At 44.3% G+C, this 57,671-nt stretch carries 58 protein-coding genes and 3 tRNA genes (2 of these 61 cut by a window edge); 27 read left to right on the top strand and 34 right to left on the bottom strand.

Features of this window, described 5'->3' with window-relative positions; genetic code table 11:
• The 5 genes from NE536_RS09655 to NE536_RS09630 all read left to right on the top strand — a co-directional run.
• Positions 1 to 379, top strand: the 3' end of a protein-coding gene (locus NE536_RS09655; RefSeq protein WP_261272560.1) for a hypothetical protein. Its footprint begins 680 nt before the window's first position; only the last 379 of its 1,059 coding nucleotides appear in the window; its start codon lies off the left edge, out of view; its stop codon occupies positions 377 to 379.
• A 125-nt stretch (positions 380 to 504) separates the two neighbouring features.
• Positions 505 to 1,626 (top strand): hypothetical protein, encoded by a 1,122-nt coding sequence (locus tag NE536_RS09650; RefSeq protein WP_261272559.1) that lies wholly within the window; start codon positions 505 to 507, stop codon positions 1,624 to 1,626.
• Positions 1,627 to 1,729: 103 nt separating this feature from the next.
• The gene (locus tag NE536_RS09645) at positions 1,730 to 2,299 is read left to right on the top strand and encodes a hypothetical protein (RefSeq protein WP_261272558.1); all 570 of its coding nucleotides are present in this window, start codon (positions 1,730 to 1,732) and stop codon (positions 2,297 to 2,299) included.
• 236 nt (positions 2,300 to 2,535) lie between these two features.
• Positions 2,536 to 2,916: a DUF952 domain-containing protein gene (locus NE536_RS09640; protein WP_261272557.1), complete on the top strand. Its 381-nt coding sequence runs from the start codon at positions 2,536 to 2,538 to the stop codon at positions 2,914 to 2,916.
• A 536-nt stretch (positions 2,917 to 3,452) separates the two neighbouring features.
• Positions 3,453 to 4,022 (top strand): SMP-30/gluconolactonase/LRE family protein, encoded by a 570-nt coding sequence (locus NE536_RS09630; protein ID WP_261272556.1) that lies wholly within the window; start codon positions 3,453 to 3,455, stop codon positions 4,020 to 4,022.
• 1,335 nt (positions 4,023 to 5,357) lie between these two features.
• Here NE536_RS09630 and NE536_RS09625 read toward each other — a convergent pair.
• Positions 5,358 to 5,543 (bottom strand): hypothetical protein, encoded by a 186-nt coding sequence (locus NE536_RS09625; RefSeq protein WP_261272555.1) that lies wholly within the window; start codon positions 5,541 to 5,543, stop codon positions 5,358 to 5,360.
• A gap of 478 nt (positions 5,544 to 6,021) precedes the next feature.
• On the opposite strand from NE536_RS09625, the gene NE536_RS09620 reads away from it, so the two are divergent.
• A complete protein-coding gene (locus NE536_RS09620) occupies positions 6,022 to 7,635 on the top strand; it encodes an MATE family efflux transporter (RefSeq protein WP_261272554.1) in 1,614 nt (537 codons plus the stop codon).
• Positions 7,632 to 8,195: a hypothetical protein gene (locus NE536_RS09615; protein ID WP_261272553.1), complete on the top strand. Its 564-nt coding sequence runs from the start codon at positions 7,632 to 7,634 to the stop codon at positions 8,193 to 8,195. Before NE536_RS09620 ends, NE536_RS09615 begins: the two co-directional genes overlap by 4 nt.
• Positions 8,196 to 8,388: 193 nt before the next feature.
• On the opposite strand, the gene NE536_RS09610 is transcribed toward NE536_RS09615, so the two are convergent.
• Positions 8,389 to 8,479: transfer RNA gene (locus NE536_RS09610), tRNA-Ser, on the bottom strand.
• An 80-nt stretch (positions 8,480 to 8,559) separates the two neighbouring features.
• A complete protein-coding gene (punC, locus tag NE536_RS09605; RefSeq protein ID WP_261272552.1) occupies positions 8,560 to 9,831 on the bottom strand; it encodes a purine nucleoside transporter PunC in 1,272 nt (423 codons plus the stop codon).
• Positions 9,832 to 9,946: 115 nt separating this feature from the next.
• Between punC and punR the strand changes: the two genes are divergently transcribed.
• The 6 genes from punR (at position 9,947) to NE536_RS09575 (ending at position 13,351) form a co-directional block, all read left to right on the top strand.
• The gene (punR, locus tag NE536_RS09600; RefSeq protein ID WP_028759950.1) at positions 9,947 to 10,849 is read left to right on the top strand and encodes a DNA-binding transcriptional activator PunR; all 903 of its coding nucleotides are present in this window, start codon (positions 9,947 to 9,949) and stop codon (positions 10,847 to 10,849) included.
• A 398-nt stretch (positions 10,850 to 11,247) separates the two neighbouring features.
• Positions 11,248 to 11,907, top strand: a complete 660-nt coding sequence (locus NE536_RS09595; RefSeq protein ID WP_261272551.1) for a Bax inhibitor-1/YccA family protein — start codon at positions 11,248 to 11,250, stop codon at positions 11,905 to 11,907.
• A gap of 70 nt (positions 11,908 to 11,977) precedes the next feature.
• Complete coding sequence (gene tusD / locus NE536_RS09590) at positions 11,978 to 12,367, top strand: sulfurtransferase complex subunit TusD (RefSeq protein ID WP_012089235.1); 390 nt, start codon at positions 11,978 to 11,980, stop codon at positions 12,365 to 12,367.
• Between the two features lie 14 nt (positions 12,368 to 12,381).
• Positions 12,382 to 12,738 carry a sulfurtransferase complex subunit TusC gene (gene tusC, locus NE536_RS09585; protein ID WP_063882974.1) on the top strand — a complete coding sequence of 119 codons (357 nt, stop codon included), beginning with the start codon at positions 12,382 to 12,384 and terminating at the stop codon, positions 12,736 to 12,738.
• Entirely contained in the window at positions 12,738 to 13,019 is a 282-nt protein-coding gene (gene tusB, locus NE536_RS09580) for a sulfurtransferase complex subunit TusB (protein ID WP_006081641.1), read from the top strand. The genes tusC and tusB overlap by 1 nt, the downstream gene beginning before the upstream one ends.
• Positions 13,013 to 13,351 (top strand): TusE/DsrC/DsvC family sulfur relay protein, encoded by a 339-nt coding sequence (locus NE536_RS09575; RefSeq protein WP_006081642.1) that lies wholly within the window; start codon positions 13,013 to 13,015, stop codon positions 13,349 to 13,351. The genes tusB and NE536_RS09575 overlap by 7 nt, the downstream gene beginning before the upstream one ends.
• A 143-nt stretch (positions 13,352 to 13,494) precedes the next feature.
• Here NE536_RS09575 and NE536_RS09570 read toward each other — a convergent pair whose 3' ends face one another.
• From NE536_RS09570 to lrp, 7 genes are all read right to left on the bottom strand, one after another.
• A complete protein-coding gene (locus NE536_RS09570) occupies positions 13,495 to 13,617 on the bottom strand; it encodes a hypothetical protein (RefSeq protein WP_006081643.1) in 123 nt (40 codons plus the stop codon).
• A 19-nt stretch (positions 13,618 to 13,636) separates the two neighbouring features.
• Entirely contained in the window at positions 13,637 to 14,923 is a 1,287-nt protein-coding gene (serS, locus tag NE536_RS09565) for a serine--tRNA ligase (protein WP_261272550.1), read from the bottom strand.
• An 18-nt stretch (positions 14,924 to 14,941) separates the two neighbouring features.
• Positions 14,942 to 15,316, bottom strand: coding sequence for a fluoride efflux transporter CrcB (gene crcB, locus NE536_RS09560; protein WP_006081645.1), 375 nt, complete (start codon positions 15,314 to 15,316; stop codon positions 14,942 to 14,944).
• A complete protein-coding gene (locus tag NE536_RS09555) occupies positions 15,309 to 16,640 on the bottom strand; it encodes a replication-associated recombination protein A (RefSeq protein WP_261272549.1) in 1,332 nt (443 codons plus the stop codon). The genes crcB and NE536_RS09555 overlap by 8 nt, the downstream gene beginning before the upstream one ends.
• Before the next feature lie 8 nt (positions 16,641 to 16,648).
• Positions 16,649 to 17,275: an outer membrane lipoprotein periplasmic chaperone LolA gene (lolA, locus tag NE536_RS09550; protein WP_259509825.1), complete on the bottom strand. Its 627-nt coding sequence runs from the start codon at positions 17,273 to 17,275 to the stop codon at positions 16,649 to 16,651.
• Positions 17,276 to 17,332: 57 nt separating this feature from the next.
• Positions 17,333 to 20,086, bottom strand: coding sequence for a DNA translocase FtsK (locus tag NE536_RS09545; RefSeq protein ID WP_261272548.1), 2,754 nt, complete (start codon positions 20,084 to 20,086; stop codon positions 17,333 to 17,335).
• Between the two features lie 344 nt (positions 20,087 to 20,430).
• Complete coding sequence (lrp, locus tag NE536_RS09540) at positions 20,431 to 20,937, bottom strand: leucine-responsive transcriptional regulator Lrp (RefSeq protein WP_006081649.1); 507 nt, start codon at positions 20,935 to 20,937, stop codon at positions 20,431 to 20,433.
• Positions 20,938 to 21,116: 179 nt separating this feature from the next.
• On the opposite strand from lrp, the gene ald reads away from it, so the two are divergent.
• Entirely contained in the window at positions 21,117 to 22,232 is a 1,116-nt protein-coding gene (gene ald, locus NE536_RS09535; protein WP_261272547.1) for an alanine dehydrogenase, read from the top strand.
• Between the two features lie 344 nt (positions 22,233 to 22,576).
• On the top strand, positions 22,577 to 23,530 hold the full coding sequence (gene trxB / locus NE536_RS09530; protein WP_261272546.1) for a thioredoxin-disulfide reductase: 954 nt from the start codon (positions 22,577 to 22,579) through the stop codon (positions 23,528 to 23,530).
• A 263-nt stretch (positions 23,531 to 23,793) separates the two neighbouring features.
• Here the strand turns inward: trxB and rplT are convergent, their stop codons facing one another.
• From rplT to thrS, 4 genes are all read right to left on the bottom strand, one after another.
• Positions 23,794 to 24,150 carry a 50S ribosomal protein L20 gene (gene rplT / locus NE536_RS09525; protein WP_006081652.1) on the bottom strand — a complete coding sequence of 119 codons (357 nt, stop codon included), beginning with the start codon at positions 24,148 to 24,150 and terminating at the stop codon, positions 23,794 to 23,796.
• A 16-nt stretch (positions 24,151 to 24,166) separates the two neighbouring features.
• Entirely contained in the window at positions 24,167 to 24,361 is a 195-nt protein-coding gene (gene rpmI, locus NE536_RS09520; RefSeq protein ID WP_006081653.1) for a 50S ribosomal protein L35, read from the bottom strand.
• Positions 24,362 to 24,445: 84 nt separating this feature from the next.
• The gene (gene infC / locus NE536_RS09515) at positions 24,446 to 24,988 is read right to left on the bottom strand and encodes a translation initiation factor IF-3 (RefSeq protein WP_012089240.1); all 543 of its coding nucleotides are present in this window, start codon (positions 24,986 to 24,988) and stop codon (positions 24,446 to 24,448) included.
• A gap of 3 nt (positions 24,989 to 24,991) precedes the next feature.
• Positions 24,992 to 26,920: a threonine--tRNA ligase gene (thrS, locus tag NE536_RS09510; protein WP_012197181.1), complete on the bottom strand. Its 1,929-nt coding sequence runs from the start codon at positions 26,918 to 26,920 to the stop codon at positions 24,992 to 24,994.
• 290 nt (positions 26,921 to 27,210) lie between these two features.
• Between thrS and NE536_RS09505 the strand changes: the two genes are divergently transcribed.
• Both NE536_RS09505 and NE536_RS09500 read left to right on the top strand, forming a co-directional pair.
• Positions 27,211 to 27,441 (top strand): hypothetical protein, encoded by a 231-nt coding sequence (locus NE536_RS09505; protein ID WP_261272545.1) that lies wholly within the window; start codon positions 27,211 to 27,213, stop codon positions 27,439 to 27,441.
• A gap of 313 nt (positions 27,442 to 27,754) precedes the next feature.
• Positions 27,755 to 27,955 (top strand): CPXCG motif-containing cysteine-rich protein, encoded by a 201-nt coding sequence (locus NE536_RS09500; protein WP_106650519.1) that lies wholly within the window; start codon positions 27,755 to 27,757, stop codon positions 27,953 to 27,955.
• 34 nt (positions 27,956 to 27,989) lie between these two features.
• On the opposite strand, the gene NE536_RS09495 is transcribed toward NE536_RS09500, so the two are convergent.
• The gene (locus NE536_RS09495; protein WP_261272544.1) at positions 27,990 to 28,613 is read right to left on the bottom strand and encodes a riboflavin synthase subunit alpha; all 624 of its coding nucleotides are present in this window, start codon (positions 28,611 to 28,613) and stop codon (positions 27,990 to 27,992) included.
• 33 nt (positions 28,614 to 28,646) lie between these two features.
• On the opposite strand from NE536_RS09495, the gene NE536_RS09490 reads away from it, so the two are divergent.
• The 4 genes from NE536_RS09490 (at position 28,647) to NE536_RS09475 (ending at position 31,648) form a co-directional block, all read left to right on the top strand.
• A complete protein-coding gene (locus tag NE536_RS09490; protein ID WP_261272543.1) occupies positions 28,647 to 30,026 on the top strand; it encodes an MATE family efflux transporter in 1,380 nt (459 codons plus the stop codon).
• A gap of 254 nt (positions 30,027 to 30,280) precedes the next feature.
• Positions 30,281 to 30,357 (top strand) — tRNA-Val (locus NE536_RS09485).
• A gap of 37 nt (positions 30,358 to 30,394) precedes the next feature.
• Positions 30,395 to 30,471, top strand: a tRNA-Val gene (locus tag NE536_RS09480).
• Positions 30,472 to 30,691: 220 nt separating this feature from the next.
• Entirely contained in the window at positions 30,692 to 31,648 is a 957-nt protein-coding gene (locus tag NE536_RS09475) for a hypothetical protein (RefSeq protein ID WP_261272542.1), read from the top strand.
• Between the two features lie 100 nt (positions 31,649 to 31,748).
• Here NE536_RS09475 and NE536_RS09470 read toward each other — a convergent pair whose 3' ends face one another.
• Positions 31,749 to 32,537, bottom strand: a complete 789-nt coding sequence (locus NE536_RS09470; RefSeq protein WP_106650531.1) for a CLCA_X family protein — start codon at positions 32,535 to 32,537, stop codon at positions 31,749 to 31,751.
• 43 nt (positions 32,538 to 32,580) lie between these two features.
• Positions 32,581 to 33,621: a sensor domain-containing diguanylate cyclase gene (locus tag NE536_RS09465; protein ID WP_261272541.1), complete on the bottom strand. Its 1,041-nt coding sequence runs from the start codon at positions 33,619 to 33,621 to the stop codon at positions 32,581 to 32,583.
• A 378-nt stretch (positions 33,622 to 33,999) separates the two neighbouring features.
• Between NE536_RS09465 and NE536_RS09460 the strand changes: the two genes are divergently transcribed.
• Positions 34,000 to 34,317: a phytase gene (locus tag NE536_RS09460; protein WP_261272540.1), complete on the top strand. Its 318-nt coding sequence runs from the start codon at positions 34,000 to 34,002 to the stop codon at positions 34,315 to 34,317.
• Positions 34,230 to 34,529: a phytase gene (locus NE536_RS09455; RefSeq protein WP_261272539.1), complete on the top strand. Its 300-nt coding sequence runs from the start codon at positions 34,230 to 34,232 to the stop codon at positions 34,527 to 34,529. Before NE536_RS09460 ends, NE536_RS09455 begins: the two co-directional genes overlap by 88 nt.
• Before the next feature lie 289 nt (positions 34,530 to 34,818).
• Here the strand turns inward: NE536_RS09455 and NE536_RS09450 are convergent, their stop codons facing one another.
• Positions 34,819 to 35,415: a VF530 family protein gene (locus tag NE536_RS09450; protein WP_261272538.1), complete on the bottom strand. Its 597-nt coding sequence runs from the start codon at positions 35,413 to 35,415 to the stop codon at positions 34,819 to 34,821.
• 543 nt (positions 35,416 to 35,958) lie between these two features.
• On the opposite strand from NE536_RS09450, the gene NE536_RS09445 reads away from it, so the two are divergent.
• A complete protein-coding gene (locus NE536_RS09445; protein ID WP_261272537.1) occupies positions 35,959 to 37,569 on the top strand; it encodes an ABC-F family ATPase in 1,611 nt (536 codons plus the stop codon).
• 206 nt (positions 37,570 to 37,775) lie between these two features.
• Positions 37,776 to 37,931, top strand: a complete 156-nt coding sequence (locus NE536_RS09440; RefSeq protein ID WP_173913200.1) for a hypothetical protein — start codon at positions 37,776 to 37,778, stop codon at positions 37,929 to 37,931.
• A gap of 3 nt (positions 37,932 to 37,934) precedes the next feature.
• On the opposite strand, the gene NE536_RS09435 is transcribed toward NE536_RS09440, so the two are convergent.
• The 6 genes from NE536_RS09435 to NE536_RS09410 all read right to left on the bottom strand — a co-directional run bounded on the left by NE536_RS09435 (position 37,935) and on the right by NE536_RS09410 (position 42,733).
• Positions 37,935 to 38,561, bottom strand: coding sequence for a Fic/DOC family protein (locus NE536_RS09435; RefSeq protein WP_261272536.1), 627 nt, complete (start codon positions 38,559 to 38,561; stop codon positions 37,935 to 37,937).
• Positions 38,562 to 38,680: 119 nt separating this feature from the next.
• Positions 38,681 to 39,265 carry a hypothetical protein gene (locus tag NE536_RS09430; protein ID WP_126491902.1) on the bottom strand — a complete coding sequence of 195 codons (585 nt, stop codon included), beginning with the start codon at positions 39,263 to 39,265 and terminating at the stop codon, positions 38,681 to 38,683.
• A gap of 21 nt (positions 39,266 to 39,286) precedes the next feature.
• The gene (locus NE536_RS09425; RefSeq protein WP_261272535.1) at positions 39,287 to 39,715 is read right to left on the bottom strand and encodes a hypothetical protein; all 429 of its coding nucleotides are present in this window, start codon (positions 39,713 to 39,715) and stop codon (positions 39,287 to 39,289) included.
• A 109-nt stretch (positions 39,716 to 39,824) separates the two neighbouring features.
• Positions 39,825 to 40,940 carry a DUF1570 domain-containing protein gene (locus NE536_RS09420; RefSeq protein WP_261272534.1) on the bottom strand — a complete coding sequence of 372 codons (1,116 nt, stop codon included), beginning with the start codon at positions 40,938 to 40,940 and terminating at the stop codon, positions 39,825 to 39,827.
• A gap of 61 nt (positions 40,941 to 41,001) precedes the next feature.
• Positions 41,002 to 42,063 (bottom strand): HNH endonuclease, encoded by a 1,062-nt coding sequence (locus NE536_RS09415; protein WP_261272533.1) that lies wholly within the window; start codon positions 42,061 to 42,063, stop codon positions 41,002 to 41,004.
• Positions 42,053 to 42,733 carry a class I SAM-dependent methyltransferase gene (locus NE536_RS09410; protein ID WP_261272532.1) on the bottom strand — a complete coding sequence of 227 codons (681 nt, stop codon included), beginning with the start codon at positions 42,731 to 42,733 and terminating at the stop codon, positions 42,053 to 42,055. Before NE536_RS09410 ends, NE536_RS09415 begins: the two co-directional genes overlap by 11 nt.
• A gap of 387 nt (positions 42,734 to 43,120) precedes the next feature.
• Here NE536_RS09410 and NE536_RS09405 point away from each other — a divergent pair, with 387 nt between their 5' ends.
• On the top strand, positions 43,121 to 44,761 hold the full coding sequence (locus NE536_RS09405) for a diguanylate cyclase (protein ID WP_261272531.1): 1,641 nt from the start codon (positions 43,121 to 43,123) through the stop codon (positions 44,759 to 44,761).
• A gap of 100 nt (positions 44,762 to 44,861) precedes the next feature.
• Here the strand turns inward: NE536_RS09405 and NE536_RS09400 are convergent, their stop codons facing one another.
• The 10 genes from NE536_RS09400 to NE536_RS09355 are packed head-to-tail and all read right to left on the bottom strand — an operon-like array spanning position 44,862 to position 55,659.
• Positions 44,862 to 45,911: a protein-glutamate methylesterase/protein-glutamine glutaminase gene (locus NE536_RS09400; protein WP_261272530.1), complete on the bottom strand. Its 1,050-nt coding sequence runs from the start codon at positions 45,909 to 45,911 to the stop codon at positions 44,862 to 44,864.
• Between the two features lie 3 nt (positions 45,912 to 45,914).
• Positions 45,915 to 46,535, bottom strand: coding sequence for a chemoreceptor glutamine deamidase CheD (gene cheD, locus NE536_RS09395; protein WP_012089258.1), 621 nt, complete (start codon positions 46,533 to 46,535; stop codon positions 45,915 to 45,917).
• The gene (locus NE536_RS09390) at positions 46,522 to 47,367 is read right to left on the bottom strand and encodes a CheR family methyltransferase (RefSeq protein ID WP_012089259.1); all 846 of its coding nucleotides are present in this window, start codon (positions 47,365 to 47,367) and stop codon (positions 46,522 to 46,524) included. The genes cheD and NE536_RS09390 overlap by 14 nt, the downstream gene beginning before the upstream one ends.
• Complete coding sequence (locus NE536_RS09385) at positions 47,368 to 49,362, bottom strand: methyl-accepting chemotaxis protein (RefSeq protein WP_261272529.1); 1,995 nt, start codon at positions 49,360 to 49,362, stop codon at positions 47,368 to 47,370. It abuts the gene before it with no gap.
• A gap of 5 nt (positions 49,363 to 49,367) precedes the next feature.
• Positions 49,368 to 49,880: a chemotaxis protein CheW gene (locus NE536_RS09380; RefSeq protein WP_261272528.1), complete on the bottom strand. Its 513-nt coding sequence runs from the start codon at positions 49,878 to 49,880 to the stop codon at positions 49,368 to 49,370.
• A 10-nt stretch (positions 49,881 to 49,890) separates the two neighbouring features.
• Positions 49,891 to 52,089, bottom strand: a complete 2,199-nt coding sequence (locus tag NE536_RS09375; RefSeq protein WP_261272527.1) for a chemotaxis protein CheA — start codon at positions 52,087 to 52,089, stop codon at positions 49,891 to 49,893.
• 17 nt (positions 52,090 to 52,106) lie between these two features.
• Entirely contained in the window at positions 52,107 to 52,472 is a 366-nt protein-coding gene (locus NE536_RS09370; RefSeq protein ID WP_106650549.1) for a response regulator, read from the bottom strand.
• 3 nt (positions 52,473 to 52,475) lie between these two features.
• Positions 52,476 to 54,209: a SpoIIE family protein phosphatase gene (locus NE536_RS09365; RefSeq protein ID WP_261272526.1), complete on the bottom strand. Its 1,734-nt coding sequence runs from the start codon at positions 54,207 to 54,209 to the stop codon at positions 52,476 to 52,478.
• An 8-nt stretch (positions 54,210 to 54,217) separates the two neighbouring features.
• Positions 54,218 to 54,502: an STAS domain-containing protein gene (locus NE536_RS09360; protein ID WP_006081690.1), complete on the bottom strand. Its 285-nt coding sequence runs from the start codon at positions 54,500 to 54,502 to the stop codon at positions 54,218 to 54,220.
• A 14-nt stretch (positions 54,503 to 54,516) separates the two neighbouring features.
• The gene (locus NE536_RS09355; RefSeq protein WP_261272525.1) at positions 54,517 to 55,659 is read right to left on the bottom strand and encodes a methyl-accepting chemotaxis protein; all 1,143 of its coding nucleotides are present in this window, start codon (positions 55,657 to 55,659) and stop codon (positions 54,517 to 54,519) included.
• A gap of 276 nt (positions 55,660 to 55,935) precedes the next feature.
• Between NE536_RS09355 and NE536_RS09350 the strand changes: the two genes are divergently transcribed.
• Positions 55,936 to 57,671, top strand: the 5' portion of a protein-coding gene (locus NE536_RS09350) for an acetate--CoA ligase family protein (protein WP_261272524.1). 970 nt of this gene lie beyond the right edge of the window; 1,736 of the gene's 2,706 nt are visible here — the first part of the coding sequence; the start codon lies at positions 55,936 to 55,938; the stop codon falls past the right edge of the window.

Genomic DNA, 57,671 nt, shown 5'->3' with positions numbered 1-57,671 from the left:
TGTTCTTCAGAAAATATGGGTAGCACATAAAGACGTTGATGGTTATGCCGGGCTAAATTTCACTATTGAGCAATTCTACGGCATTAGCTTGAACCCAATTTATAACCGAGAAATGTACCTCTTCGAAAAAATAACATCTATATACAATGTACTAAATATTGTAGGTTATCATCCAGACTCGAAAATGAAAAAAGAGGAAAGGTTTACAGCAGCTATGAGTGATGCAGGTCATGCATCAATTGGTAGCTTTGCCGATTTTGTCTTTTCCAGAGACATTGCATTTGTAAAGAAAACTAGAGCAGCATATGAGTTTCTCCAAGCAAAAGCTGAGGTTATCGAAGTAACAGTCAATGATGTATTACAAAGCATTGAAGAGTGATTCCCAACGCTCGGCATTTTCAGTTCAAGGTTGGGTTTTGTGTTTACTGTACAATGGTTTAGTTTGAGGGGAACGTTGCTCATACCTTAATGCGGCGTTATGACAACTAGGTTGCTTTGGAGAATATGATGGCGATTACAAGTTTTAGTATAAAGTTTGACCGTGAGCTAGATGCTTCACAATACCTCCAACTACTTGGCTATGAAATCGAACAAGATCCTGAACTTAGGTTTGTTGATAAAAATCTTCGGAATTTTATCCATAACGATTTGATGTGTCCTTCATGTGGTATCAAAGGTGCGGTTCTAGTATCTGGAGCGAAAGGTCAACTAAGTGAGAAAAACCTTAAGCAACCTCACTTTAGGTTCATTGCAAATGATGGTTCTGACATTCATGATGAATATTGCGATTTACGAGAAATAAAGCCATTTAAAGATATTTCTTGTGAAAAAATCAACTTTTTAGAAAGTAAAAGTTTGGCAACTAAGTTGATAGGAGAGTATGTGTCAAAAGCCATTTACAATGGTTTTCTTAATAGGCAGGACATAGCCAAATTTAGAGTTTGGCATATGAATATTAAAAATAAAAATATGGTGAAGTTGTCTTTACGTGAGGATAAAATTCTTCATTATTCGACGATCTATTATCGAAGAAATAGAAATTTTTATGAGTTTCATCCAAAGCTTGGTGAGGTTAAAAATCTAAATTGGAAAATTTACGCTTTAGACCGCATCGCGACTAAAAGCATGGCTATATTCGAGGAAGTATCTAAACATACTAATTCGAGCGTAAAAGAAGAAGATCTAAATAAGTTTTTAAAAAAGCATGAATTAATTTTTGATGTACGATTTCTAAGTGATAAGTACAAGTTGATGCTTAAACTAAAAAGTTTCATTTCAAGGAATTCTGAGGTTGATTTTAAAACAAAGTATGAACTTTCATTTCTCGACGCATTCACAGGCGTATTGTTATACGTTAATAATTGGGACTTCCAAAAATCTCTCTTTATGTTTATCGATATTTTAAATGCTAAATGTGGTAACGGCGTATTTACAGACAATATTGTTGCTTTGAATCCATTCAAAGACTTTCAAATGCTCGAATCGATCCTCAACATGAATGATGTCAATGAATGGTTGCTAACTAAAGATGAGTTAGACATAGAGATCAAGAAAGAAGTAGAGACTTTAAAAAGTGAGTACGAAATTTGGAAACTTGCTAGCGTAGTCATAACAATTCAACAGTGATTAGCTACGCTTCGGGTTAAGTTTATTGTTTACGGCGCAGTGGTTTAGTCCAGTGGCGACGTTGATCACACGTTAATTTGGTGTCAAATGTCAAGGAAACCATATGAGAACTCCATCTATAGAACAGTTAGTTGCAAGGTACAAAGGAGTTAATGAAGCAGAATTATTCAATAATTTTACTTTACAAAATCCACAGTTTCTTTGCGATTCAGCTAAAGATATAATGACAAATGTGCCTCCATCATTTGGTGCTTGTGCAATGATAAGTGCAATGTGGGCGGGTTATCTTAAAGATCATTATTCTATTCCTGCAATAGTAGTGGCTGGAGATTTAAAAGTTTCAGGTTTAACAATTTTCAAATGTAAGAAGAACTTACCTGAGCCAACCAAATCAGGAAATATTGTTTCTGGTAAATGGGATGGACATTGCTGGATAGAGATCGACGGGTGGATTGGTGACCTATCAATATTTAGAACCGCCTATCAAATTGAAGGTCAAAGTGTTTTAAAAAGCTTCGTACTTTCTTATTTTGGAAGTGGGAAAGGAGCTTTAATAAGTCCAAAAAGTGATTTGCCAGTTGGGCTTAAATATATTCCTAAGTATGTTCTTAAAGAAAATCAAATTGATAGTTTAATTGCTGGTTTAAGTTATCAAATCGAGCAATGCATTTAACTAGTCGTTTAAACGGAAAAAACAGTTGGCCGTCGCTACGCGATTATAGCCAACCATTTTTATCCGCTTAACTAGGTGTTACCCATATAAATTTTAATGCGATACTCACTAATTCGAGCGAAAGTCTAACTCGGAAATTGTCCAAAAGTAGATTTTAGCCTTAAAACGTTTTGCCTCGAAGCTGTTAAACCAAGCCCTTTAAATGGGCATCTATAAAACAGATAGGAAGCGTTGATGTGAATCATTTGTATAGAGTTGTTCCTAAAGAAGATTGGGTTGAGGCTGAGCGTTGCGGGCGTGTCCCTCGATGCCAGGCAGATAAACGGCGGGGCAGAGTTCATCTGAACGAATTGAAGGATGTGGAGCTTGTCGCGAACCGATGGTTTTCTGTTGAGGAAGAGCCTGTCGTTCTTGAGATTGATGTTTCTGGAATGGCGAAATATCTGAGATGGGAGGAGAGGACTGAGGAGCCTTTGGGTATCTGGCCAAATCTCTATGTTGAGGGCGTACCAGTTGAGAATGTGGTTCGAGTTTTTGCGTTAGACGCAGGGTCAGATGACGAAGGTGCTGTCTCGTTTCGGATAGGAAAAACTCTGTCTGAGGCGTCTGTATTCTAACTAAGCATTGGAGCGCACTCTCTGCGCGACGCTAAAATTCGCAACGCTCGGTATTTTTAGTTCAGGTCGAGCCTTGTGTTTACAGAGCAATAGTTTTAAGTTGAATGGTTATGTCGCTCACTACTTAACACGTCGTTTTTAAAGGTAAAAATGAACTTTGTATATGAATTCCTATATGTGCTGTCATTATCAAAACGCACTCAGTTAGCCCTGATTTTTGGTGTCGTTTTTCACTTTGTAATATTATTGATTGGCAAATACTACATCGCTGAAATTGAGTTCCAAGGAGTAATGAAACCTTTAGAAGATGCCATTGTTGGGAAGTTATTACATAGGTACGATAAGGTAGCGTTATTCGTTTTGGTTTCGTTCTGGATCTTGGCTTTTAAATGTTACCGTAAAGACCGCAAAAGACTATATAGCTTATAGTGATATTGCAGTCGAGACTTGTGAACTAACTGAACGTCCCCTATGTATTTAGCGGTTGAACTCGCTTTAGTGTAGAGGGATTTTTTTACTGCCATGATGTTTTGCCGTTGAGCATAAAACAGACATCACCGGTCGAAAATGGCCCTTATCCAAGCAGTGATGCTGCACTTTACTGCGTAGCTCATCAAGGCCAATGCTTAAAAGTGTGCGAGAACATCAGCATTTCAAATGGGCTCTGCTGGAGTCTAGATGAGCTAACTATGTACCATGCAGACTCACCAACACATGAAATATTTCAATATGACTTTGATCCAAACACAGCATCAGTTAGCAATAAGCGTTCATTTGTCACAACAGAGCAAATGATTTTCCCTGATGGTTCTGAAGTCGATGCCGCTGGATATATTTGGAACGCCCGATGGGGTGGCGGCCAAGTGGTGCGTTATCGTCCCAACGGCCAAGTCTATCTTACACTGACATTACCCGTCACCAACGCAACCAGTATTGCCATCGGTGGGCCAAACATGGACTGGCTCATCATCACTAGCGCAAAGCATTCCTTAAGTGCTGAACAATTATCAAATGAGTCACAGGCAGGCGATGTATTTATTTATCAGTTAGTCGGTATAAACGGACTGCAAAGTCCTTTAGCCGAAATTTCAAAGATATTTACTTGAACGCCATCTTAGACAAGCAAATGCCAAATTGACGAGAGCATCGTAATTTACTCAACAGTCTGCCATTGGCCTATGAAGATTGGCAATATTGATACCAGTCAAAAAGAACGCGTTGCTACGTGAATAATAGAGGACTATGCCAGCCAAGACTCTAAAGAATTCACGTAGCGACGCGACACACAAGCCACTAAACTTCATTTTTCAAAACTTAAGTTGAGTAATTCCAGTTATTTAGGTGGTATTGATAACTTCAAGCAATGGATTGTTATACTTAGAACAAACCTTTACAGAGATTGATGGGCGAGGGCGGATAAGGGAGATAGTAGTAACGTAGTCATGACTCGATTTTATTTGAACTATGCAATTAAGACTTAGTCCAATTTTAGCACCTAATGAGGGAAGGCGTACCAGGATATAGCTCATCAATGTTTTATTGAGTGTGGTTCAATACAACAAGATTTTTGGGGTTTAAAGAGTATAAAGTGGCCATGCGCTGAGATTTACTAGCTTCGCAATTCGCAACAAGTTAGGGCAGTGTACCCTCGACATACACAGTTTTTGTTGTCCATCATGATTCAATCAGATGAATACAGTTTGTTACTATGTGCATAAGCTATTATTCAAGAAAAATACAGTTTTACGCTAATGCCGATAACGTCATTTATCGGCATTCTTGGAGACTCAGATAACACTATTAAACCGTTCAATGAACTCATTCTTTTCAGTTCATTTCTAAAGATTCCATGTATCAATCAGTGCATTTATAGCCGGTAAGACAAATGTATCACTTAGCCAGAGTTTAGGTCGCTTTAACATCCGCTTCGATAGAGTCATATCATATCTTCGAACTTGAAGGCTTTCTGCATAAGTAAATCTGCTTTAAAGCTGTTACTGCGCGTTTTACATGATTTCTTTCGCATATTGTTACACAAAATCTTAAAGCATTCACGTAGAGACGCGAAAATCCAATAGCTCAATGACATCTTCAATATCAGACTTTAGATGAAAATTTCAATCTAATCGAATAAGAAACCGTCCGTAATTTTTATCTGAATATCCATTTGCTAATCCTAGCTAGTCAAACAGCAAAAAAATATCAGTAGGTTAGCTTGCGGCCTAGATTCATGTTCATCATAAAGGTAAATCTCAGTCTGCCACGAAATCTCATTCTGAGTGGCCACGAACACGAACAAACGGGGGAATATAAAGAATATCAATTTCATTTAACATAATATACATTGTGCGCAGCTTTGTTTGGAAGGGATTAGGATGTCTAAATGGTTCTTCTAGTGTGACTCTTCGCAGTTCTGGCTTATCTTGAACCCTCATAAGGGATTATTTGCATGATGCAGTGTCCTTAAGTTGTTCTAGTGTGTCGTCCTGTTCGCCCAGTAACACGCAAGATTTAGCCATTAATTGCAGTTGAGCATCTTCAGGCGCTAAGCCTTTCAGTAGAAACTCGTTGATGCTTTGTATGTCATTGCGTAGCTGGATTGTGCTATTGATTAGTGACTCATCCATGATTTGGCGTCCTTATTGTGTGGATTTGCCATCGTTCTTGGTGCTGATGCGATTAACGACGTTATTGGCGTGATTGTTAAGCCAAAGCGTTTTAGTTCAAGGCCGCCAAAGTTGTTCACTACGTTGGATCTTCGACTTGTAGCTTAATTTGGACAGTAAATGGTTCGCACAAGTTTGCCGTCTTTGGATGGTGTATTGCAAATCCTTGATGTTGTATCTGGTTTTACGCGCACTTTTAAATATTGGTCTTGTTGACTATACAGAACTGCAATGCGCCCTTGCCTCCCGACTAGAATCTGGTAATTGACATCAGACGGATGAGTGAGAATAATACGCGGCAGGTTGCAGAGAAGCCTGTCCGCAAAAGATGATATCACTCTGATAAATTAATAGTGTTGCGAATCGATTTCATATCGAACCCACAGCAATCAAATAAGTTTGGCTTAGCGGAATGCCAATAAACTTAGGAGAATTGTTTGTGAAACATGCAACCGCTAACACTTTCAAACCCGCCGGTATCAATGTTGAACCTTCTGACATTGTACCCTTTGCAGCCACCGAAACACCCTCCCACAGGAAATCTCACTCAGGATCTCAGTCAACTGAGTCCTTAGGTACGTTAGCTATCCCTACTTTGTATTTGCGCTTTGCGTTACCCATGGCATTGGCCATGATGCTGAGCGGCAGCTACAACTTAGTCGACTCTTATTTTATTTTGAAATACATCGGTGCCGATGCATTGGCTGGGGTGACGATTGCCTTCCCGTTACAAATGATGATTTTTGCTTTGGCCTGCATGATAGGAAATGGTACTGCGACCTTAGTAAGCCGATTTTTAGGGGCAAACGAGTTTGATAAGGCGAGTCAAATCGCGAACACTGGTTTTGCGTTAGCCCTAGCTTGCGGCCTGATAGTGACTATCGTGTCACTCGCCCAGCTTGATCATTTATTGGCGTTTATTGGGGTAAGCTCAACACTTGCCTTAGCTGCTACAGAGTATCTACAACCCATTCTCTGTTTTAGTCTATTCACTTTTTTGTTATCTCTTAGCGGCGATTTACTCAGAGCACAAGGCAAAGTCGTGTTGATGCTGCTGGTTATCTTGTTGTCGGCGGTCATGAACATCTTGTTCGATACACTCTTTATTGCTGTTTTGGAGATGGGCGTGAGTGGTGCGGCGTGGGCAACGGTGGCGGGTCAATGTGTGAGTCTATTTATCGCTGTTGTCTATTTTGTCCCAAATAACCGCTTTGCCAGTAAACAGGTGCTTCATAAGCAAGCTACCCAGCCTATTTGTTTTAGAATGGAGCAGATAAAGCTCAATCTCACTGAGATAAAAGCGATTCTTGGCTTGGGTAGCCCAATACTATTATCATATCTTGGGATTGCCAGTGTGATCTCATCGGTAAATCATATTTTAGTCAGTCATTTAGCCAATATAGTGCCCCATACGCCAGCCGCGAATGAGGTTGCGTACATGATTAGCGCTTATGGTTTGATCGGACGCTTTAATATCTTTATCGCCCTGCCGCTTATGGCACTTACCAGCGCAGCGCAAACGATCAGTGCGTATAACTATGGGGCGATGGCATCTTCTCGGGTGTTAGCGTGTGCTAAATGGGGAATCGTCTTGACCTGCTGTTATCTGAGTTTAGTGACAATTATATTTATGGAGTTTCCTACCTCGGTTTTTGGTATTTTCACCGATGATCCCTCACTCATTGACGCTTGTATTAAGATTTCGAGTGTGCCGTTTATCGCTTTACCTTTAGCGGGGATCACAGGTATTGCGATTGCTGTGTATCAAGGCACAAATCGCCCTAAGCTTGCTTTGCTATTATCTGGGATAAAAATCTATGGTTTGTTACTGCCCCTGCTGATCCTGTTGCCTCAACTATCCTTCGCAGATATTTCATTTATCACAGGTGCATTAAACATTTATATCATGCCAAACGCTTTGGCTGAGTTGTGGATGGCCTTTCCAATCGCGGACATTTTAGCTTGTCTCTTGAGTTTATTGATCATCAGTATTTGGCCTTTCATTCAGGTGCCGCGAGCAAATCGAGTCAGTCATGGAGGTAATGCACAATGAAGTTAGCCAATATGAAAGACTCAAGCGCTATTGTATTAAATGAAAACAAAATTCGCGCTAAAAAGCTGTTCAAAGCTTGTCAGCAGGATGAGCCGTCTGCCAAGCAAAGAGTCGCGACCTTAATGGCGAAGTTGGGCATCTTACACTCAGATCTCCAGCTTAAGCATTGCCAACAAGTGATTGCACGTGAGCTAGGCTTTATCGATTTTCATCATTGCCAGCGAGTCCTGTCGGGTCAAGCCATACTCGGGGATGATTGGGGAAACTTATTCCACACTAAGCAATGCGATACGCTACTCAATCATTGGTTTACAGGTTATTTAGCCGCGCGTGATTTTAATGTACAAGCTGAAGGCACATTACTACTCCCCTTCAAGAAGCAGTTTTTTGTGGTGGAGCGGCAGGATTACTGTAATGCGCTGAATTTGCATATAATTTTTCAACAGGTGGATAACGCCGGCGAACCGACAATCCTGCGGGATCTGGTGAGTAGCTATGCTAATGCAGACTGGAGCTCCTTTGCGCTGGCCATGATCCAACACAAATTACCCAAAGTGTAATGATGGCTGAGATTGCAGTGCATCTTGAATGAGCGAATCTAGAGTTAAATAGTAAAGACTAGCAAGGTCATCAGTGCTGGCGGCCTTGTTGGTGAAATATGGTGGAGGCGCTGCGTTTCGAATCAGAAACTCAAGGCTAGAATCGCTAAAATGCAAAAAGCCGCTAAGTAATTAGCGGCTTTTTGACTTAATATGGCGGAGGAGCAGGGATTTGAACCCTGGGTGGGCTATAAACCCACGCCGGTTTTCAAGACCGGTGCATTAAACCACTCTGCCACCCCTCCGAACGAGGCGCATAATATAAGTAAGTGTGTTGACTGTAAAGCACTAACTCTTAATTATGCGTCAATTGTTGCTATTACACTCAATCCGCTGGATTTTGCTTCACATCGGCCACTATGCCGACACGTGCGGGATCTGGCTTAGTGAAATGTTTGGCAAAATCGCCCCACTCTTGTTGGCTCTTAAGTACATAGCCGACCACAACTAAGATAGCGCAACATAGAATGCCCCAGCCGATCGCCACTTCACCAAGACTTGCCCACATAGCGACTAAGCTAGATGCACCAAAGGCAATGCTGATCTGCAAGAAGTTCTGTAATCCTGCAGCCTTAGCGGCATTCTGACTAAACTGCTGTAGCGCGCTGTTAACGACTATTGGGTAAATGGCACCATTGGCCGCAGCTAAAATAGAGAAAGAAATAAGCAGTGGGAAAATCGTGCTCGCGGGATAAATCAGCGTGAACATGATGATCGAAATAACGCAGGCTGCGAAAATCGACAACAAGATATTGAGTGTTTGATGCCCGCCAATGCGTTTTATCAGTAACTTACTCGCATAACCACCGACAATAAACATAATGGTTTGCGGGATAAAGCTTAGCCCGATTTCAGTCGCTTGATAACCGTGCATCTCCATCACAATCGGCCATACAGTTAGGTAAGCAAAGAAAGCACCGGAACAGGCGCCGAAGATCACGACGTTGCCTAAATAGCGGGTGTTTTTCAAAATTTGCCCATAAGATACTGCAGCATGATCACTGTGCGTATGCTGACGCTTGCCTGGCACAAAGTACAAGGTCATCAATATCAGTAGAAAAGCGATAACACACAAAGAGATAAAGATTGCACGCCAGCCTAATTCGTTCAGAATATAAGCGCCAAGGATCGGTGCTAATGCAGGCGATAATGCAACCAATGGCATAATGTTGCTGAAAATACCTTGGGCTTTATCGGCATCATATTGTTCTACCACAATAGCTTGCCAAATAACCCCTGCGCTACAGGCGCCAATGGCTTGGAAGAAGCGCGCGGTATTGAGCATTAATATAGAATCACTGTTGGCAATAAACACGCTAGCAATGGCAAATAAAACAAGGCCAAAGATCAGTGCCCAACGTTTGCCGATTTTATTGACTAACGGGCCGTAAAGCAGCTGACCTAAGGCAAGACCCGCAAGGAAACAGGTCAGTGACATCGCCACCTGTGATGGTGTGCTGTCAAATGAGCCTTCAATTGCTTTGAAAGCAGGCAAATACATGTCAGTGGCAATAAAGCCAAGCATGCTCAACATGGCTAAATAGAATAGAAACATAAAGAACTTTATGTTTACAAAGGTGTTACTAGACGTTTTCATAAAATAATCGGGTCGGATTGACTAAAGTGTGCAGTCTAAAGACTTGTTAAATTTATTGGAAACGTTTATTTTTGACTTGTGCTATCAATTATTTTCATTGGAACGGACGTCAGCTATGCTCTCAGAACAAGCGCTAGAACTCATTGATATTGTGGCTCGTGTAGGTAGTTTCACCGCGGCGGCGAATCGGCTACATAAAGTGCCCTCTGCCGTGAGCTACGCGGTCAAGCAAATAGAAGAAGAACTCGGCGTCATTCTTTTCGAACGTCATCATCGCAGCGTAACGTTAACACCAGCGGGTGAACATTTTGTGAAGCAAGCCAGAACCTTGCTCACGCAGATGGACGAGATGAAACGTGGCACGCAGCGCGTGGCAAATGGTTGGCAACCCACCTTGTCCATAGCCCTTGATAATATCGTCCGTGCCGACAGGATCAGCGTATTAATTGCTGACTTTTATCGACACTTCCATGATATTGAATTAATTATTCGCATTGAGGTCTTTAACGGGGTTTGGGAAGCGCTCGCCACGGGTCGCAGTGATATTGCTATTGGTGCGACAACCGCAATTCCAGTCGGTGGTGTTTACCAATATAAAGACATGGGGGATATTGAGTGGGCGTTTCTTGTTAGTAAAAATCATCCCTTGGCCAGTATTGACCGCCCATTAAGTGACGATGAGCTGCGCCCTTTTCCCTCGATTTGTTTAGAAGATACTTCTCGGGAAATTCCAAAACGTATGACTTGGTTGCTCGAAAATCAACGTCGCCTCGTTGTACCCGATTGGATCCGCGCCATTAACTGTTTCCGCGAAGGTTTAGGCGTTGGTTATATGCCAGTGCATTTAGCGAGCGTGTTTATTAAAGCGGGCGCGCTGGTTGAGAAACAGCTAGAAAATCCGAAACAGACCAGCCCTTGTTGCCTCGCGTGGAATGCCGACAAGATGTCGCCCGCGCTCGCTTGGGTGCTAGAATATCTGGGCGATACTGAAAAATTGCATAAAGAGTGGCTGGCTTAAGCTTGGTTTAAACTCAATATGTTGATCTCGTCCTTATACTTGGCATTGCAATTAGCATTGGACTGTCTTTGAAATTGATATTGAACTTTGAATTGGCAGTAAGTTCAGCGGGCGTATTTATCAAGCCCATTCAGTTTTAACGCCGAATTCATGTGCTTATTGGATAAATATACGGATAGCGCCAACCTTAGCTAAACGCTTAGCACTTAAGATTGATATGTGTGGTGAGGCAAAATTTTTAAGATTAACAATTTGTTATTCATGGTTCTATGACTTTCACCCGTATCTCAGGTACGGTATCATGAATGCAGTTAAGTTCGTTTTAGGATTTTACGGGAACTTAGTGTGCTGTAAAAAATCAAAATGATCAGTTCGGAAATGTGTCAACGGAGATCAACATGACCCAAGAAACCTTATATTCGACGAGTGCGTCAACACTGGAAGTGAACAAACTTCTTAAAAACACTTATATGCTGTTGTCTATGACATTGGCCTTCTCTGCCCTGTGCGCTGGCTTGGCAATGGCATTAAATATCAGTCCATTAGTCTCCATTGGCTTATCCATTGGTGGCCTAGTGCTGTTGTTTGTAACCTTACGTAAAGCCGAATCTGCAGCGGGTATCTTCTGGGTATTTGCCTTTACGGGTATGGAAGGCGCATCTCTGGGCTACATGCTGAATCACTACGCAGGCATGGCAAACGGCCCACAGCTGATCATGCAAGCACTGGGGTTAACGTCAGTGATTTTCGTTGCCTTATCAGCCTATGCGGTGACCACTAAGAAAGATTTCTCTTTCCTACGTGGCTTCTTGTTTGCTGGCTTGATTGTGGTGATTGCCGCTGCCGTAATTAACATCTTTATGGGTAACAGCGTGGCCTTTATGGCGATTAACGCTGGTATTGCATTATTGATGACAGGTTTTATCCTGTTTGATACTAGCCGTATTGTGAACGGCGGCGAGACGAACTACATTCGCGCAACTATCTCATTATACTTAGATTTCTTAAACCTCTTCATCGCGCTGTTGCACCTAATGGGCATAGGTAATGATGACTAATCCTAGTTAGCGATTTTTAGCTTAACTTGCGTTAGAATGGCCCTACTTTTAGGGCCATTTTTTATTTTGAATGAGCAAATTTATTATCCAAGTGAACGGGCCCGCTTATGGCACGTCGGCGAGTGTTAACGCCTTACGCTTTTCCCAAGCGGCACTTTTGGCTGGGCATCAGATTATCTGTGTGTTTTTTTATCAAGACGGCGTGTATAACTCCACAGATTTAAGCTTACCCGCCTCCGATGAAAACGATGTGATCAGTGACTGGAAACAGCTCGCGCAATCCCATCAGCTCCCGTTAGTCAATTGCGTTTCAGCAGCGCTGCGCCGTGGGATTGTAAGCAAGCAAGATGCAAGCGAGAATGGCCTGAGCCACTGGAATGTGGGCGAGTCATTTATCATGGGCGGTTTAGGCGAGCTTGTCACCGGCATTGAATCGGCCGATCGTTTGATCAGTTTTTAACTCTCAGGGTGACTATGAAAAAATTGTGTATTCTATTTCGCTGTTCGCCACACGGTACTGTTCGTGGCCGCGAAGGTTTAGATCTCGCCCTGCTGAGCGCCAGCTTTGAGCAAGAAGTGAGTTTAGTGTTTGTCGATGAAGGTGTGCTGCATTTGATTAAAGATCAACAGCCTGAGCTTATCGGCGCTAAAGATTACATCTCCACCTTTAAAGCACTGCCGCTGTACGATATCGAGTCGGTATTTGTCTGTAAGCAATCCTTAGCCGACTACGGCTTAAGCCATGGCTTACTGTCAGTTCCTGTTACTGTGGTCAACGATGAGGCCATCGCTGCCCATTTAAAACAGGTGGATGAGGTCTTAGTATTCTGATGATTTTACATCATATTCAAACATCTCCCAGCCGAGATAGTGCGTTGAAACTCTGCTTACGTTACGCCTGTAAGGAGGATGCGATTCTACTATCGAGCGATGGCGTGAACGCGTTACTGCTGCGTCAATGGGCAATGGCATTATCGCCCTTCAAGCTGATGGTCTTAAAAGACGATGTCGTCGCACGCGGCCTATCTGAGCGTTTAAAGAACGTGACGCTTATCGATTACAATGAGTTTGTGGCTCAATCATTACTCCATGACAAGGTGATAACGTGGTAAATCCATTGCAATTTAATGGCGCAGAAATCGCCCGTGACCATCAAGGTTATTTAAAAGATCTCAACGATTGGCAACCAGATATGGCTTTACTATTGGCGGCAGAAGAGCAAATCGTGCTTACGCCCGCCCATTGGGAAGTGATTAACTTTGTTCGCGATTTTTATCTTGAATACAAAACGAGCCCTGCTATTCGCGTATTAGTCAAAGCTATTGGCCAAGCTTTAGGGCCAGACAAAGGCAATTCAAAATACTTATATACCTTGTTCCCTATTGGCCCAGCAAAACAAGCGACAAAAATTGCAGGCCTGCCAAAGCCAGCTAAATGCATTTAATCGTATAGGTTAAGTCATCACACTTAACTCGATATCGAACGTAAGCGTCAAATGTGAGCATTGAACATCAATGTGGCACAAACAAAAAGGCATGTTCCCTTGGGAAACATGCCTTTCTTTTTACTTGAACAAAGTTAATAGGGTTATTTGACGTTTTCTAACACAACCCAGACGGCTTTGCCTATGGTCGCCAACATCACCGCAAAAAATACTGCAATGACAGCGGTATAGGAAAGCCAACGGAGATAGCGCTGGCCTTTATCCATAGTATTATTTTGCGTTCCATTAGCCTATTTGAGTCAAGCCGCCCATGTAGGGACGCAGCACTTCTGGGATTGTGATACTACCATCGGCATTTTGATAGTTTTCTAAAATAGCCACTAAGGTACGACCCACTGCTAAACCGGAACCGTTTAAAGTATGCAGTAACGCGGGCTTATTATCTGCTTTCACGCGGTAACGTGCTTGCATACGACGGGCTTGGAAATCCTTCATGTTTGAGCAAGAAGAAATTTCACGATAAGTGTTTTGTGCCGGTAACCAGACTTCGATGTCGTAGGTTTTGCTTGAGCCAAAGCCCATATCGCCAGTACATAAAATCACAGTACGGTACGGCAGACCTAAACGTTGCAGCACGGTTTCAGCATGACCTGTTAGCGCTTCGAGCGCCGCCATTGAATCTTCAGGCTTAACGATTTGCACCATTTCTACTTTGTCGAATTGATGCTGACGGATCAGACCACGGGTATCTTTGCCGTATGAGCCCGCTTCACTGCGGAAACATGCGGTATGCGCGGTTAACTTAATCGGCAGCTCGTCTTCATCAACAATGCTATCGCGCACTAAGTTGGTCAATGGCACTTCTGCGGTTGGGATCAAGCTCAAACCCTGACCTTCTTCGGTGGCTGGCTTTGTGTGGAATAAGTCTTCACCAAACTTAGGCAGCTGACCTGTACCTAGTAAACTTTCCTCGTTAACTAGTAACGGCACATAGGCTTCGGTATAACCGTGCTCTGTGGTGTGCAAGTCCAACATGAACTGACCAATGGCGCGGTTTAAGCGGGCGACTTGGCCTTTCATCACGATGAAACGTGAGCCAGTGATTTTCACTGCATTTTTAAAATCTAAACCGTTTAAGCCTTCGCCTAAATCGATATGATCTTTAATTGGGAAATCAAACGTGCGTGGCGTGCCCCAGCGGCGAACTTCAACGTTCTCTGTTTCATCGGCACCGATTGGCGCGGATTCGTCTGGCAGGTTTGGCATTGACATGGCAATGGCATTCACTTCTTCAAGCACGGCCGCCAGTTCAATCTTTCTGGCATCCAGCTGTGAACCTAAATCGCCCACTTGCGCCATGATAGCGTCAACATCTTCACCACGGGCTTTAGCTTGGCCAATGGATTTGGAGATGGCATTACGCGACGCTTGTAATTCTTCGGTAGCCACTTGCAGTGACTTACGCTTTTCTTCTAATTGAGTGAGGTGAGCTATGTCTAAAATAAAGCCACGGGTGGCCAGTCGCTCAGCGGTAACTTCTAATTCGTTGCGCAAAAATTTAGGATCTAACATGTGATATATTCTTAATAGTTAAATGCGAGAAAAAACCAGTTGCTGACCTAAGTACACCATGAATAAACATAGACTTAGATTCAACACCACATTCAAAGTCGCCTTCAGCCAATCCCCTTCTTGCAGCAGCAATAAGGTTTCATTAGAGAAAGTCGAAAACGTTGTCAAAGCGCCCAACAGGCCGATACCGATCAGCGCTTTGAGTTCTGGGCTGATATGACTCATTTGCCCCAGTGCGTAAATTACGCCCATTAAAAATGAACCGAGGACATTAACCAACAGTGTACCAAAAGGAAAACTGCTGCCAAATACCTGGATCATGAATATTGAAATAAGATATCGAAAAACAGCCCCAATTGAACCACCTAGCGCCACAAGTAAGAGATTATTCATATCTTTTATGCTCGCTGGCTTGATATAACTGGGCTAATTGCGCCAACTTATCTTTGATTCGCTTCTCGAACCCTCGCTCAGTCGGAAAATAAAACTGCGCTGTTTGCAGGGATTCAGGGAAATAATTCTCACCACTGGCATAGGCATTGGCTTCATCGTGGGCATATCGATACCCTGCTCCCATGCCAATGTCTTTCATTAACTGAGTCGGTGCATTGCGTAAATGGTGCGGCACTTCGACTTGCCCAGTATCGCGAGCTAACTCACGGGCGGCCTTAAATGCGGTATAGACAGCGTTACTCTTAGGCGCGCTGGCAAGATAAACAATGGCTTGTGCTATTGCTCGTTCACCTTCGGCTGGGCCAACACGGTGAAAACAATCCCAGGCATTAAGCGCGATGGTCATCGCCGCAGGATCGGCATTGCCGACATCTTCAGAGGCAATTGCCAGTAAGCGCCTTGCGACATACAGCGGATCGCCGCCGCCTTCTAATATTCGACAAAACCAATACAGCGCCGCATCGGGTGCTGAACCGCGGATTGATTTATGGACGGCTGAGATTAAATCGTAAAACTGATCGCCGTTCTTATCGAATCCGGCAACTTGGTGCCCCGCCACTTGGATCAACATTTCAGTGGTAAAGGTGCCGCCATCGGCGAGCATATCGCTCATCAACTCAATAAGATTTAACGCTTTACGGGCATCACCATCACAAAGTTGCGCCAGTGTGGTGAGCACATCGGTTGGCATCACAAATTGGCGTTGGCCTAAGCCGCGCTCGGTATCGCTTAAGGCTTGAGTCACTATATGGGCAATCTCATCATGGCTTAAGCGCTTGATAAGATAAACCCGTGCCCGCGAGAGCAAGGCATTGTTGATTTCAAAGGATGGGTTTTCAGTGGTCGCACCGATAAAAATCACAGTGCCATCTTCAATAAATGGCAGAAAGGCATCCTGCTGGCTTTTATTGAATCGGTGGACTTCATCGACAAACAATAACGTGCGTTGACCACGGGATTCAGCCATGGCTTTCGCTTGCTCAATCGCCGCGCGAATGTCTTTGACGCCAGAGGTGACAGCAGAGATGCGTTCAACGTGCGCATTTGAATAATGTGCGATTAATTCGGCTAAGGTCGTTTTACCTGTGCCCGGCGGCCCCCACAACATCATGGAATGGGCGCGTCCTGCTTCTAATGCTTTGCGTACTGGTTGGCCCTCACCCAGTAAATGGGCTTGACCTATGTACTCGCCAATCGTTCTTGGCCGCATGCGTGCGGCCAAGGGACGAAAGTCGGGGGCGAAATTAAAGGATAAACTGCTCACGCTATCGCCTAGTGCGCTGTTTTACGACGTTGATCATCAACATCGACATTGTCAGGCAGCACAAAGCTGAACAGCGCTTTGTCTTTATCAGTAATCGCTTGCTGATTGCTCAAATCAAATTGGCTCAAGTTACCTTTGTCATCGGCAACATTAAAGTTGGCTAACTGGGCATTTTTGAAACACACCTTGACGGACAATATGCCCGAATCAATCGCCTTAGGTTTGATCTCATAGCAGTCTTGTTGCTTAGTGACTGAATACTGTGACCAAGTGGCATCGTCGCGGTGGACTAACAAAGCAATAGGCGAAGCATTGATTGCCTCGGCAAAATCCATGATGACCACTTCTTCGGCGAAGGGATTGTAGATCCATAAATCTTTACCATCAGCGACAATTTGCGATTCATCTGGCTGAGTTAAGTGCCAATAAAACTGATTAGGATACGCCAAGGCAAAAATACCAGAACCCGTCTGAATGATCTTTTTATTGACGTCAGTGACGGTTTGTTTGAAATCGGCTTTTAGTGAAGCAGTACCAATCAGTTTGTCTCTTAACTGCTGCGCATCATCGGCAAACACAGCCGCGCTAAATAGCAAAGGTGAAGCTAACAACACAGCGCATAATCGTTTTTTCATTTTATTCCTTACCCTGTTAAACACCTTGGGTGTATCAAAGCCACGCCTTAGCGCGGCTTAATAATGTTTTGGTGCCGGCGGCGCTAAGACTTCACGGTTACCGTTGTGGCCTTGAGCCGACACAATACCTTGGGCTTCCATCTGTTCAATAATGCGCGCTGCACGGTTATAACCAATCTTAAATTTACGCTGTACGCTTGAAATCGAGCCGCGACGAGTTTCGGTCACAAAGGCGACGGCTTCATCGTATAGTGGATCATATTCTTCATCGGTGTCTGCCGTTTCACCCGGTAGTAAGACTTGCTCACCATCGCTGGCACCATTAAGAATTTCATCGATATATTGCGGTTTACCACGGGCGCACCAATCGGCAACAACGCGGTGAACTTCATGATCGTCAACAAAGGCGCCATGGACACGGTTTGGCACCGCAGTACCCGGTGGTAGGAATAACATATCCCCCATCCCGAGTAAGGTTTCAGCGCCCTGTTGATCTAAAATGGTGCGCGAATCGATACGGGATGACACTTGGAACGCCATACGTGTCGGAATGTTGGCTTTAATCAAGCCAGTAATCACATCCACTGACGGTCTTTGGGTTGCCAGGATCAAATGTATGCCTGCGGCACGGGCCTTTTGCGCGATACGGGCAATTAACTCTTCAACTTTCTTACCGACAATCATCATCATGTCGGCAAATTCATCGACCACGACAACAATCGATGGCAGCTTATCTAATGCAGGCGCTTCAGGCTCCATACTGTCAGAAGACTTCCACATAGGATCTAAAATCACTTCGCCATTGGCCTTCGCCTCGGCAATTTTAGCGTTATAGCCCTTGATGTTACGTACGCCCATCATAGACATTAGCTTGTAGCGACGTTCCATCTCGCCCACACACCAACGCAGTGCATTGGCAGCTTCTTTCATGTCAGTAACGACTTCACAGAGCAAATGCGGAATGCCTTCATAGACAGACAATTCCAACATTTTGGGATCGATCATGATAAAGCGCACATCTTCTGGGCCCGACTTATACAGTAAGCTGGTGATCATCACGTTTACGCCCACTGACTTACCCGAACCTGTGGTACCCGCAACTAACAAATGCGGCATTTTACCAAGGTCAACCACGACTGGGTCGCCGGCGATATCTTGGCCTAACACCATAGTCAAATTGGATTTACTGTCGGTAAAGGCGGCGCAATCTAACACATCGCGCATAAACACGGTTTCACGGAACTTGTTCGGCAATTCGAGTCCGACATAAGCCTTACCCGGAATAACTTCAACCACACGCACACTTTCAGCTAGCAGTGAACGGGCTAAATCCTTCGACAGATTAGAGATTTTTGACGCTTTAACGCCAGGCGCTAATTCCAATTCGAAGCGGGTGATCACAGGTCCTGGGTATACCCCCACCACATTGGCGATGATGTTGAAATCGGCTAACTTCACTTCAACCAGACGGGCGACTTGTTCTAACTCTTCTGGGCTGATCGGGTTCTTTTTACGATCAGGCACATCAAGCAAATTGATGCTGGGTAAGGGGTCCATGGGCTTTTTCGGTGCGGGTTTATCATCTTGCCCGGGTAGCACCACTATGCCATCCACAATTTTCGCTTTTTGATCTTGCTGCTTACGCTGGGCTTGATTCACAGCGCCCGTTGAGGCTTTTGTATCAAAATCAATGACGTCATCATCGGTAAAGCCTAAGCTTTCATCATCATCTTCCGCAAAGTTTTGGCTGTTAAAAACTGGCTCATTGTCGTCGTGATCGAATGCCTGCGAATTGAAATCGGCGCTTTCTTGTTCATCATGTCTTGCATCTTGGGCTTCGGTTAACCAAGGCGGCGCTTCAAAATTGCCATGGGCGGCCAAATCATCATGATCGATTTGAGGTTCAACCCTTTGTGTATTTTTGCTTTTACTGCCATTCAAACTCAAAATTTTTGCGAGTGCCGATAGCTTGTTTTTTTGCGGCGCAGCTTCTTCAGTATTAATGCTTTCGGTAATAAACCCTTCATCTGCGGCAGTAGACAAGGTTGGGGTTATTTCGGCTCTGCGACCAATATGACGCTCACGCACCTTTGGCGTTTCAACGACTGGCGGCTTTTCAAGCACATATTGTGATTCGCGGCGCTGCTTAAACTTATCGACTACAGACATAAAACCACGGGTATCTTCGGTTTCACGCTCACGCTTCATCGCATGCGGTAATAATTTAAGTTTCTTATAAATCCAAATAGAGACTAAGCCGATTTTCTCGACCACGGTCAGCCAACTGATCCCAGTTAATAAAGTAAAACCAGAACCCAAGAAGCACAGCAACAATAAGGTAGTACCGAGTTTATTAAAATACGGCAGCATGGCTTGGCCTATGACATCACCCGCCACTCCGCCTGCCGAAAACTCGTAGATGTTGTTAGCATTCATGCTCGCCAACGCAGAAAACCCAAGGATGATCAGCAAAAATCCAATCAATCTCAGGGCCACTGAAAAGTAATCAACTTCGAGCAAATGATGGGCGCGTTTGAACAGCAGCCAGCCGGTCGACGCGACAATGATTGGCATGATGTAAGCCGTGACGCCGAAGAAATATAACAGAATATCGGCTATCCAAGCCCCTACTGCTCCGGTCCAGTTTTTAATATCGCCTTGAAAATGCGACTGACTCCAACCAGGATCAGACGGACTAAAACTCGTCAATGCGAGTAAAATATAAGTGGCGAGGACACAACAAATTATGAGTCCGCCTTCCAGCAGACGTTGCAGGCCAGTGAGCGTGCGTACACTATTTCCTTGAGACAAACGACGTAATCCATAAAAAGTGAAAACAGGTGGCCTAACGATACCAGAATCCCACTAAATGTGGAGCACATTAGCCTGTTTTTCTGTGCAGAATTGGCCATGATTGGCAAAAATTAACCTATTGGGGTGTTTAAGTGTGCTTTTGGAGAGGAATGAGTTATTACACAAACACTTCCGTTAACAACTCTGCTTAAAAATGCCACAAAAATAAGCCCCTAAGTTGGCGAACTTAAGGGCTATAACAAGGTTAGTCGTCGTAGGTGTTAAACGGGATAGTTGTGCTGACTTGAACAATAAATAAGGGGCCTAGGCCCCTTATTGTAAAACCAAACAATCAGGGTAATTTAGATATCTGAGAGTAGATGATTTATCGCTACGCGACTGGTGTGTTTAACCTCTTCCATCACGACATAAGTCCGCGTGTCGGAAACAGAAGGTAATTTCAACAAGGTTTCACCTAACAAGCGACGATAAGCCGACATATCTGAAACACGAGTTTTCAGTAAGTAGTCAAAATCGCCTGAAACCAGATGACATTCTTGAATGTCGTCGAGTAACTGCACTGCACGGTTAAACTTATCAAACACTTCGGGAGTATCACGGCTTAAGGTGATTTCCACGAATACCAGTAGGGATGCACCCAGGAAATGAGGATTGACCAATGCGGTATAGCCATTGATATAACCTTGCTTTTCGAGTCGTTTCACTCTTTCTAAACACGGAGTTGGACTAAGTCCGACTCTTTTTGATAATTCCACATTAGAAATGCGGCCATCAAGTTGTAATTCGTTAAGAATGTTGCGATCGATGCGATCCAAGTCTTTTACAGGACTCTTTTTATTATATGCCATTTATTTAACCTTGCTTTATCACTAAAACAACATTTTATTCTACGTATGCCGAAAGTTCAGCAGCATAAACTGCGTCGCCGATACTATACTAGATATCCCTGAATTAATCACGTTCAGGTCACGATAAAATAACAATTATGCCCATTAAAAGTGGGTTTTCAGGCAATTGAGGCTCAAAGATGATTATTGGTGTTCCCAAGGAAATTAAAAACCACGAATATCGTGTCGGTATGGTTCCTTCTAGTGTTCGCGAGTTAGCGATCAAAGGTCACGAAGTTTTTGTAGAAACAAATGCTGGCACAGGTATTGGTTTTTCAGATCAAGATTATATTGATGCTGGCGCCACAATTTTAGCGACTGCTGCTGAAGTTTTTGCTAAAGCGCAGATGATTGTAAAAGTAAAAGAGCCTCAAGCAGTTGAACGCGCTATGTTGCGTCACGATCAGATTTTATTTACTTATCTGCATCTTGCGCCAGATTTACCGCAAACTGAAGATTTAATTAAAAGTGGTGCCGTATGTATCGCTTACGAAACTGTGACTGACGACCGTGGTGGCCTGCCCTTACTTGCCCCTATGTCTGAAGTTGCTGGCCGTATGTCAATCCAAGCTGGTGCTATGGCATTAGAGAAATCTTCTGGTGGTCGCGGTATGTTACTGGGCGGCGTTCCAGGTGTTGAACCCGCTAAAGTCGTGATTATTGGCGGCGGTATGGTCGGTACTAACGCTGCGCAAATGGCGGTAGGCATGGGTGCTGATGTGGTTGTACTTGACCGTAGCATTGATGCGCTGCGTCGTTTAAATGTGCAATTCGGCTCTGCCGTAAAAGCCATTTACTCTACTGCTGATGCAATTGAACGTCATGTTATTGAAGCCGATCTTGTGATCGGTGGTGTACTGATCCCTGGTGCAGCAGCGCCTAAATTGGTAACCCGTAGCATGATCTCACGTATGAAGCCAGGCAGTGCCATTGTTGACGTCGCAATTGATCAAGGCGGTTGTGTTGAAACTTCACATGCAACGACTCATCAAGATCCAACTTATATCGTTGATGATGTTGTGCATTATTGCGTGGCAAACATGCCAGGTGCGGTTGCTCGCACTTCTACTTTCGCACTAAATAATGCAACGCTACCGTATATTCTTAAGTTAGCTAACTTAGGCTATAAAGAAGCGCTGTTGCAAGATAAGCACTTACTCAATGGCTTAAACGTGATGCACGGTAAAGTGGTCTGTAAGGAAGTGGCTCACGCCCTGAATTTAGAGTTCACCTCTCCAGTTGCATTATTGGCATAAGCGTTTAATTAGCTTAAGCTTTCGATGTAATATTGCATTTGCTTTACCTAGCAAGTGATCCAAATCGGCCTCAACCCTGTTGAAGCCGATTTTTTATTGGCAGAACTGAAATTAAAGCATGCGAATTGATAACATCTCGTTTATCAACATGTCTGGTGCTTTGCTTTCACTCGTCATGCCCGCCTAAGCCATTTAATTCACCGCAGTAAAGTTAAACTGACACTCTGAATACCAAAGCGCACTGACTCGATTAGCGCAATCTAAAAGAATCACCCTTCAACACTTTACCCCCACAGGTAAATTCCCTACAATCCTTGCAATTTGCTAAAGGCACGGAGATAAACATGAGCCAGATCAGACATTGTAACTTATTGATTTTGGGTTCAGGCCCAGCAGGATATACCGCAGCTGTTTATGCTGCGCGTGCGAATTTAAAACCTGTGATGATCACAGGTATGCAGCAAGGTGGTCAATTGACCACTACGACTGAAGTTGAAAACTGGCCAGGTGACGCGGATGACTTAACGGGTCCAGCGTTAATGGAACGTATGCAAAAGCATGCAGAAAAGTTCGATACTGAAATCTTGTTCGATCACATCAACGAAGTGACCTTAACCGAGCGCCCTTTCCGTTTGAAAGGCGATAACGGCGAGTACACCTGTGATGCGCTGATCATAGCAACTGGCGCTTCTGCCCGTTATTTAGGATTAGAGTCAGAAGAAGCATTCAAGGGCCGCGGCGTATCAGCCTGTGCGACCTGTGATGGTTTCTTCTATCGCAATCAAAAAGTCGCTGTGATCGGTGGCGGTAACACTGCCGTTGAAGAAGCATTGTACTTAAGCAATATTGCCGCTGAAGTGCATCTGATCCACCGCCGTGACACCTTCCGCTCAGAAAAAATTCTGATCGACCGTCTGATGGACAAAGTTGCCAATGGCAACATCATCCTTCACTTAGATCAAACCATGGATGAAGTGGTTGGTGATGCTATGGGGGTGAACGGCCTGAAGATGAAGAGCACTAAAGATGGCTCGATCACTGACTTAGCCGTTGCTGGTGTGTTCGTCGCCATTGGTCACAGCCCTAATACCGGTATTTTTGAAGGCCAGTTGGAAATGAACCACGGTTATTTAAAAGTACAGAGCGGTTTGCAAGGTAACGCCACGCAAACCAGTATCGAAGGTGTTTATGCTTGTGGTGATGTGATGGACCAACATTATCGTCAAGCGATTACTTCTGCGGGCACAGGTTGTATGGCCGCACTCGATGCAGAGCGTTATTTAGACGCTAAAAAGTAACTAGACTCGATTTTTCAACGAATAGCAGGCTTAGCCTGCTATTTTTTTAGTCCAAAATCCTTAAGCGATTACAAAAATTTTGTGAGCTTGCCAATCAGTACTGTTCACGCGTGTTCGTGTCTTTGCTTCACGATGCTTAATCTTGTATCAGTTAGATAAGCGCTTATAAGTGTTTAAGTAAATAACATCATTGGGTTAAGTCAAAAATGGCGCACAAAAAAAGGGACCAAATGGTCCCTTCTCTACAGCAACAAACTAATTTCTTAGTTTAACGCTTCTTTTGCTTTTTCAACTAAAGTTGCAAATACAACTTTGTCGAATACAGCGATGTCAGCCAAAATCTTACGATCGATTTCGATAGACGCCTTTTTCAGACCGTTGATGAAACGGCTGTAAGACAGACCATTTTGACGAGCGGCAGCATTAATACGTGCAATCCAAAGTTGACGGAATTGACGTTTTTTCTGACGACGGTCACGGTAAGCATATTGACCAGCTTTAGTTACTGCTTGAACAGCAACACGGTAAGTACGGCTACGAGCGCCATAATAACCTTTAGCTAGTTTTAAAACTTTCTTGTGACGAGCACGAGCGGTTACACCACGCTTAACTCTTGGCATTTTCTAAACTCCTAAATTAAGCGTAAGGTAATTGACGCGCGATTGCTGGAACGTCAGCTTTTGATACTAAACATTTGGCACGTAAGTGACGTTTACGTTTAGTGCTTTTTTTCGTCAAAATGTGACGTAAGTGTGCTTGCTTGCGCTTGAAACCATTAGCGGTTTTCTTAAAACGCTTCGCTACACCCTTGTCTGTTTTCATTTTAGGCATTTCTAAAACTCCGCATTGGGATGTTTAATAAAAAGCAAGGCGAGCAAAGGCCATAGACCTTTGCTACTTTAAGTTTTGCCCTACTTATTTCTTTTTAGGCGCTAGCACCATAATTGCTTGTCGGCCTTCCATTTTCGGGAAAGATTCAACAACCGCATACTCGTCCAAATCAGCCTTGATACGGTTCAATAGATCCATACCCAGGTTTTGGTGTGCCATTTCGCGACCTCGGAAACGTAGCGTAATCTTCGCTTTGTCCCCGTCTTCCAGAAAACGTATCAGGTTGCGTAGTTTTACCTGATAGTCGTTTTCGTCAGTTCCAGGACGGAATTTAATTTCCTTGACCTGAACCTGCTTTTGCTTCTTCTTTTGTTCCTTGGCTGACTTAGCCTTATCAAAAAGGAACTTACCGTAGTCCATAATGCGACATACTGGAGGTTCAGCATTTGGGCTGATTTCTACCAGGTCTACACCTGCTTCATCTGCCAAATTCTGAGCATCTCTGATGCTTACCACACCAATAGCTTCACCATCAATGCCTGTTAAACGTACTTCTGGTACGCCTGTGATTTCTTCATTGATTCTATTAGGGGCCGGCTGACGCCCTGCTGTTTTTTTGATCTTTATGACCTATTCCTCCAACAATTTGAGACTACGGAGCGAAATCTGTTGATGGATTTTAGTGGCGAAATCTTCAAGTCGCATCTTACCTAAATCGATACCATCACGGGTACGCACCGCTACTTCCTTATTTTCCATTTCTTGATCGCCAACGACCAACAAATAAGGGACACGCCTTAAGGTGTGCTCGCGTATTTTAAAGCCTATTTTCTCATTCCTCAAGTCAAAAGACGCTCGAATACCTTGTTCTTTGAAGAATTTTACGACTTCTTCAACATAATCAGCCTGTTTATCGGTGATATTCATCACGACAACTTGCATTGGGGCTAACCAAGTTGGGAAACGTCCTGCATATTCTTCTATCAAGATACCCAAGAATCGTTCCAAAGAGCCTAAAATAGCACGATGGATCATCACTGGGGTCTGACGGCTGTTATCTTCGGCAACATAAGTTGCACCAAGACGGCTTGGCAACGCATAATCGAGCTGCACAGTACCACATTGCCACGCTCGGTCCAAACAATCGTGTAAAGTAAATTCGATTTTTGGTCCGTAGAACGCGCCTTCACCTGGCAAAATAGTGAATTCAATATTATTGTCACGCAGCGCTTGCTTAAGTGCTTCTTCCGCTCTGTCCCACATTGCATCGTCACCGATACGTTTTTCAGGACGAGTCGACAGTTTTACCACGATATTTTCAAAGCCGAAGGTGGCGTATGTATCGTAAACCATCTGGATACAGGCACTCACTTCTTCTTGAACTTGGCTATCAGTACAGAAAATATGCGCGTCGTCTTGGGTAAAGCCGCGTACGCGCATTAATCCGTGCAAAGAACCAGAAGGTTCATTACGGTGACAGCAACCAAATTCAGCCATACGTAATGGCAGGTCGCGGTAAGATTTCAACCCTTGGTTGAAGATCTGCACGTGGCCTGGGCAGTTCATTGGCTTGATGGCGTATTCGCGGTTTTCGCTGCTAGTCGTGAACATGGCTTCTGAGTATTTATCCCAGTGACCAGAACGTTCCCATAGCACACGGTCCATCATCAATGGGCCTTTTACTTCTTGGTAAGTGTATTGGTTTAACTTACGGCGAATGAATCTTTCCAATTCGAGGAAGATACTCCAACCGTCGTTATGCCAGAACACCATACCCGGTGCTTCTTCTTGCATGTGGTACAAGTCGAGCTGCTTACCGATTTTACGGTGATCACGCTTAGCCGCTTCTTCAAGACGGGTTAAGTGTGTGCTCAAGGCTTTTTTGTCTGCCCAAGCGGTACCATAGATACGTTGCAACATCTTGTTTTCTGAGTTACCACGCCAATAAGCGCCGGCAATGCTCATTAATTTAAAATGTTGGCAAAAACGCATGTTCGGTACGTGCGGTCCACGACACATGTCCGTATATTCTTCGTGATGATACAGCGCAGGCGTTGCATCTTTGCTGATGTTTTCATCCAGAATGGCAATCTTGTAATCTTCGCCACGCGCAGCGAATGCATCGCGCGCTTCTTGCCAGCTAACCACACGTTTAACTACGTCATAGTTAGTTTTGGCCAGTTGAAGCATGCGCTTTTCTAACGCGTCGATGTCATCTTGAGTCAACTTATGCTCAAGGTCGATATCATAGTAGAAGCCGTTATCAATAACAGGACCAATCGCCATCTTGGTTTCTGGCCACATTTGCTTAATCGCGTGACCTAATAAATGCGCGCAAGAATGGCGAAGAATTTCAACACCTTCTTCGTCTTTGGCGGTAATGATTGATAGTTCTGCATCGGTTTCAATAAGATCGCAAGCATCTTTTAATTCGCCATTAACGCGGCCAGCGATACAAGCTTTCGCTAAACCTGGGCCAATATCGGCGGCAACATCGAGGGTTGATACAGCATGGGCAAACTCGCGTTTGCTACCATCGGGAAGTGTAATTACAGGCATGAAATGTCCTTTCCAGTGGTGACCCACACGTAGGGCCACTTGGTTTTAGTTAATGTAAGAGAAATACTCGCTAGGTTAAGACAGTACAGGAGTCTTAGCCGCCTTGCGTAGCAGGGCGTTTATTCTAAGGGATTGTAGCTAAAAGGCGCAAGCACATTGGCCAGAATTGGGATTGAAAGCAAAAAGCAAATTCATGATTTTGCAGTGTCTTGGTAACTTAGCGGTCATCTAACTCCCCTATTCTGGCGCCAGTTTATTAGCCATCACTTAAAACATGACAGGGAGTTGATATGTTGAACGGCATTCTATTGGCTGTGGCACTCACGAACACAAGCGCTTTACCTGAGCCGCAGGTGTTAAGCACAAATGAACCTCAGATTGATACTCAAGTATTACTCGTTGATATTAAAAGTGAACTTGAGCAACAAATGCAGCGTTTAACCCTAGATATTACCCAAAATGCCCGCGATGGTGTGTTACACAGCAGCGCATTAGAAGATTTAGTCACAGTTAAGGATTAATGCTAAAAGCGTTATTGCTCCACTAAGAAAAGCATTTAACCATAAGATCTATCATGCTGGGTTTTGAGGCCGACTTCATCTAAGTATGCGCACAGCACTCTGTTGTATACTCAAATAGGAAGCCCTTAAATAGATGGCGCTCGAATAGACACCACTCGAATGATGACGCACATAATGAATTATTAAGATTGAACAAAATCAAGGCGCTAAACAATAGGCGCGATACCGACTAAGTGTTAGCTGTGCTGATTGAACTGAATGATTCGCTCTATTCTATTGTGGCTTTCTTCTATTAGGTATAAGGAGTTACACTATGAGAGTCATGAACAAAGTGATTGCTTGTCCCCACTGCGGGCACCACCAACATATCAGTATTGATGCCAGCTGCGGAGATCAAGATTATTACGATGATTGTCGAATTTGTTGTAATCCCATTCATTTACGCTTACATATCGATGAGTCGAGACGTACCGTGGAGCTGTATATCGACTCGGATGACGAGCAAATATATTAAATGAGATTGTACTAAAGGCGATGATGAAACGAGCCTAACAGGCTTGCTCGTTAAAACGTCTAGCCAGCACGCGCTCGACTGTGTCGACGATAACTTGTGTTTGGCTATCGATCTCAATGTTGAGTTCATCACCCACTTTACACTGACTTAAATTGGTCAGCTTTAGGGTTTCGGGAATTAAGTGTAACTTAAAGCCGGAGTCACTCACCTCGCCAACCGTTAAACTACAGCCATTAACGCCAACAAAACCTTTATAAAAAATGTAATCCATCCATTTAGGCTCAATGCCCAGTGTCAGATCATAATGCTGTTCTGTGTGGCTGATATCGACAACTTTAGCCTTAGTATGAATATGGCCGGAGAGAATGTGACCACCAATTTCACTACCGAAAGTTAACGAACGCTCAACATTAACGCTTTGACCTATCGACAAATTAGCTAGATTCGTCAGTCGCAAGGTCTCTTCCACTACGTCGAAAAATACCCTATCATCAACCACCTGAGTCACAGTTAGACATACCCCGTTATTTGCCACACTTGCACCAATCGCAAGTCCCTCATGCAAATCAGGTTCAAATGCTACCTCAAGGGTATTTAGGCCATCTTTCTTATGTATTGCGACCACCTCGCAGGTGGCTTGTACTATACCTGTAAACATTTTTTGCTCGCTTAATCGTTAAAGGCTGTATTTATGAATCATTCAGGCTATCAAGCCAAACGTTTAATCCAATTGGCGCTGCCAGTGCTAATAGCACAGGTCACTCAAACCATGATGGGCTTTATTGATACCGTCATGGCGGGTCGTGTTAGTGCGGTCGATATGGCCGCTGTTGCGGTCGGCACTAGTCTTTGGTTACCCGCTATTCTGTTCGTCCAAGGTTTGCTGATGGCTTTTACACCTTTATTTGCCCACTACAATGGAGCGAATAATCAAAAAGCCATCCAACCTTTGGCCTTTCAAGGGGCCTATCTTGCCATCATTGGCGGGATTGGCGTGATGATTTTCCTCGCATCAGCGCCCTTTGTACTTGGCCATATGGATTTAGAACCCGAATTATACCGCTTAACCATTGGATATCTCGACGGTATTTTATGGGGCGCGCCCGCATTTGTGCTTTACCAAGTACTACGAGGCTGCAGTGAAGGGATTTCTTATACGTTACCTACAATGGTCATTGGCTTTGTCGGCTTAGCGGTGAACATACCCGCCAACTACATCTTTATTTACGGACACTTTGGCGTACCACCGATGGGCGGTGCAGGCTGCGGTATTGCCACTGCCTTGGTTTTTTGGGCCATGCTGATTGCCATGACTATTTATATGCAAGTACATAAGAAATTTGCTGCCTTAGCTCCTTTCAGTAAATTTCATCGTCCTGACTTTGAAACGATGAAAAAAATGACCAAACTCGGTATGCCGATAGCAATGGCGCTGTTTTTTGAAGTGAGTTTATTTGCCATTATTGCGTTGTTACTCGCCCCATTAGGTGCAACTGTGGTGGCAAGTCACCAGATAGCACTGAACTTTTCTGCGATTGTATTTATGCTGCCGTTGTCTATTGGTATCGCAGTATCGATTAGAATTGGCTATTACTTGGGTCGCGATCGTGCTGATATTTCTGCAGTGGTCGCCAAAGTGGGTTTATGGTTAGCGCTATCCCTTGCATTATCAACTGCAGTCTTGACCGTCATATTTAGATTCCAAATTGCAGAGCTTTATAATGGTGATCCTGAAGTGGTCGCTTTAGCCGGCAGCTTGATGTTAATGGCGGCACTGTATCAATTATCGGATTCAGTCCAAGTGGTTGCCGCCGGAGCCCTACGTGGTTATAAAGATACCCGCAGTGCCTTTTATATCACGCTGTTTTCCTATTGGGGCATAGGTATGTCACTCGGCTATACCTTGGCTTATACGGATCATATCGTTCCTGCTATGGGCGCACACGGTTTTTGGACCGGATTGATTGCAGGTCTCACCTCGGCGGCGCTGCTATTTTTCATTCGACTACGTTACATCCAAAAACATGGTGTGCATTTAAGCCTGATTGAAGGCGACAGTTTGCATCACTAATCGGATAGGCAAGATTTAAAGCAACGGCGAGCATTAAGCTCGCCGTTTTGTTTATGTCTTAGTGGTTTGACGTGCTCAGTAAGTCTAACTTGCCGTTATATCAACAACTTTGTTGAAACACTGGACAAGTTGCACAGCAATTCACCATTTGACGACAAATTTGATTTTTTTGCTTGCCAGCCCTGCGCTATGCCCCTAATATAGCGCTCGTTCCAAGGCGCAACGCTTTTGAATAGCAAGTTAATATTTACGATGCACCCGTAGCTCAGTTGGTTAGAGCACTACCTTGACATGGTAGGGGTCGGTGGTTCGAGTCCACTCGGGTGTACCACTCTATTAAAAGAGTCTAAATTTGAAATTCAAACAGTGCACCCGTAGCTCAGTTGGTTAGAGCACTACCTTGACATGGTAGGGGTCGGTGGTTCGAGTCCACTCGGGTGTACCATTTCTTGCTTTATCTCCATTTGTCCTAATTCCTATATAATTACTAAAAACTAATGATTCTCCGTTCTTGAGCAAGTTGTCTCTCTTCATCTTTAAAATTTCTTTTTAAATTTAAAAATGTTGTTAATGCCGATTTGTGTTGGCGGATTAAGCCTTTGGGCTCAGGGAGATATCTATTACAATGAAGTCCATTTAAAACCCGTGAAACAGATGTTCAGCCTATGCCTAAGTCTCATACCCATATGCACCAGCATTTACAGATGCCACATTCGCGGGTCGATCTTCACACGTTGGCGCATCAACTTGCCTTCAAGCAAGTGACCATTATTGGGAATGCTTCTGGCAATTGGCAGCCAGCGACTGCAGGTACGACATTTATCTTTAACGGCACGCAATGGCATGAGAAAAGTACTCAAAATAATCTGATAGTGAATATCGCTAACGGCGGTTTTGCTGAGTCAAAATATGCCTTTGTGGTACAAGGTCACCCGCAAAGTGATTTGCTTACCCAAGCATTGACACAGGTTGCGATTGAATTAAGGCCTCAGCTTGGCTGCTGGCCTTCATCTGGCTTAACCACAATTGTGTTGATGCAGCAGTTGTCTCAGCATGTGCAAGTGCAAGTGCAGCGTATGTCGCTGTTTCCGAGTTTAGCAAGGCCCAGTGATTTACCGCCTGAAGACCACTTACCGTGCATGGTGCATAACTGGTTAGGCGAGCGGCGGATTGCGCAGACGCTCGCGCCCACACTTGACTGGCCGGAGTTCACTCTGCCACCGATTCATCTATCAAATTTTCCTGCAACAGACAAAGCGCGTGGATCCCAAACTTCAATGATGATGAAAACGGACAATCCTTTTGATTTACTTGCGCGTTTACAAGATTCAACCCCATCGGCAGATATGTCACATTCCGCAAAACACATACAACTCGATTGGTTGATTACGCTGGCTCATACGCCTATCGACGTTTGGCTGAAATATGCGGATTTAAAACAAGTCATCAATGCCGAAGCATTATTTTTTAATCACATGCCAGAATCAAAACCCAGTTATTGGTATTTAATGGATACTCAGGCGTCCCAATATCTCGATGCTATCCGCCACAGTTTGGCCTATTGCTGGCAAACACTTTCGACTAAGCAAAACGGCACGACTCACACCTTCACTCACCGTTGAATAGTTAAATCAGCTTCGAATTTGTCGACTTGCCAACCAAGCTTGTACTCGCATCACACTGCCATTTACCGTATTTTGACGTACTTTCAAAAGATTATAATCAGCCAAGCGGATGTTTACTCAATGCCATTCCTAGTGGCTCGAAGTAATTGATCAAAGCGTTAAAAATCACTTTTCGGTGGGCTTCATCGGGATAAGCGCCCTCCTTTGCCATTGCTGAAAAGCGTGTCCCAGACACTAAATACGGATTCGAAATCGCATCATAGGATTCAATACAGGCTTCAAATGCCCGCGCCATCATTTCAGTTGGCCGTGCGAAGTACTGCATGCCATGTTTTTTGTCTAAGGCAATCGCTCGGCGCACATAATCATGGGGCTCATCGCCATCACCACTCAAAAACGTTACCTTGAAGATCTCTGATAAGCGTGCATTCAGTGGATGTTCTATGATGGGCAGATCCGACAACCAAAGATCGCTCGCGCATTGAAACCGCTTAGACGAAGATTTGAAGGACTTGGCGGCAATATAGTGGTCAAACGCATGCCAAAACTCATGGGCTAAAGCGCCAGCACCGGCATTTTTTGCCAAGGCCAATTCCCGAGTCGCGGGCGCATAATGGGCCTGAACGCCTTTTTGACCGCCATGACCAAAAGCCAGACTCACGGTTTCGCGCAGCCCTAACGTCAAAGGTGGCAACTTTAAGATAAAGGCCAGATCGGCGAGCGAATCAAACACCAGATCCGCAGCAAGGCGCGATTCATCCCGCGTAACCCAGCGGCCAACACGTACATGACTAAAACCAAAGGTTTGTTTAACATCAAGAAATGTCACCTGCTCACCAAATCGGTAATCGGGTCCATGGCGGGTATATTGCTGATTGATTAACACAGTTTCCCTTGAGTACTAATGCACTGAATGTCGAATGCTTTGTTTAGCTGGGCTTGTGGCGAGGTAACATCACCTCGTCCCATATTACCGCACGATTTCGTCCGAGGGTTTTAGCATGATAGAGTGCTTTATCGGCCTCGGCCACCAGCTTTTCAGCATCCGAGCGGCACTGACTTCCGGTTCCAATGGGCAATGCAACCTGCTCCACATCTGCAATATCAGTACTGTTATCAATACTATGGCGAATAATCACAGGGGTTAAGGCGCTGACCCCTGCTGAAAATTGATATTGAAAATCAGCCACGATTGCAGAAATGTCCTCATTGGCAAGGGATGACATCATACGCATTACGATTTTTTGAGCGGTATCAACCGTGGTTTCTGGCAGTAGTAGTGCAAACTCTTCACCGCCGAGGCGGCCAAAAATATCGTAGGGACGCGTTCGAGTGCTGATGAATTGGGTAAAATGTTGCAATATCTTGTCACCGACTTGATGGCCGTAGCGATCATTAACCAGTTTAAAATTATCGATGTCCATCATCACTAGGCATAATGGCAACTGTAAGCGACTCAAGCGTTTGATTTCGTGCTCTAACTGCTGAAAAAAGTGCCGCCGATTGGCTATCCCCGTTAACTCATCGGTGAGCGCGAGGCGATTTAACTCCGTTTGCGCATTCCTGAGGGCAAACTCGACCTGCTTTAGCTGGGTGATATCCGTGCAAACAATCACCATATCGCCATTGTGATAAACCTGCTCCGAGAGTTGCAACCAGCTACCGTCGACCAGATCCACTTCAAAACGTCTAAAAGCCGATTTACGTTGATTCGCATGAATAAGCTCGAGCCATTCCTCTATGGTTTCATGCTCAATTTTCGGTCCCTGTTTATGGGTAAAGGCAAAGCGCATCATGTCGTCAAAATGCTTGCCGACCATGTCTTGATCAACAAAACCAAACATTTTCGCAAAGGTATTATTATAAAAGATAAAATGATTATGCTTGTCTAACACCGCTAGACCATTCTCGCTCAGCCGCAAAGCTTCCGTTATAAATGGGTAAACCAATTCAAGGGGTTTCTTATCCATCGGCCTTCCTAGCGATAACATTAAATAGACTCAATCAGATTAGCAGGGATCACTCTAAAACTCGCGAGTTTATGCCTTTAAGTACTCAGCATAAGCCTTATTTTATCCTTAAAGTTAAATCAATGAAAAATGACAACATAGAATATGCATCCTTAATCCGTGTTTACATGAATATCTATGCTTTAAATATGCAAAATCAGAGGTATAGCCTCGGACAATCAGCTAACTAATACGCATTTTTTTGAATATAAGTTCACTTTTATATTAACTAATAACGAAAGACTTGCATTAAGTTAGTGGTCAAAATGAAGAGACACGTCCGGCCGCATCTCCCAATATCGTGTCGACTGGCAGCAAAATGGCCCCAGTATCAAACTCGTGCGGAATATTCATACCCCTAGCCAAGTTGAAGGCTGCGTGGTCGATGAAGCCCAACATGCACTGTTTATCGGTGAAGAAGACAAAGGCATTTGGCGCTTTGATGCCAAACCGAACGCCAGCACTGAGGGCAAACTGATCATCAAAGCCGGGGGGGATTTAGTCGCCGATGTGGAAGGGATTTCACTCTACCAAGGTGCGAGCATTCACGGCAAAAACAAGATTTGCTGGTGGTCTCAAGCCAAGGTAATAACAGTTATTTGCTTTATCAAGCAAGCGAGCCTTATAGCCAAGTGGGGCGTTTCCGCATTGGGGTGAACTTAAACGGCATGGAGAATGGCCGCGAAACCAGCATAGACGGCGCTTCAGAAACCGATGGGCTGGCTGTCACGCATTTGCCCGTCGGCCATGGTGTTTGGCAACAGGGAATGCTGGTGGTACAGGATGGTCACAACCACTTACCCGATGCCAACCAAGCGTTTAAATGGTTACCTTGGAGCAGCATAGCCAAACAACTCGACATGCAATAGGGCCAATTTGCTGCTTGAAATGCCACTGCGAATAATGCGTTATGCAAGTAGCTATTTGCACTTAGCGGAACGCGAACGAAAATTGAAGGGGGTAACTATTTATGCAGGGAATATGCAAATTCAAAATAATAACCCCCGATAATTTGCTAACCAGCATTCAATAAATTGAATTATTAATCAAAAAAAGAGGTTAGCCGAGAACTACGGCTACCCTCTTTCGTTTACACCCGCCTAAATCCTCTACCACACAGTTAAAACAATAACTTCATTCAGGGCGACTAACATCGAATTAACTGCGCTTAGTACCCCAAGGATCGTTATCATCCGTCGATGGGCTTGGTCCTGAACGCTCAGTCATTCTTGAATCATTTTTTGAATCATGTCTGGGTTCGCTGCGACGCTGTGAGCTGCTATTGGACGAACCATAGCCAGAACCCGTTCCCCGTCCACCCGCAGTTTTTTTGCCAGCGCCTTTACCCACGTCATTACCAAAGCGCTTGCCAGAATTTGGACGGCGGTTACCCGCTTCGTACTCGGCGCTGGCTTTGGCTTGCATTTCAGCGATAGAGGCTAATGTTAGCTCCATCGGTTTACGCGGGACGATACCCGAGGCAAAACCACGTTCACGTGGCTTAAGATCAAACTGCTCACCGACGGCTTTAGGCATACGCTTGAATCGGTATAAGTAGAAGTTTTCCACTTTCTCCCGCGCCCATTCGGTCTTTTTGAGGAAAATAATACAGGCCTCAATGGTCGGGTTAGTGTTAAAGCAGCCTAGCTTTAATGCAGCGTATAAAATTTTCCAACCATAAAAATCGACTAACTCAGTGATCATTGTCTCGAGTTTAAGGCCGTGTAATGGGTTGTTCTGTTGCTCTTCTATCATGGAAATTCCAAATCCAGCCCAATTGGCTGATTTTAAAGTATTAGTTTACGGTATTGAGTGGTTAAACGAGTGACTTAATTCGCTACAAAACTCGCGACACTTAGATCTTACAGCCTTACAGCCCTACAGCCTTCAAACTGAGCCATTAAATTTTAGCCGTAAAATCTGCTGCTCGACAAAACTGCGGGAATAATAACGGTAAATACGCTAAACGCCTTCTTTTATTTGCGCTAGCAAGGTTTGGCGCCGGCTTTAGTACAAAGAAATAATACCGTAAACTGGCAGCTTAGCTCGGCATATCTGCGATATCATGCAAACAGCTATAAACTCACGCCTTCACCTATCCGCAAATAAACGCAACTGAAACGGCTCGATTTATGGCTGCGCATCACATACTTGCTCGCATATTCAGCCCTTAGTCTGTATACTCCGCGACCTTATTATCCCCACTTTACTATTTTGGCTTAGAGTGGGTGAAGCGCATGTTTCATTTTGAGGCTTGTTTATCACAATCCCCGTTAGCAAATACCTAGGAAAGCTCCTTTGATCTCTACCGCGAACATCACGATGCAGTTTGGCCCAGAGCCATTGTTTGAAAACATTTCAGCGAAATTTGGCAATGGTCACCGCTATGGTTTGATCGGCGCGAATGGCTGTGGCAAATCGACCTTTATGAAGATCTTAAGCGGCGCGTTAGCGCCAACCTCTGGTAATGTGTCTATCACGCCCGGCTTAAAAGTCGGTACTCTGAGCCAAGATCAGTTCGCCTTTGAACAATACAGTGTGATCGATGCGGTGATCATGGGGGATGTTGCCCTGTGGAAAGTCAAACAGGAACGCGATGCCATTTACGCCAATCCGAATATGACTGAAGAAGATGGCATGCGCGTTGGCGATCTTGAAAGTGAATTTGCCGAAATGGATGGTTACAGCGCTGAAAGTCGCGCCGGTGAAATTCTGCTCGAAGCGGGTATTGAAGAATCTTTCCATTACGGTCTGATGCAACAAGTGGCACCGGGCTGGAAATTGCGGGTCTTGTTAGCCCAAGCGCTATTTGCCAACCCAGATATTCTGCTGCTCGACGAACCAACCAACAACTTGGATATCCATACCATTAGCTGGTTAGAAACCGAGTTGAACAAACGTAAATGCACCATGATCATTATTTCCCATGATAGGCACTTCTTAAATGCCGTCTGTACCCACATGGCGGATATCGATTATGGCGAATTGCGCATTTACCCAGGTAACTACGAATACTTCCTCGCACAATCGGCATTGCTGCGCGAACAATTATTGTCGGGTAACGCTAAGAAAAGTGCTGAAATCGAAGAGCTGCAAGACTTCGTTAACCGCTTCGGTGCCAACGCATCTAAGGCAAAACAAGCCAGCTCGCGCGCGAAGAAAATGGACAAGATCAAGCTCGATGAAGTCAAATCCTCTAGCCGTATCCACCCTTCTATTCGTTTCGATGCTGGCAAGAAAATGCATCGCCAAGCACTGATCCTCGAAAATTTGGCCCACGGTTTTGATGGTGAACTGCTATTCGAAGGCGGCGACTTAATCCTCGAAGCCGGTGCAAAATTAGCGATTATCGGCGAAAACGGCGTGGGTAAAACCACTTTCCTACGCTGCTTAGTCAATGATCTAGAACATAATAAAGGCGTGATCAAGTGGTCAGAAAACGCATCAATCGGCTACTGCCCACAAGACAGCAGTGACGAATTTGATAATGACTACACGCTAATGGATTGGATGTCACAATGGCGCCAACCCAAGCATAACGATCTTATGGTACGCGCCATGTTAGGCCGTCTGCTGTTCACCGAAGATGATGCGAACAAGAAAGCGCGTAACTGTTCAGGCGGAGAGAAAAACCGCTTGTTATTCGGTAAGTTAATGATGCAAGACATCAACGTGCTGATCATGGACGAACCGACAAACCACATGGACATGGAAGCCATCGAAGCACTTAATAATGCGTTGAAAGACTTTGAAGGCACTTTGATATTCGTCAGCCATGACCGTGAGTTTGTATCGTCGCTCGCAACACGTATCATTGATATTAAAGATAAAAAAGTGATTAACTTCCAAGGTACCTTCGATGAGTACCTTTCAAGCCAAGCTGAAATGGAAGCGAGAAAAAGCGCGTAATGTTGTGCTTTGATAAACCTTAATCGGCTATGTCAGCTTGATTAAAAGAGTCGTCATTGGAGAACCTACTGACGACTTTTTATCGATATCTAAAGAGCGATATGATTGGTAAAACATGAAGTATTGCTGCTTTGGGCCTTGGATACACAGCTGTCTATTCGTTATCTAGAGTGCTATAATTCATGCACTTAATTGAGGTTGATCCTATGAAAACTAAATCAAAAAACACACAAGTGACTCAAAATCGACTCTATCGCGCTGTGGCCAGTTCAACCGCTATTGAGACGGGTAAAACTACGGCTGAAGTTGAAGCAAAATTGAAGGCCAAAAAAAGCCGTTTCAGTCATTTGACCTTAGCCTAAACTTCATTCGTTTTTAGCGCTGAGCACATCGTTTACCAAACGAGCCATATGTTGATAATCCCCACCCAACCCTGCTTGAATTGACTTAAAATAAAAATCTCTATTTTGTTCCCAAATCCCATAATCAAGTGGGAGATAACCCGCCTTTACTGCCATCACATCGAGTATCAAACGTGACAAACGTCCATTTCCCTCTCTAAATGGGTGAATTAGGATAAATTCCACATGACTTTCAGCCAAGTAACGCACAACTTCGTCTCTAGAAAACGAATTTAAGCCATTGAACTTGCTTAAATATTCCTTTTCAAACTGAGTGAGACACTTAAGTATTTGAGCCGCTGCCGTAAATTCGAAACCACCTTTTCCCATATTGACTGTACGCCGCTCACCAGCCCAGTAATAAACATTACCGAGCCATTTTCGATGCCACTCAAAGAGCATACCAACCGATAGATGCTCGCTTTCAATAACACCAGATTGAAACACGTACTCATAAAGCTTTAGTAACAACTGAGTCTCTACCTCTGCCATATCCTCTTCATCGGTTATCGCGAGTTTGTTACGAAGTATATGGCCGCCGGAACCGGGTTCGAATTCATCCTCGGTAGTGCCAATATGATATTTCGACATGATAATAGACCCGCTAACTGTAATAACTAATAGAAAAGCAAATATCCGAGTCACAGACAACTTAACACAACTACTCGATGAGATTGACCACACAAGTCTTTGAAATAGGTATGTAGAAACTATGGGCTATAAATTAGCTTATTAATTTTTTTAACCAATATCTCGCGATTTTTAGCCAGTTTAAAAATTGTCGGCAAATGTCGAATGACTATCGGCTCAGACTCGAATACCGCATTGCGATCTTTAGCCTGAATGTAATCACGGATCTGAAGCATCATCTGTTTATTAAATGCCCAAAGTGAATGACCTTTAAACTCAAGGGAATAAAATGCGTCATTGGGCCATTCAAGTCGATGTTTCTGTTTTGCCATACACTGATAACAACAAATAAGACCAAGATCTGTACCATCTGTAAAAGCACTGTTCGCCCTATGTTCCCAAGTCGAAGTACCTTGGTATTTTTCTGGCAATTTTTCCTGCCAAGAAGCATCCAATAGCGGAGGGAAAAACAGCACACCAGGCCATTTATGGGCAAATCTTTGATTAAACTGCTTGATCTCAAACTGCCGACCCTCAAATAAATGCACATCTTTTTTCTCTAAACGAAAAACATGGGCAAAGGTAAAAATGGCGCAGCCAGCACAATGGGGACAAGTAACCTCAACTCCGTTTGGCAGGCTAAAAAACTCATAAAATCCTGTCATTGATACGACATTCCAAGTGATTTAGAGACTAATTTGGAGCTCATCAATTTTCCAACCACCTTCATTTATCATACTAATTCTTTGTTTTTCATTCGCCTCCGATGCATTACCACAAAGATCTTTTTGTGCATATTCAAGGACGGCCGTATCCCCATCTATCACCTGCGACACTAAGGTGAGTGCTTTGCACTTGGCAGCCGCTTTTGAAAATGAAAGATAAGATGCGATCACTTCATCGCGGGACTGCTTCATCTGCTGCATATACTGTGGGAACTTAGATTCAACATCCGCTTGCTTACGTTGGGTATAGTAAGCCTTGTCCTCTTGATAACTCATCCCCTGCTGTACCTTAGCATTGTACTCGTCATACACTTCGCTTGGCGATTTAGGCGTTGTACAACCTATCAGCACAAGCACAGATATGGCCAGTAAGAAAATCGATTTCATCATCGAACCTCCAAAACTAGACATGTATTATCAATAAAAGTGAAATAATCCCTTTAGTAACTCTGTCATACCTTTCCTTTAAAAATAGATAATTAAGATTTTTTAAACTGAATCAACGCCACGTTTTCCAATCATGATCCAGTTGTTTAATACCATCAGGATAACGTGTAAATAGTTCATCGATTACTTTAGCTTGGCAGCGTTGCTCACTCAATTGCAGCAAAAGCTGCTTTAAGGTCACTCGACCTTGGCGAGTGCTAAAGAGGAAAGCCATAAAACTGTGAGCATGCTGGTATAACGCAGCTTGTTTTTGCCCCTGCCAATCATGGTCTGAAGCCGTTAATAGTTCACTCAATCCCATTGATAAAGAAATAGATTCGTCAACGACACGATATGAGTGACCTCGGCTGGAATTGTTTTGAATGATGGCATCATAACGATTATTTGTATCAATCGTTTCTAGAAAAGCGGGCGATTCAAAATATTCCGCCATGCCTTCATTAAACCAGCGCGGAGTATGACCAAATTGACCCGCATTAATGACATGAACGCTTTCGTGAATTGCAGTACGAAACGCTTGAGCATCTTCTCTGTGCCAAACTGCGGCCAAATTATGCTGACTTGAATAAAATCCTTGGCTTGCACCCACCGTGGATGCGTACTGTCTTTTAAGTTTATTATAGGCAGTTAAATTGCCTGCAAGCATCAAGTTAACCTTAATGGGCTGTAGGGTGCGCTTGGGTAGATATTGACGATAAATTTGATCGATTTGATTGATAGTGCTGGTCAGTCGGTCCCTAAAAAATGGCGGTGGAGTACTGACTAAGGAATCAATGTTCAATTCGAAATTGTATTTAGGTTCAGTATATTGAGTTAACTTACTCTCAGCTGATGCATGATTTATATCAGAAAAATGAGTTATGCCATTCTCATCAACCCAAGTATAAACACCCTCCACTTTTTGTTGTGCAATGAGTCCTTCTTGCACAGTCAACAAATCACAACCTAGGTACTGATCTTCACCATGATATTCATCTACTTGCTGCTTAATATTAGGCAGATCATTAACACGAGTCATTAATGGCATAGAGCTCGCTGAACACCATTGCCAATTCTGTTTTATACAAACTTGTTGCAACGGCTGAGCTAGCTCTGCAAATACTTGGGAAAACTCAACACGAAACCAACGACCATGATAATGGTCAATCAGTAGCGCTAAAATCGCCATGATGAACAACATCAAAAAACTACGCTTAAATCGGCTATCCATCGCCCGTTTTCCTCAATATCTAAATTGCTGTGCTCGATAAGTCATTATCTGTCGCGTTAAAAGGCACAAAGGTCTTTTTATCGAGCCATAGAGGCGAGCGATTTTGTCCTGCAAGCTGATAAGCCCAAGTCGTAATGGCTTCAGAGCGATCACTCTCACAGACGAAATATCGGCTGAGTTCAGAGTGCAACGCTTGGCCATGCTGGATAATATTTTGTTCATACCAGTTATCTTTATGGTGCTGAGCGGCAAGATGATCGCGTTTATTGTTATTGCAACTGCTATGAGCGAGGACAAAATTATGCCCTAAATCATTAGGATATCGTGTCCAAGGAATAAAGTGATCCACTTCGCCAGTTTCTTTTAATGACTTATGGCAATAGAAGCATTGGCCTTTTTGGATATCAAGTAGTACAGGTCTGGCGTGAGTGATCGTCTGTCGGTCACTGCCAAATAGAAACTCGCTTAAATTGCCTTTATTGCCAATAACGACCTGATTTGCGGGAAATTCGGCGACTTTCTGCACCCATTGAGTACGAGCCAATGACACCACTAAATCATGAAATCGCCTGAAGCAGAATGCGATACCCGGATTCAACTCGATATAATTTTTAGTTTTATCATGGGGATAAAGAAAACAATCTGCGTTTCGGGACAAAATTTGTAAGCGCCATAACGGGCCCTCTTTAACGGTGCCGCGCGTTTTACTGAATAGAGCAGGATAACTAAGATGCGCTTTTAACTGGGATAAACTGTTAACGCCTTGATTACGTAGCTCAATCAAACTGTTGATTAAGGCTGATTGCTTTCCATTATTTTGGAGTAGAACAAAATGCGCATTAACAGCACCAAAAGGTAAAGAGTGTTGCCAATAGAGTTCAATAAACTTTTCAACCAGTTCATCAATACTGATGGCGGTTTTCTGTTCAGGATCGGCATTGAGTATTAATGGCCGTTCGATGCAGACATCTGCGATCGCATGCAGTAAGGCAAATTTATATGTTGCAACGAAATCCCCTTCAACCAACAGACGTTGTAAATAGCTAATAAATTCAACTTGTCTTCTCGCATCAATCGGCATGATGACGACCCTGAATAATAACGCTTGCTTCAGGTGCATTTACGCTTGGCATCAGTTTGGATGTAAAAACTAGCGTCTGCCAATGCACTTGTGTGCGACCGAGTTTGTCAGTCTCATCTTGGCTCGAATCTAAAAGTTGTAGCTGACAATCTGCAGCCAATGTGAGCAGTTCATCAGCACTAACGGGGTGCATAACGCGCGCATCGGGGCTTGGACCATGGCGCAAACTGATGACTAAAAGTCCCGTCAAATTGAGTAAACGTGAGAGTGTTGCCAGTGCAAGTGGGCGCTCAGAGGGTGATAAATGCATCCACACAGCGCTGAGTAAAATCAGATCAAACTGTTGCGCTAGGCCAACCACTTTTTGCAACTGAGGTAAACCATCCTCAATCCAGCTCACGGGCAAATCTCGGGTTAACACCTGCCCCATTTTCGCTAAAGTAATAGCAGGTTCGATTGCTATAATTTGCGTCTTTTTGCCCTGTGCCCTTTGGGCTAAGTAATGCACATCCCGCCCAGAACCGGCTCCAACATCCAATATCGACAGTGTATTTTTGGCGAGTAAAGGTAAAAGATGATGTAACCAACTTGAATGCACTTCTTCAAAGGTTTTAGAGAAATACTGTGCCGCGAGTATTTCGGCGTGGTCATTATAAAATGCTATGCTCACTGACAAGGATCCTTTTGCAACAAGTGATTGTTTTTAATGACGCTAACTTATCACAATCGCTTTTGATACAAAATACACATCATCATTATCCTGCTGTTTTACATAAAATATTTTACGTTTTGCCGTTTTATGTCACAACGCGAATATTGGCGATTTAAAAAGGAAGTCTATTTAGGGAAGCGACATCTCTACATTTCTCCGTCGTTTTTTTTGCAGTGGTTTACACTCTATTAGTCAGAGAGAAAATACGCGCAATTGATTGAATCTGTTGCATCCTTCTGTGGAGAACAGAGTCAATTTTAGTATCAGTGTAAAAGGGTTTCATCGTCCCGAGGTAGCGACCACACGGAAAACCTATGGCTCAATTATTTAGGATATCTATTGCCTATGAGTTTTGAAGATTCGTTAGAGCAGCTTAGACGACAGTTTTTACATGCGCTGCCGGATAAAAAGAAGCAAATCATTACCTTGTGGATTTCGTTGCGTAAGAATTGGAATGCACACATGCTGTCGGCTGTGTATCGCGAGGTGCATAACTTAAAAGGGTCGAGCGAAACCTTTGGGTTGTCGGATACCAAACACATAGTCGATAAACTTGAGCTGCAGCTTAAAGGGTTGCTCAATGCGCCAGCTCCCGAACTACCAACGATCAAGGGTTTAGATACCCTCTTCCACCAGTTGTTGCAAAACAATATGCGCGGTCAACCGTCGGCGCCAGTGGTGGAGGCGCAAATGCAGCAAAGCCCCTATAAACCATCAAAGGCGCGCCATGAACACCATATTGCCATCATAGAAGACGATAATAACGTGGGAGTTATGATCACTAAACAGCTGCGGGAATTCGGTTTTAGTGTGCAGCACTTTTTGGATTTCACGAGTTTTCTGGTGGTGCAAAATGAATCGCCCTTCGATCTGATTTTATTAGATTTAATTCTACCCGATTGGACTGAAGAAGCCTTGTTCGAAGCTGCTACTGAGTTTGAGAAGAACAATACTCGAGTGTTTGTTTTATCGTCGCGGGGGGATTTTGACATGCGGCTATTGGCCATTCGCGCCAATGTCAGCGAATATTTTGTCAAACCCGCTGAAACCACCTTATTGGTGCGCAAAATTCATCAATCTCTCAAGATGTCAGAGAAACAGCCTTTGAAGGTATTACTGGTGGATGACCAACAATCTATGGTGGATTATTTTTCAAGCCTATTACGCAGTCACGGTTTAATGGTGAAAGGCTTGTCGAGTGCCGAGCAAGTGTTACCCGCCCTTGAACAGTTTGAACCCGATCTGTTTATCTTCGATTTATACATGCCCGAAGTGAACGGGCTTGAGCTGGCAAAGATGATCCGCCAACTGGATAAATACACCTCGAGCCCCATCCTAGTGTTGAGTTCTGACGATACGATGCAGAATAAAGTCAGCATCATACAAGCGGGATCAGATGACTTGATTTCGAAGCAAACTGCACCGAGCTTATTTGTCGCCCAGGTGATTTCCCGCGCCCAACGTGGCCATGATATTCGCAGTTCGGCAAGCCGCGACAGCCTAACAGGGCTGTTAAACCATACCCAAATTCTGGTTGCCGCGAGACGTTGCTATAACGTGGCTAAACGGATTAACTCTCAAGTGTGTATTGCTATGTTCGATTTAGATCACTTTAAGAAGGTTAACGACACCTATGGCCATGCTGGTGGTGACAAGGTGTTGCTGGCCTTTGCCCATCTGTTACAACAATCCTTACGGCAAACGGACTTTACCGGTCGCTACGGTGGCGAGGAATTTATGCTAGTGCTGCCAGATATGCAAAAGCCACTGGCCATTGCTAAGTTAAATGCGATCCGCGAGAGCTTTAGCCATATTGTATTTGTCGAAGATGGCGTCGAGTTTAAAGTGACGCTCAGCGGCGGCTTAGTGTTCTCGGACGAATGTGAAGAGTTTCAAGATTGCTTATTACTGGCGGATAAACACTTGTACGAAGCGAAACGACTAGGCCGAAATCAATTAGTGGTTTCACCAAGTGAGCAGGATTGACTCACTTAACCTAGCCACAATATCAGTCAAGCCGTCATGTCTTATTATCTGCCTCACCGCCAGATTGATGGTTAATGTTGAAGACCATTCAATGCCGCCATCACAGTGAGCTTAAGTGGTTGATAAGTTTGTTCGGCATCAGCGATAACTCCACCACATAATCTACCGCACGGCATTTTATCGCTTCTCGTGGCATACCAAATACCACACAACTTTGTTCATCTTGGGCAAAAGTGGTGACGCCTTTTTGATGCAGCACCACCATACCTTCGGCGCCATCTTTGCCCATGCCGGTTAATATCATCGCGCTGATATTGGGCGCGGCGCATTGGGCCAAGGCCGTAAACATCACATCGACCGAAGGTCTGTGGCCACTGACCTTTTCATCTTGGGTTAATTTGACTTTATAACTGCCACCCACTTTGATGATCTCAAGGTGATGATCCCCTGGTGCAACATAGGCATAACTAGGTAAGAGTCGTTCCCCATGCTCGGCTTCTTTAACAGTGATCCGTGACTGTCGATTTAAACGTTCAGCAAAAGTGCGGGTAAACCCAGCTGGCATATGTTGGGTGATCACTATCGGCGGCATAGCCGCAGGTAAGTGCTGTAATACATATAAAATGGCTTCGGTGCCGCCTGTGGAAGCACCTATTGCAACTAAATGCTGTGTCAGGGTTGTATTGGCTAATACCGGCCGCTTACTCGACACTGGCCGTACTGGCTCAACAAATTTCTGCGGCTTGATGATTTTGGCTTTCGAGGCGGATTTGATCTTATCTAAAATCAAATCCTGATAATCATGGATACCTTGGGGCGAGTCTAATTTGGGTTTAGGGATAAAATCCACCGCACCTAAGGCCAAGGCATTAAAGGTCGCATCCGCGCCCTGCTCGGTTAACGATGAAATCATCACTACAGCTGTAGGTCTGGCTTTCATCAAGCGATCCAAAAATGTTAAACCGTCTACTTTGGGCATTTCAATGTCTAAAGTAATCACATCGGGGCGAAATTGATTCACCAGATCCTTGGCCTCATAGGCATCGGCAGCGAGCCCAACCAGAGACAACTCAGGGTCAGCCTCAATCATTTTACCCAGTAGGCTGCGCATCAGCGCTGAATCATCAACAACGAGTACTTTGATCGTCATAACTTAATCACCAAATAGTTCAACGTCGCCGCCCGTGGGGAGATTACGAACCCGTAAGCGGTATTCACTTTCTCGGTCAAGAATGGTGCTGTTGTGCATGGTCTTAATTTTGCGCACTTTCACTTTGCCCGTATGGGGAAAGAAATACACCTTACGTGGATAGACATCGAGTAAATCGGCCGCAATGATAGGGATATTTTCAAGATTGAGGTATTCAATCACAAACTCCGCATTACGCTCACCAATATTGTGTACAGTAAAACTACGCAACATGTTGCCGCCCCCAAACACCTTAGCTTCGAGTGAATTACGCTGCGCGCCAAGCTTGAGCAAGTCGTTGATTAATAACTCCATCGCATACACACCGTAACGGGCTGAGTCGGCAAGCACCCCTGTGCAATTGCTGTTATCGCTTGGCAATAAGAAATGATTCATTCCGCCAATTTTGAGCTTAGGATCATACAAACACACGGATACACAGGAGCCTAACACTGTCACTATCATGGTATCTTCACGGGTGGCAAAATACTCGCCTGGCAAGATCTTCACTGCATCGCAACCAAAATGGTGGTCATGATAGCGATTAGGCTCTGAAATGGCATATTCGATATTAGGTTTTAGCACTCATGAGCCCCTTCACTGGCCGATAGGTTGTTTGGCCTACGGCAGTGATAATTTGCGGGAACATGTTGAAATTTTCAGAATGCCCCGCAATATAAAGCCCATCCTCGCTGAGGGAGTTCATCATGTGTTTTAAAATGACTTCCTGGGTTTCTTTATCGAAATAAATCATTACATTTCGGCAAAAAATCACATCGATTGGCGTTTTTAACGACCAAAATGAATCGAGTAAATTGATGCGAATAAATTTGATCATTTGTTTTAATTCAGGCACCACGCGCACATTCCCCAACTGTGCTCCGCGTCCGCGGTGAAAAAACCGTTTCTTACGGATATCGCTGACAGTATCGATCCTGTCTAAGGGATAAATGCCCATTTCAGCCTTTTTAAGCACGCCGCTGTCGATATCGGAGGCAATGATCTCGATAGGCGTTTTAAAACTGTTGAAATGTTCAGCGACGACAATGGCTATGGAGTAAGGTTCTTCCCCTGTGCTACTAGCCGCACACCAGATCCTGCGCGTATCAGGGTTATCGATTAAATACTGTTTTAACACCTCAAAGTGATGCGGTTCCCTGAAAAAAGCCGTTTGATTAGTGGTTAACGCATTAATAAATTCTTGATGCTCGTTTTCATGACTTAACAGGTGCTCAAAATAAGCCGAAAATCCGGCTAATTTCAATGTCCTGATCCGCCGCACTAAACGGCTATACACCATAGCATCCTTGCTATCGGCGAGCTTGATCCCCGCTAAGCGATATAGCGTCGTCCTTGCGGTATTAAAATGCACCGAGGTATAGGCAAACTCTCGATCCAATGGTTTATTTTCGCTCAATTAAAATTCTTCCCATTCATCTTGATCTTGCTTTATGGGCTTCATCGCATTGGTTTTAGGTTTATCTGTAGCCCTTGCTCTTGCAACAGGTTGTAGCTGCTTAAGGGGTTTCACCGCTTTCGCTTTAGGCGCTGCTAATCGCGCGTTACTGTGCCTTGGGGCTTCATCCTCATCGTCTACGCGAAAGCTGGCAACACTGTCCGACAGTTGTTGTGCTTGGGATTGCATACTTTCAGCTGCAGCGGCCGCTTCTTCAACCAAGGCGGCGTTTTGCTGGGTCATTTCATCCATTTGCACCACAGCTTTACTGATCTCATCGATACCTATGGCCTGCTCATTAGAGGCTGAAGCTATCTCCGCCATGATGTCGTTCACCCGTTTAATGGCGATGACGATTTCCTTCATGGTATCACCGGACTTACCGACGAGGCTGTTGCCGCTCTCGATTTTGGACACGGAATCTGAGATCAATGCCTTGATATCTTTAGCGGCATTGGCCGAACGTTGGGCTAAGCTGCGCACTTCTGATGCGACCACTGCAAAGCCACGGCCTTGTTCGCCCGCCCGCGCGGCTTCTACCGCAGCATTAAGCGCTAAGATATTGGTTTGGAATGCAATGCCATCGATAACACCAATAATATCGGCAATCTTACGCGCCGATTCATTAATCGATGCCATGGTCTGTACGACTTGCTGGATAAGCTCACCACCGTCCACCGCGACTTCCGAAGCTTTGGAGGCTAAGGCATTGGCTTGACTGGCGTTATCTGCATTGAGTTTCACTGTACCTGTGAGCTCCTCCATGCTGGCCGAGGTTTGCTCTAGGCTCGAAGCTTGCTCTTCGGTGCGGCTGGATAAATCGGCGTTGCCTTGGGCTATTTCTGCCGAGGCGGTATTGATGGTATCTGCCGCTCGCTGGATATCTTGGATCATAAAGGATAGCTTTTCAGCCGTTTGATTTGAGTAATTTTTCAAATCATTAAAGGTGCCTTCATAGTCGTTATAAATGCGGGTGGTGAGATCGCCATCCGCAAGTGCCATTAGTACGCGCGCCACATCTTGTAGCCCACGGTCCGAGGTTTCAATTAGCGAATTTAAGTTGTTCGCCAGCATCAGGAAGAAGCCCTGTTTGCCGTCTGTGTCCGCCCTTTGGGAGAAATCTCCCGCTGCTGCTGCGGTCACAATGCGGGAAATTTCTTGCTCAGTTTGCACTTCAATAGTGCGGTCGAGCCATTCAACCACAGTCCCTAAACGCTCGCCTTCTTTAGACACTATGGGGCTAGCGGTTAAACGGAAATGGCAGCTAGCGACCTTAATAAGCGATTCATATTTGCGGTCTAATTTATCGAGTAAATTCGCCTGGTGGGCAGGATTGCGGTGGAAGATATCCATCGAACTACCGATGATTTTATCCACGGAAAAGTGCGGTAAGGCTTGACGGATCTCACTTTCAGAATGGCGTAGCATAGTTTCGACCGAGCGATTCATATAAATGATCGTACGGTTAGCATCGGCTATCATAACGTTGGTACTGGTATTATTGAGCGCTTCAAGAATGCGTTGAGTTGCGCGCTCAGCTTCGATACTTTCGGCGCGATCTATCCACTCAACACCTGTGCCTAAGTGTTTATTTTCAGCCGTGATAATTGGCGTCAGAATCAACCTAAAGGTACGCTTGCCAATGGTGATTTGTGCAGTATGGGACTGAGTCAAACGTTCTAATAGATTGCGTTGATGCGCTGGATTTTTGTGGAAAATATCAATATTACTGCCGATCAGTTTAGCGACCGAAAATTGGGGTAACTCTTTACGAATATCGTCCTCGGCCTCTTGCAGCAAACGGACAACGGCTTTATTCGCATAGATGATATTGCGCTGACTGTCAGCAATCATGAAGCTATTGCCACTATTATCGAGTAGCTGAAAATAGCGCTGACGCTCTTCATCCCTTTGTTCACGCGCTTCATCATTGCCAAAAAATTTGAAGATACTCATTATTGTTACTCCTGATCAGTCAGACTATTTGCATCAATTAGACCCAGCTCATCACTGCTGATCAGAGCCTGAATATTTACTAAAATGATCATCTTATCCTCGACCGTGGCTAAGCCTTTAAGGTAGCGGCTATCGAACGCCACTCCAAATTCTGGGGCGGGTAAGATTTCCTCCGTCGACAGCTTAATTACATCGGATACGGCATCGACCACTATGCCGACAATACGCTCGAATACGTTGAGCATAATGACGATAGTGAATTCGTTATATGTGACTGCTCCAACAGCAAATTTCATCCGTAAATCCACTATGGGCACTATGTCACCGCGTAGATTAATCACGCCTTTTATAAAGCTGGGGGCGTTGGCAATTTTGGTGACTGACTCATAACCGCGGATTTCTTTCACAGACATAATGTCGAGGGCATAGTGCTCTTCACCCAATACAAAGCTCAAAAACTCGACTTCATCTTGGGAACTGTATTCCACTTTGGCGGCCATAGTTGATCGACTCTCCATTTGCTGTTCCTTAATTTTTGATGTGCAATGCAAGCGATTCGACATCGAGGATCAACGCGACGCTACCATCGCCCATAATGGTGGCGCCGGAAACACCGGGGATCCTACGATAATGTTTTTCAAGACTTTTAATCACCACTTGCTGCTGGCCAACTAAGGCATCAACGCACAGGCCAAAGCGCTTGTGGTTACTTTCCAGCAATACCACTATGCCTTCTTCTGGGCTCTTGGCATTGGGTTCAATTTCCATCAGTTGATAAAGATTAAGTAGAGGTAAGTACTCTTCACGTACTTTTAAGAGCCGTTCTTTAGCGAGAAATTTAAGTTGTTCCGTTTGTGGCTGAATGGATTCTATGATGTGCACTAAAGGCAAAATATAGATCTGATTGCCAACAGACACACTCATACCATCTACAATGGCGAGCGTGAGTGGCAATTGAATTTCAAAGGTTGAACCTTGGCCCTCAACCGACTCAATATCAATGCGTCCACCTAAGGCTTCGATATTCCGACGCACCACATCCATACCGACACCGCGGCCAGATACATCAGTGACTTCAAGCGCGGTTGAAAATCCTGCTGCAAAAATCAATTGCCAAACTTGCTTGTCGCTACTGTTATCAGCCACTTGCAAACCATTTTCCCGCGCTTTTTGAATAATGCGTTCTCGGTTTAACCCCGCGCCATTATCATGCACTGCGATAACAATATTGCCGCCCCTTTGGCTGGCTTTTAGGGATAATACGCCTGCTTCTGATTTACCCGCTGCGAGCCGTATTTCAGGTTTTTCGATACCGTGATCTAAACTGTTGCGTACTAAATGGGTCAACGGATCGACAAGCTTTTCAATCATGCCCTTATCAATTTCTGTGTTGCCACCTTCAATAACGAGATTGACATGTTTACCCAGTTGCTCAGAAAGATCTCTCACTAAACGATTGAATCGGTTGAATACAAATGAGACTGGCAGCATACGTACCGACATAACGGCTTCCTGCATCTCACGTGTATTGCGTTCCAACTCATTGAGTGCCGTCTTCAGCCGCTCGCCTAAATCGCCCGTCATTTCATTGCCAATTAGCGTTAGCATGGACTGAGTGATCACCAGCTCGCCCGCTAAATTGACCAGGGTATCTATTTTGGAGGTTTCGACCCTTAAAGTAGCATCCTGGGCCGACGCAGCAGGTTTCTTAGTCGCAGCTTTCACTTCTTGGGGCGTATTTTGGGAAATAGCGGATGAACTGAATGCCGTATTTGGACTTGTTGCATTTGAAGAAGGTGCTGCAAGCGAGCTAGGATTGACAGAAGCACTGGTGGGAACACTGACAGCAGAGGACGCTTTAGAGTTAGTCGCGCTCTTTTTATCCTTATCTTTAAATATGCCGCGTTTAGTTTGGCTACTATCTGCGATGACTTTAGCTTGATTGGCTCGTGGGGTGACGGGTTCAGCAACCTGAGTTGCCACAGGCTTTGAACTCAGTAACTCGATTTCATTGGCGAAGGATTCGGGGGTTAATGCCTCAAAAAAACCAAAGCCTAATTCATCATCGTCAGCTATGACACCAAGTGGGTCTGCCGCTTTCTCTGCATTGCTGACATCATTTATGACACTTTGTGCGCTGATTTCTTCGGCTTGAAAAGCCTCATCAAAAAAGCCAAAGTCTTCACCTTCAATAGCGATATCGCGAGCCATTTCATCTTCGAAAAATCCAAAATCCTGTGACTCCTCTGTTTCCACGGGCACGGCTTTAACGTTTGGCGTGATTGAAGGATTCACAGTATCAGTGCCATTGCGTACTGCAACCGAGGAGCTAAAAGCTTCGCCATTTAACGCTGCGACTAATTGGCTTTTGCTGTACTCGACTTCTTGCCAATCAATAGGATCTTCTTCGCGATACAGACTCAATATATGGGATAAAGTATCAACGGTACTCAGCAGTAAATCGATGGTGGATGAGGTGAGCTGGAAGTTACCCTTGCGCGTTTTATCCAGCAGGTTTTCCATAACATGAGTGACACTGGTCAGTGCGGTAAAACCAAAAATACCGCTGCCGCCTTTAATCGAGTGGGCGGCACGGAAAATAGTGTTCAGTTCTTCAGGATCGGGAGAAGCCAGGTCCAATGCCAATAGCAATTGTTCCATATTTTCAAGATGTTCATGACTTTCTTCAAAAAAGACCTGATGGAATTCGGCCATATTGATGGACATAGCGCACCCCGTTGCAGTTAACCCAGCACTTTAGCCGTAATAGCCAACAGCTTTTGAGGATCAAAGGGTTTTACCATCCACCCAGTTGCACCTGCCGCTTTTCCTTGCGCCTTCATGTCATCGCCCGCTTCCGTCGTGAGCATAATGATCGGAGTGCGCATAAATGCCGACATAGCACGTAAGGATTTAATTAAGGTCAGCCCATCCATTCGCGGCATATTCTGGTCAGTCAGAATAAAATCAAATCTTTGCCCGTTACAGATATCGAGGGCTTCACGACCATCCTTGGCCAGTACCACTTGGTAGCTAACCGATTTAAGAGTCGCTTCGACCATTTGTCGAATCGCTGCCGAATCATCAACCACTAATATTTTTTTACTCATGCGCTATTCCATTATGACTTTGGTTATATTTCCTGGCGGTACTAATTCGTAGGTCTTAGATAATGTTTTCACCAGTGATAGACCACGACCAGACAATTGAGGAATGTCTGCAATGATGTTTTCATCACCCGCAAAACCCTTCCCACTGTCACTCACACTTATATGTAACTCATCCTGCGCTGAACGCCAGATGATGCTCACTTTTACCCAATCATTTTCCGTGAGCCTATCTGCAAAACTGTCCCTAATACTATGGTACAGTTCGAAGCCTTCTGGATCATTTTTTAGTCGAGAATCTAATTTTAGTACACCATGATCAATGGCGTTGCTAAATAACTCTGCGACAACAGTAAAAACCCGTTGACAGAAATTAGTCGCAAATCCCAATATGCTGAGAAACTGATTCAATGAACTTAAATAATCAGCGCTGAGTAACATAGGCCCTGCAATACTGACATCCCAGCAGAACTCACCATCCATAATGGCTTTAATACGACTAACATCACGATCTTGATGCCAAGTGTTTAATCGTTCAAAATCTAAGGTACAAATAGTGATGTCATCGGCAATATTTTCAGCAGAACAGTACTCATGCATATTTTTCTCTAAATACTTTATTAAACCACCTGAAAAATGGATAAAAAGATCTTTTAATTTATCAATGCCAAATGGATTGCCTTCATGGGTATATTGCTCTATTAAACCATCACTAAAAAGGCAAGCATACCCATGGGATGGTAAATCAACCGTAACAATATCAGCTATAAAAGTATGCGGAGGTAAAATGCCAAGGGCCATATTTGTCGATTTAAATTTATCAATGGATTGATTACTGACTGAATTAGGATGGTCAATTTTTTTAATATTGTGGTTTGTTAAACAGTCAATCCCCCCCGTTTGAATATACACGGGGGGCATACCACCATTCCAAATGTGTAATTTATTACGATTAAAATCGGCTTCTAAAATAATACAGGCAACAAATCTGTCTTCAGGGTTTTCTCGGTGGAGCTTAGCATTCAGTTCATAAATAAACGTAACTAAAGAAAATCCCTTTGAAACCATGGCCCTAAATGTACTGGCAACACGCATGATGGGCATGGCTGCACTCAGGCCATGACCCGTTGAATCGGCGAGAATTAAGAAGAAATTGCCATTAGGCGCTATGCCATTGAGGATAATATCACCGCTAAAATTGGCACTGGCTTGGCAGTAAGTATGTACAAAATCAAAGTCAGTATTATCAATATTGACTAAGTGCTCAAATAAATGCCGGGCCATGTGTTCTTCTCTGGCCTTCTCATAAAGCATTTTTTCGAGTTCAATTCTTTGTTGTTCGACTTTATGTTGTAGTTGCACACGGCTAAGTAAGCATTCAACTTTATACCAAAATATTTCAACGTTGATCGGTTTAACGACAAAATCTAATACCCCCATACTAAAACACGCTAACACGTTTTGGCTTTCTTTAGTATCACTCATCACAATAACAGGCGTTTCTTGTTTTTCCTCGTTCAACTTATTCAGTAACGCTAGTGCAGTGCCATCTTTGAGCCAGTAGTTAATCAGGATTAAATCAACCGTATTTTGCGTTATTTCAAAAAATACCTCCTCGAGATCATTACAAACAATCACGTTGTAACCTTTACTATGAATAAAGTCACTGATCCTCTGACTCGCAATAGCATCATCATCGACAACTAATATAAAATGTTCCGGCTGAGTATGCGATACCATAAAAAGTGTTACTCTATAATGTATATTTTCTGCATATTGGCGATATTTAGGATTTCACTCGCCTGTCCATGTGCACCTTTGACAGATGTTGAAATATGTAACTCATGCGCCTTTCGATGCAGCAGTACCATCATGCCTAAAGCGGAACTATCCAAATAAAGCACTCGGCTAAAATCTAATATAATATGATTAACCTCTGGGAGGATTAAAATATCTTGGTAATCGCTGGTAAATTTCTTGTGGTAATAAAAGTCAAAGCGCTCTGGCAATGAAATCACTTTAATATTTGACATTATGCTATCCCTAATTAAAAGAGTTCAATTTCACCACAGGTAATTTGATCCCTTGAAACGGGATTATGAGTCTCCTGACGTCGGCGACTCATTTGTATTGTGATGTCATCCCCCTTAATGCCAAACTCCTGTTGCGACATGTTGGTGACGCGATTGAGCGATTCTTTTAAATGGTTTAGGGACTGATTTGTGTAAATCAGGCTTTGGGAAGTAATATCACTGAACTGCAATCCCCGAATAGTATCCGAGATGGCTTGTTCTAGTTCATGTGCCGATGAATCGATACGTTCAATCACTTGAGAATCCTTCTCTGCTTTAACGATAATCTGCCTTAGTGCAGTATCTATATCCTTTTTGGCATCAATAATATAAGTCATATCTTGAGCGGCGACTTTACTTACGTGTACGGTTAATTGTTCAATCTGAATTTGAATTGATTTAAGCTGTTTTTGTATGCTTTCACTAAAACCTGCGCTACGAGTGGATAAAGCGCGCACTTCATCTGCCACAACGGCAAAGCCTCTACCCGCATCACCCGCCCGCGCCGCTTCAATTGCCGCATTTAAGGCGAGTAAATTGGTCTGGGAAGAGATTTGATCTATATCCTGTAAGGCTTTCATTGCTTGGGGCATGGCCTCGTAGATAAGATTCACTTTTTCCAACAACTCCATGGTCGATGCTGACATATCTACTGTGGTTTGAATAAAGCGCTCTAACGTCATCGAGGTATTATTGGCAAATTGCTTCATTTGATCTGAATGGAATAACTCAGCATCATCAGTACTCTTAACGAGATCTGAAATAAATCCTGTCTGCTCCGTCATTAACCGCCCTAAACCATCGAATGACTCACCGAGCAAATTGACTGCGTCACCTTGCACCGCTAGCACACTGTCAATATTAGCCTCGCAGCCGTTAAGCGTCGTGATTGACTCTTGGTACAGACTGATATGGGCTTGCCAATCTGCGGCAAGTTGGTTATTGAAGGACTTATCATCATGCTGTTGAACTGACTGCATTTGCTGGTGCTGATAAAATTGCCACAGCAACATCATCAATACAGAAATAACCGGACCAATAGCCCACAATGTTATCAAACTCAGCGCATATCCAACGCCTGCCGCGAGCACCGCAACGACCCCATCCTTGTATGTCATATGGACTTCACAATAATTGTACAGTGATTAAAAAGTAGTTTCATATTGGGTGATTTTCAAACACGAAAGTGAAATTATTCACATTGTTACGTGTCGCAATGCGGAAAATGCAGTTATCGCGATATAAATCCTCAGCATTGAGCGCTAATTCTCAGTAAATCGCCGTAAATTCATGATTTGCTAATAAACTTGTCTTAATGGAACCCGAAACTTAACTGTGCAGTCCTCATACCCTGGGTTACACTGGAAGCGTCATGGATTGGGATGGAATCGCTTATGAGTCAACGTACATTAAACTCCTTATTTAAACCGACTTCCGTTGCCATTATCGGCGCTTCGAATACCGAAAAACGCGCGGGTAATGTGCTGATGAAAAACCTACTATCGAGTGGTTTTTCTGGGCCTATCATGCCAGTCACCCCTAAGTATCGGGCAGTGATGGGCGTGCTCGCCTATCCCAATATTGAAGCCTTACCCATCAAACCCGATTTAGCGGTTATTTGTACCCGCGCTTGCCGTGTGCCCGCCATCGTTGAAACCCTTGCGCAATTTGGCTGTAAGGTGGCCATTATTATGGCAGCGGGAATGGCACAGGAATTTAACGAAGATGGCGTGAGCCTGCTCGACCTTGCCATGCAAAATGCTAAGCGTTACGGGATGCGCATTCTGGGGCCAAATAGCTTAGGAATGCTATTACCCCCATTGGGATTAAACGCCAGCTTAGCCCACGCCAGCGCCCTACCGGGCAAAATAGCCTTTGTGTCTCAATCGGCTGCTATTTGTACAACGGTACTCGATTGGGCCAATAACAAAGGTATTGGCTTTTCCTCCTTTATCTCCCTCGGTGATGCCACCGACATTAACTTTGACGAACTGCTCGATTTCCTTGGCCGCGATAGCCGCACCAGCGCCATCATGCTTTATATCGACTCGGTGAATGAGAAGCGCCATTTCCTCTCGGCCGCTCGAGCCGCTTCACGCAATAAACCAATTCTAGTGATTAAATCGGGCCGCAGCGCCGAAGGTGCCCGCGCCGCAAAATTGCATACGGGCGGTGTTGGCGGTAACGATGCAGTGTATGAAGCGGCGTTTCGCCGTGCAGGTATGTTGCGGGTTAACGATTTAATTGAACTGTTTGCCGCGGTTGAAAGTTTAGCGCATTCCAATCCGCTGCAAGGTGAGCGCTTAGGGATTATCAGTAACGGTGGCGGCCCCGCGGTGTTAGCTGTGGATGAACTCATTATGCGCGGCGGTAAACTGGCGGAGTTATCAGAAGATACCATAGCCAAATTAGAAGCTGTGTTACCGAATACTTGGTCAAGGCAAAATCCCATCGATATTATTGGTGATGCGAACGCGTCACGATATGCTAAAGCCTTGACTATCTTGATGGATTCCAATGAACTTGACGCTATTTTGGTCTTGCACTCCCCTTCAGCACTCGGTGAAAGTGTTGAGATAGCTGATGCTTTGGTGAGTGTGATCCACGCGCATCCCAAAAAGAATCGTCTCAATATTTTGACGAACTGGAGCGGTGAAGACTCTGCTTATCAGGCACGAAAACGCTTCACTAAGGGCGGTATATCTACCTACCGTACACCCGAAGGTGCTGTGGGTGCCTTTATGCACATGGTTGAATACCGTCGTAACCAAAAACTGCTGCAAGAAGTGCCGCAATCGATCCCCGACAATATTCCGACAGATAGCCTCACGGCGCGCAAATTACTGCAAGCGGCTCAAGCGAAAGGAAAATCAGTACTCGAAACCCACGAGGCCAGCCCTATTTTGCGGGCTTATGGGCTTAACACCATAGACACTTGGTTTGTGAAAGATGCCGATGAAGCGGTGGCCATTGCGAATGAAGCGGGCTATCCCTTAGCGTTAAAAGTGCAGTCTCCGAATATCTTGCATAAGTCCGATGTGCACGGAGTGATGCTCAATTTAACCTCGGCTGAAGATATCCGCCACGCCGCGAATGCGATTACCCAGAGGGTGCATCAGGCCAATCCTGA

The sequence above is a fragment of the Shewanella septentrionalis genome, from assembly GCF_025370265.1.
GTDB classification, from domain to species: Bacteria; Pseudomonadota; Gammaproteobacteria; order Enterobacterales; family Shewanellaceae; genus Shewanella; species Shewanella hafniensis.
This window is presented reverse-complemented; position numbering and strand designations above follow the sequence as displayed.

Excerpts from the sequence above, each read along its gene's own strand:
- tusB (WP_006081641.1), top strand. The coding sequence starts at position 12,738 with ATGATTTTACATCATATTCAAACATCTCCCAGCCGAGATAGTGCGTTG.
- NE536_RS09415 (WP_261272533.1), bottom strand. The coding sequence starts at position 42,063 with ATGCCGATTGATGCGAGAAGACAAGTTGAATTTATTAGCTATTTACAA.
- NE536_RS09500 (WP_106650519.1), top strand. The coding sequence starts at position 27,755 with ATGAGAGTCATGAACAAAGTGATTGCTTGTCCCCACTGCGGGCACCAC.
- thrS (WP_012197181.1), bottom strand. The coding sequence starts at position 26,920 with ATGCCTGTAATTACACTTCCCGATGGTAGCAAACGCGAGTTTGCCCAT.
- NE536_RS09625 (WP_261272555.1), bottom strand. The coding sequence starts at position 5,543 with ATGGATGAGTCACTAATCAATAGCACAATCCAGCTACGCAATGACATA.
- NE536_RS09505 (WP_261272545.1), top strand. The coding sequence starts at position 27,211 with ATGTTGAACGGCATTCTATTGGCTGTGGCACTCACGAACACAAGCGCT.
- punR (WP_028759950.1), top strand. The coding sequence starts at position 9,947 with ATGCTCTCAGAACAAGCGCTAGAACTCATTGATATTGTGGCTCGTGTA.
- NE536_RS09650 (WP_261272559.1), top strand. The coding sequence starts at position 505 with ATGATGGCGATTACAAGTTTTAGTATAAAGTTTGACCGTGAGCTAGAT.
- NE536_RS09355 (WP_261272525.1), bottom strand. The coding sequence starts at position 55,659 with ATGACATACAAGGATGGGGTCGTTGCGGTGCTCGCGGCAGGCGTTGGA.
- NE536_RS09400 (WP_261272530.1), bottom strand. The coding sequence starts at position 45,911 with ATGACGATCAAAGTACTCGTTGTTGATGATTCAGCGCTGATGCGCAGC.
- NE536_RS09495 (WP_261272544.1), bottom strand. The coding sequence starts at position 28,613 with ATGTTTACAGGTATAGTACAAGCCACCTGCGAGGTGGTCGCAATACAT.
- NE536_RS09360 (WP_006081690.1), bottom strand. The coding sequence starts at position 54,502 with ATGTCAAATATTAAAGTGATTTCATTGCCAGAGCGCTTTGACTTTTAT.
- tusD (WP_012089235.1), top strand. The coding sequence starts at position 11,978 with ATGAGCAAATTTATTATCCAAGTGAACGGGCCCGCTTATGGCACGTCG.
- rplT (WP_006081652.1), bottom strand. The coding sequence starts at position 24,150 with ATGCCAAGAGTTAAGCGTGGTGTAACCGCTCGTGCTCGTCACAAGAAA.
- NE536_RS09430 (WP_126491902.1), bottom strand. The coding sequence starts at position 39,265 with ATGACAGGATTTTATGAGTTTTTTAGCCTGCCAAACGGAGTTGAGGTT.
- NE536_RS09435 (WP_261272536.1), bottom strand. The coding sequence starts at position 38,561 with ATGTCGAAATATCATATTGGCACTACCGAGGATGAATTCGAACCCGGT.
- NE536_RS09370 (WP_106650549.1), bottom strand. The coding sequence starts at position 52,472 with ATGAGTAAAAAAATATTAGTGGTTGATGATTCGGCAGCGATTCGACAA.
- NE536_RS09475 (WP_261272542.1), top strand. The coding sequence starts at position 30,692 with ATGCCTAAGTCTCATACCCATATGCACCAGCATTTACAGATGCCACAT.
- NE536_RS09440 (WP_173913200.1), top strand. The coding sequence starts at position 37,776 with ATGAAAACTAAATCAAAAAACACACAAGTGACTCAAAATCGACTCTAT.
- crcB (WP_006081645.1), bottom strand. The coding sequence starts at position 15,316 with ATGAATAATCTCTTACTTGTGGCGCTAGGTGGTTCAATTGGGGCTGTT.
- serS (WP_261272550.1), bottom strand. The coding sequence starts at position 14,923 with ATGTTAGATCCTAAATTTTTGCGCAACGAATTAGAAGTTACCGCTGAG.
- NE536_RS09375 (WP_261272527.1), bottom strand. The coding sequence starts at position 52,089 with ATGTCCATCAATATGGCCGAATTCCATCAGGTCTTTTTTGAAGAAAGT.
- NE536_RS09450 (WP_261272538.1), bottom strand. The coding sequence starts at position 35,415 with ATGATAGAAGAGCAACAGAACAACCCATTACACGGCCTTAAACTCGAG.
- NE536_RS09405 (WP_261272531.1), top strand. The coding sequence starts at position 43,121 with ATGAGTTTTGAAGATTCGTTAGAGCAGCTTAGACGACAGTTTTTACAT.
- NE536_RS09425 (WP_261272535.1), bottom strand. The coding sequence starts at position 39,715 with ATGATGAAATCGATTTTCTTACTGGCCATATCTGTGCTTGTGCTGATA.
- NE536_RS09570 (WP_006081643.1), bottom strand. The coding sequence starts at position 13,617 with ATGGATAAAGGCCAGCGCTATCTCCGTTGGCTTTCCTATACCGCTGTC.
- trxB (WP_261272546.1), top strand. The coding sequence starts at position 22,577 with ATGAGCCAGATCAGACATTGTAACTTATTGATTTTGGGTTCAGGCCCA.
- NE536_RS09645 (WP_261272558.1), top strand. The coding sequence starts at position 1,730 with ATGAGAACTCCATCTATAGAACAGTTAGTTGCAAGGTACAAAGGAGTT.
- tusC (WP_063882974.1), top strand. The coding sequence starts at position 12,382 with ATGAAAAAATTGTGTATTCTATTTCGCTGTTCGCCACACGGTACTGTT.
- lrp (WP_006081649.1), bottom strand. The coding sequence starts at position 20,937 with ATGGCATATAATAAAAAGAGTCCTGTAAAAGACTTGGATCGCATCGAT.
- NE536_RS09490 (WP_261272543.1), top strand. The coding sequence starts at position 28,647 with ATGAATCATTCAGGCTATCAAGCCAAACGTTTAATCCAATTGGCGCTG.
- NE536_RS09615 (WP_261272553.1), top strand. The coding sequence starts at position 7,632 with ATGAAGTTAGCCAATATGAAAGACTCAAGCGCTATTGTATTAAATGAA.
- punC (WP_261272552.1), bottom strand. The coding sequence starts at position 9,831 with ATGAAAACGTCTAGTAACACCTTTGTAAACATAAAGTTCTTTATGTTT.
- NE536_RS09595 (WP_261272551.1), top strand. The coding sequence starts at position 11,248 with ATGACCCAAGAAACCTTATATTCGACGAGTGCGTCAACACTGGAAGTG.
- NE536_RS09385 (WP_261272529.1), bottom strand. The coding sequence starts at position 49,362 with ATGAGTATCTTCAAATTTTTTGGCAATGATGAAGCGCGTGAACAAAGG.
- lolA (WP_259509825.1), bottom strand. The coding sequence starts at position 17,275 with ATGAAAAAACGATTATGCGCTGTGTTGTTAGCTTCACCTTTGCTATTT.
- ald (WP_261272547.1), top strand. The coding sequence starts at position 21,117 with ATGATTATTGGTGTTCCCAAGGAAATTAAAAACCACGAATATCGTGTC.
- NE536_RS09365 (WP_261272526.1), bottom strand. The coding sequence starts at position 54,209 with ATGGTATCGCATACTCAGCCGGAACATTTTATATTAGTTGTCGATGAT.
- NE536_RS09380 (WP_261272528.1), bottom strand. The coding sequence starts at position 49,880 with ATGGAGAGTCGATCAACTATGGCCGCCAAAGTGGAATACAGTTCCCAA.
- NE536_RS09420 (WP_261272534.1), bottom strand. The coding sequence starts at position 40,940 with ATGGCGATTTTAGCGCTACTGATTGACCATTATCATGGTCGTTGGTTT.
- NE536_RS09465 (WP_261272541.1), bottom strand. The coding sequence starts at position 33,621 with ATGGATAAGAAACCCCTTGAATTGGTTTACCCATTTATAACGGAAGCT.
- rpmI (WP_006081653.1), bottom strand. The coding sequence starts at position 24,361 with ATGCCTAAAATGAAAACAGACAAGGGTGTAGCGAAGCGTTTTAAGAAA.